This window comes from Sphingopyxis sp. YR583, assembly GCF_900108295.1.
Lineage (GTDB): Bacteria > Pseudomonadota > Alphaproteobacteria > Sphingomonadales > Sphingomonadaceae > Sphingopyxis.
Window position 1 is genome coordinate 1 of record NZ_FNWK01000004.1, and the last position, 54,825, is coordinate 54,825.

The following is a 54,825-nucleotide window of genomic DNA, read 5'->3' on the forward strand; positions in this document are numbered from 1 at the left end:
TGGGGTGGGAAGCAGACGTTAGCCTAGTGACGACTTTTCCTGCCACCCTCCATTCGGCAGGCGCACCCACGCCGTATTTTGTCCCTCAAGGGACATCACCGTTCCTGGTGCATGATCAATTTGTTCAACAAGGTGGTCCGCAAACCAGAATCCCTCAGCCAATTCTTTGAAGTGAACGTTGACGGCATAGTCATCCGCTAAAATGCCCACCACTGCCACGTCAGTGACGGATGGCGTGGTATACCCAAATACTTGGCCTTCACGTCCAGCCAAGCCAAGCCGTTCGGTTTCTTCGGTGCGTTTGATGCGCACGCGGTCTGCAAAGCCCATCATGCGCTCAAACATAACGCTATCGTCGATGTCTGCAATCGGTCGAAAGCTGCCGTCACATTCTCGATCAGCTCGACGAAAACAGCTTGGTGCCCGCAACGCCGATGACGATCAGCGTCATGAAGCCGATCTGGACCGGGTTCACCTTCTCGTCGAACAACAATATGCCGCCGATGATCACGCCGACCGCGCCAAGGCCGGTCCAGATTGCATAAGCGGTTCCCGCCGAAATGCCCCGCATCGCGAACGCCAGCAACGCCATGTTGAGGAAGCTGAGCGATACGGGAACGGCGGATGCTTGCCACGTTCCGAGCGTCGCCGCCCATTTGAGGCTCAGCGCCCAGATGATTTCGGTAACAACGGCGATCGCGAGGATGACCCACGCCATAAGACGTCCTTTCAAGTCGGCGGGCTCGAAAGGAAAGGGCGCAGCCGGAAACCCGGAAGAGGCTGCGCGGAAACAGGCGATGTGGTGCGGCGCGCTCTAACGGCGGCGGCGCGAAATGGCAATGATCGGGGGGATTAGCCGCCCAGCCAGCCCGTAACCTCGACCGCGACCTTGTTCGCAGCGCGGGTCAGCGCCTCGCCGACGGGTTTCGCCTCGACTTTTCCTCCGATCGCCTCACGCGCTTCGAAACGGCGCTGCGTCACCGTCTTGCCGCCCGCCGAAACCAGCATCGCCTGATAGACGACGACAACTTCGTTGGACGCGGCATCGACGCCGAATTCCATCAACTGCCCCGCAAGCTGCTCGCCCGGCGCGGTCAGATATTGCCCCTCGTCGAGCACGACGCGCGAGGTGCGCGCCGACACTGTTTCGGACACAAGTCGCTGGAAAAGGCGTGACGGCGCCTCGACCCATTGGGCGTCCTTCACATAGGTGACGCTCGATCCGTCCTGTTGCACCGGAATGCGCGTCGTGCGCAGCTTTTGCGGCGCGGTCGGGATCAGGATCGTCAGCGTTGCCGCTTCGGCAGCGGTACGCGCTCCGCCCGCGGCGGGTGCGGCATCGGCGTCGAGCGAGAGAAGGAAGGGCGGCGTCTTGCCACCCAGGCCGATGCAACCCGACAGCGAGGCGGCGGCAACGGCGGCGAGCAGCGGAGCACGAAAGCGGCGGATCATGAAGTCGGTCCTCATTCTTTATAGTCGGGCAGCTTGCTGCCGCCGATGACGGCGCCGGCGCCCTGCTGGTCGAGCTTGTCGGTCAGGCTGGACAGCGAGGCGGAGGTGCGGCGGAGGTCGCGGATCAGCGCATTGGCTTCGGGAATCGTCGTTTCGCTGAAGGTCTTGAGGCCGGGCCGGGCGTCGCTGATCGCAGCCTCCAGCGTCGCCATCGACGCGTTGGCGGACTTCAGCGTGTCGCGCAGGTTGGCCATCGCCGGGTCGACATTGCGGTCGATCGTGCCCTGCGCCGACGCCGCGAGGCTACCGATCTGTTCGGCCGCCACGCCCGTCTGCTGGATCGCGATGCGGGTGTCGGCGAGCGCACGCTCGATCGCCGGGCCATTGCGCGCAAGGATCGCCGTCGATGCCTCGACATTTTTCAGGATGCCTCGGATGCTCGCCTGATTTTCATCGTCGGCCAGTTCGGCCAGCCGCTCGCTCAGCGTCGACAGGCGCTGGAGCAATTGCGGCGCGGTGTTGAGCAGTTCGCCAAGGCCGCCGACGCGCGTCGGGATGACGGGTTTGCCCGCCGGACCCTTGTCGGCGATCGCCGGCGCGCCCTTTACCGCACCGTCGAGCGAGATTTGCGACACGCCGGTAAAGCCCACGCCTTCGAGCGCGGCCGTCGTTCCCTGCAGGATCGGCACGCCTTCGTTGACCTCGATGCGCACGCGGACGAATTGCGGGTCGTCGGGCCACAGCGCGATTTCGCGCACCTGTCCCGCGGGAACGCCGGAAAATTGAACCTGTGCGCCCTTGTTCAGTCCGTCGACCGACTGCTTGAAAAATATGTCATATTCGCGCTTCGTCCCGCCGCTGTCGTTCGCTAGCCAGACGACGAAAAAAGCGAGCGCCGCCGTGAAGAAGAGGACAAAGGCGCCGACGAGGACGTTGTTCGAGCGTGTTTCCATCAGCTGTTCCTATCGCCGCTTCGCGGTTTGGTTCCCGCCCGCGGCAGCGCGGCCCCGGGGCCCGTTGAAATAATCCTGTATCCACGGATGCTCGGTGGCAAGCAGTTCCGGGATCGTGCCGACCGCAATCACCTTCTTTTCGGCCAAAACGGCCACCCGGTCGCAGGTCGCATAGAGCGAGTCGAGATCGTGGGTGATGAGGAAGACGGTGAGACCCATCGTGTCGGCCAGCTCGCGGATGAGCTCGTCGAACTTCGCGGCGCCGATCGGGTCGAGTCCCGCCGTCGGTTCGTCGAGGAAGAGCAGCGCGGGATCGAGCGCAAGCGCGCGCGCGAGGCCCGCGCGCTTGACCATCCCGCCCGACAGCTCGGCGGGATATTTGGGGCCTGCGTCGGGGGGCAGGCCGACCATGGCGACCTTGTACGCCGCGATTTCGTCGAGCAGCCGCTGGTCGAGCCGCGGATAATATTCGCGCAGGGGAACCTGGATATTCTCGGCGACGCTCAGCGTCGAGAAGAGCGCGCCGCCCTGGAACATCACGCCCCAGCGTCGGCGCAGGTCGCGCGATTCCTCTTCATTGGCGATCGTGTCGAGCGTCTTGCCATAAACCTCGATCTCGCCCGCGGTCGGCGTCTGGAGCCCGATGATCGAACGCATCAGAACTGACTTGCCAGTGCCCGATCCGCCAACGACGCCGAGGATTTCGCCCGACCGGACGTCGAGGTCCAGATCCTCGTGGACCACGGCATCGCCGAACTGGTTCTTCAGCCCGCGGATACAGATCGCCGTTTCGAACTTTTCGGGCCGCACTGCGTCGGCGGCGGCAAGCTCTTCCTTGATTTCCTGTTCGACCTCTTCGCTCATCAATTCCATCCCAGCGAAGAGAAGAAGACGGCGAACATGGCGTCGAGGACGATGACGAGGAAGATCGCGGCGACCACGGCGGACGTCGTGCGCTGGCCGACCTCTTCGGCATTCTGGCGCACCTGCATGCCTTCGTAACAACCGGTGACGCCGATCAATATGCCGAACACCGGCGCCTTGATCAGCATGATGTAGAAATCGGTCATCGGGATGATTTCGCGCAGCCGCTGAATATAGGTGAGCGGCGGGATGTCGAGCCCGATCCAGACAAAGGCGCCGCCGCCCGCGATAGCGCACAGGCTGGCGTAAAAGCCGAGCAGGGGCATGGTGATTGTCGATGCGGCGACGCGCGGCAGCACGATCGCCTCCATCGGCGACACGCCGATCGTGCGCATCGCGTCAACCTCTTCGGTCAGCTTCATCGTCCCGATCTGCGCGGCGAAGGCCGATCCCGATCGGCCCGCGACCATGATCGCCGTCATCAGCAGCCCAAGCTCGCGGATCGAGGCACGGCCGACGAGATTGATCGTGAACACCTCCAGCCCGAACTGCTCGAGCTGTACCGCGCCCTGCTGCGCGATGACGATGCCGATCAGGAAACTCATCAGCCCGATGATGGGCAGCGCATCGACGCCGACGGTCTGGAACCGCGTGACGACGGCATTCCAGCGCAGGCGGCGCCGCGCGCGAATCTGGGTGCCGAGCGCGATGATCATCGCGCCGAAAAAGCCGACGATCCCCACCAGCTCGTGCCAGATCGCCGTGCTGGCGGTTCCGACTTGTTCGAGCATGCGGGCCCACGCCGGACGGCGATCGCGGTGGACGCGATATTCGCTCTTGTCGGCGGCGAGCGCGTCGAGCAGACGCTGCGCTTCCGGGCTGGCGCCGACGACCTTCGCGCCATGTTCGTTGACCGTGCGCGTGACGATCCACGCACCGACGGTATCGATCCGTTCGAGTGCCGAGAGATCGAGCGTTGCGATCGGGCCGAGTGCATCGAGCCGTGCGGGAACGTCGCCCAGACGCGCAAGCGTCAACCGGCCGGTGAAGCGAACTTCGGCGCCGTCGGCACCGTCGCTATATTCGAAATCCGCCCTGGCCACCATCGTGCGGAGGACACTGGCTTATTTGCCCCTCCACGGCAAGTGAATCCATGGTCCAGCTTGTCAGGCCTTGGCCGCGATACAGGGCCACACTATGGGTGAGGGATGGAAGACCCGCTAGCCACGCCGACCCCCGATTATGCGCACCGCGTCGCGATGTACGACATGGACAGAACGATAACGCGCTCAGGGACTTATAGCGGGTTCCTCATGCATGTTGCGCAGCGGCGCCAGCAATGGCGGCTTTTGTTGCTGCCGTTCGTCGGGCTGGCCGGCGCGGCCTATTCGCTGCGCCTGATCGACCGATCGCGATTGAAGGCGATCAACCTCCGGCTGCTCGTCGGCAAGCGCTTTCGCCGGACCGAAATCGCGCCACTCGCCGAAAGCTATGCCGACAAGGTCGTTGCGCGCGGGTTACATTCGGCGGCGCTCGAACAGATCGCCGCCGACCGCGAGGCGGGTTACCGGCTGCTGCTGGCGACCGCGTCCTTTCACCTTTATGTCGACGCGATCGCGCGGCGGCTCGGGATCGACGATGTGCTCGCGACCCAGCTCGACGAGCCCGACGGCGCCGATCATATCCACGCGCGGCTTGCGGGCGACAATTGTTATGGCGAGGCGAAGTTCGCGCGCATTTCGGATTGGCTCGCGGCCAACGAAATCACGCGCGAGGCGGCGCATGTCCGTGCTTATTCGGATCATGTCTCCGACCACCCGATGCTGCATTTCGCCGACGAAGCGGTCGCGACGACGCCGTCGCGCAAGCTGAAACTGCTTGCGCCGCAAATGGGCTGGCAGGTCGTCGACTGGCGCGCGCGGCGCGGTCGTTAAACCGCGTCGAGCGCCTGCGCGAAGTCGGCGATCAGATCGTCGGGATCCTCGATGCCGATCGACACGCGCACCAGATTGTCGGTGATGCCGAGTGCTTTCTTGCGCTCGTCGGGAACCGACAGGTGCGTCATCGCCGCGGGATGGCTTGCAAGTGTTTCGGTGCCGCCGAGGCTGACCGCGAGCTTGGCGATCTTGAGCGCGTCGAGGAAGCGGAAGCTCTCGGCTTCGCCGCCCTTTATGAAGAGCGAGAAGGTCGATCCGGCGCCGGTGCAGTGGCGGTCGTAGATGTCCTTCTGCCGCGCATCCTGAATGAAGCCGAGATAGCCGAGGCCCTCGACCTTCGGATGGTCGCGGAGGAAGGTGCAGACCTTCAGCGCATTTTCGCCCGCGCGGCTCATGCGCAGTTCGAGCGTCTCAAGGCTGCGCAGCAGCATCCACGCGGTGTTGGGGTCGCAAATCGTGCCGATCGTGTTGCGCATTGGGCGGATGATGTTGAGCAGGCGCTGATCGCCCGACACGCCGCCCGCGACGAGGTCCGAATGGCCACCGGCATATTTGGTCAGGCTGTAGACGACGAGTTCGGCGCCCTGCCGGATCGGCTTCTGCCACAGCGGGCCGAGAAAGGTGTTGTCGATCGCGATCGGCGGCTGCTGCTCGCCGGGGAAAGCGGCATCGCGTGCGGCGCGGACGGCCTCGACATCGACGAGCGCGTTGGTCGGATTGGCCGGACTTTCGAGATAGACGAGCGCGACCTTGCCACCCTTTTCGTCGGCGAGCGTTTGCGCGCGCACCAGGATCGCGTCGATTTCCTCGCGCGTCGCGCCCGCAGGGAAGTCGAGGAAGCTGACGCCGAAGCGCGACAGGATGCGAGCGATCAGCGTTTCGGTCGCGGCATAGAGCGGACCCGAATGGACGATCACGTCATTCTGGCCGACGAGCGCGAGGAGCAGGGTCGCGATCGCCGACATGCCGCTGGAGAAGACGAGGCTGTCGTCGGCGCCGTCCCAGACCGCAAGGCGGTCTTCGAGGATTTCCTGGTTCGGACCGTTGAAGCGCGAATAAACGAGGCCGTCGGCGGGGCCTTCGCGCTTGCCGGTGATATGTTCGAAGAAACGCTTGCCCGCGGCGGCGCTTTCGAAGGCGAAGGTCGAGGTCAGGAAGATCGGCGGCTTCAGCGAGCCTTCGGACAGCGTCGGATCATAGCCGAGTCCCATCATCAGCGTGGCGGGGCTAAGGTCGCGATCGCCGATTTTCTTGGTATTCGTCTTGGGTTTGCCGCGCATGGCCATGGGGGATGCTCCTTGAGTGTTGCCGCCCTTATAGCGCCCCAGGTTTCGTTTGAAACTATATTGCGCGGCTCATCCCACCATGGCGATGGCCCAGATCACCCCGATCAGCAGCGGAACGCCGATGATGTCTAGCGCCAGCCCGGCCTTCAATATGCGCGGTAGCGCGATGTGCCCCGTCGCCCAGGCCAGCGCATTCGGACCGGTGCCTGACGGCAGCATGAAGCCCCAGCTTGCGGCCATCGCAACGGGCAGGGCGAGCAATATTGGATCGACACCGGTTGCGGCGATCAGCGCCGCCAGTACGGGCATGATCCCGCTAGCGGTTGCGACATTGCTGGCAAATTCGGTGATCAGGATGGTGAGCGCGACGATCGTCGCCGCGAGCAGGATCGTCGGGACGCTGCCGAGCGGGGCGAGAACCGCGCCGAGCCACGCGGCGAGGCCGCTCGCGGTTATCGCTGCGGCGAGCGCAAGACCGCCGCCGAACATCATGATGACGCCCCACGGTGCGCGGTCGGCCTCTTTCCAGAGCAACAGCGGCCGGCCGGTGCCGTCGGGCAGGATGAAAAGCAACAGGCTTCCGGCAACCGCGATCGTGCCGTCGGTCAGCGCCCCCTTGGGCAGCATCGGTTCGAGCCATGGCTGCGCGATCCAGGCGATCAGCACGAGCAGGAAAATCGGGACGACGCGGCGTTCGGCGGTCGACCAGATCGCCTGATTGCCCAGCGCCGCGGCAGCCGCAGTGCCGTCGAAAGGATGGTCGGCAAGCCGCTGGACACGGGCGAGAATCCACATTGCGATCGGGGTCGACAGCAGGACGATGGGGACACCGTAAATCGCCCAGTCGAGGAAAGAGATACGGAGGTCGAGCGCCTTTTCGATGAGCGCCGCTGCGATGGCATTGGTCGGGCTGCCCACGAGTGTGCCGAGCCCGCCGATCGATGCCGCGAAGGCGATGCCCATCATAACCGCACCGGCGAACCCTTCGGTTTCACCCTCCCGAACCCCGCCGGCGCGCACGACGGCGAGCGCGATCGGGATCATGATAAGCGCGGTCGAGGTGTTCGAGATGAACATGCTGAGCAGCGCGGTTGCCGCCATGAAGGCGAAGAGCAGGCCCGACGCGGTCGGCGACGCACGCTTGAGAAGGGCGAGCGCAAGCCGCCGGTGCAGTCCGACGCGCTCGATTGCGAGCGCAAGGAAGGCGCCGCCAAGGATCAGGAACAGGATCGGCGAATAATATTCCTTCGCGATCGCATTCGCATCCATGACGCCGAAGGCTGGCACGGTCAGGAAGGGAATAAGCGCGGTGACGGTCAGCGGCAGCGCCTCGGTCATCCACCAGATCGCCATCAATACGGTCAGCGCGGCAACGCGCCATGCCGTCAGTTCCATGCCCGCGGGGGCAGGAAGCAGGAGCATGATGCAAAAGACGACGAGCCCGCCGATCAATCCCAACCAGCGCGTGCGCGTCATCGACCCTTTATCCTCCCCGCAGTCCGATCACCGACAATTGGCGGCCATAGGTGTTTTCCCCTTTGTGGCACGCGCGGCGATAGCTGAAATAGTCGTCGGCTTCGGCATAGGTGTCCTGTCCGCCGATGGCAATTCGCGTCACGCCCGCCGCAGCGAGCCGCGCCGCGACATAGGCGGCGATGTCGAACATCGCATGGCCGGGCTTGCCGGCGGCAAAAAAGCGTTCGTTTGCTGGGTCGTCCACGACGAAGCGCTGAACGAAAGCGTCGTCGACTTCATAGGAGGCGCGCGCGATGCACGGACCGATCGCGACGGCGATATTGGCGCGGCTGGCGCCAAGGCTTTCCATCGCATCGAGTGTCGCGTCGGTGACCCCGGCGATCGCGCCTTTCCATCCGGCATGCGCCGCGCCGACCACCCCGGCCGCGCGATCGGCAAACAGCACCGGGACGCAGTCGGCGGTCAATATGCCGAGCAAGATGCCGGGCGTGCCCGTGGCAAGTGCGTCAGCCTCGGGCCGCGCCGCAAGGTCGGTGTCGCTATCGACGATGACGCAGCGATTGCCGTGGACCTGATAGAGGCCGGTCAGCGTCGCTCCCGGTAGTACGGCGTCGGCGACGCGCCGCCGATTCTCGGCGATCAACGCCGAATCGTCGCCCGAACCGAGGCCGCAGTTGAGCGAGGAGAGTTCGCCCGTCGACACCCCGCCACGGCGCCCAAAGAAGCCGTGCGGGACGCCGTCCAGCGGCGCGGCGGTGACGAAGGGCGCGGTCACAGGTCGAGCCTGAAGAAGCGGTCCTCATCGATATGATTGCCGACGCGAAACTCGTTGCGGCCGACGTCGTAGAAACCGTAGCGGCGGTAAAAGGCCTGCGCGCGGTCATTCTCGGTGAAGACGGTGAGGTAGAGGATCGATGCGCGCTCGCGCGCCCAGGCGATGCCCCATTCCATTAATGCGACGGCGACGCCCGTGCCCTTCGCGGCTTCGGCGACATAAAGCTGGTGCAGCTCGACGGCATTATCCGTTGGCTGCTCGGCGGGAAGCTCGAAATCGACCGGGCCCATCTTGATATAGCCGAGAATCGCGCCGGCTTCGTTGCGGACCAGCGCGACATCATGGTCGTCGCTCGCGATTTGCGCGCGCACGCGCTCGGGCGGATTCCAGCCCGCGAGGAAGGTCGAGAGATCGGCGGGGTCATAGATATGCCCGAAAGTATGCGTGAACGATCCGTTGGCAAAGGCGGCGATCGCCTCGGCGTCCCGGGGCTGGGCCAATTGAATGGCGGTCATGCGGTGTCTCCTGTAAATCCTGCGGGCGTCGGCCAGTTTGGCGCGGTGAAGGCCATCACCTTGAACAAATCGCCCATCGCGTCGGGTCTGACCAGGCGGTCGCGTTGCCCCTCGAGTTCGTCGGCGCGGGAAGGCGACGCCTTTGCAAGCGACGCCTGCCGCGCATCGATGCCGAGTCGGCGCAGCCATTCGCCCTGCGTCGCGAGCGAGCTCACCGCGACACCGGCGTTTTGCGCAGCGCGGGCGAGCGTGGTGAAATCGACATGGGCGGTCAAATCGACCTCGCCCGGGTCGATGAAGGGATCGACGAAGCGGTGCGCCTTCACCGCCTGCAACGTGTCGCCTGCGGCGGGGCCGGCATAGCCATAGTCGATGGCAAGCATCGCGCCGCCTTGCCGCGCGAGGCGAAAAGCGCAGCGTTGCATGATCGCCGCCGAGACGGGTGTTGTTTCGACGATCGTGCCCTCGGCCTCGTTTCGCAGCGAGGCAGGAATTGCGTCGTCGGCCGGAGCGTCCCCGGCTACGGGCGTCATCGCATCGTCCTTGCGCTCGATCATGCGTTCGCGCCAGCCATCGACGGTGCGAATATATTGATGGATCGGCAGGGCATCGAAAAATTCGTTCGCGACGATGACCAGCGGCGCATCGTCGGGCAGGGCGTCGACTTCGTCATGGTGCCGTGCCGCGGGCAGGCGCGCGAGCTGCGCCACGCGCAGCGTCGGGCTCGTTTCGACCAGTTCGACTCCCATCGGTGTGCAACCGAAGCGCGCCATCGTGCGCAAGGCGTCGGCCGCGAGCGTGCCGCGACCGGGACCGAGTTCGACATAGCGAAACGCCGGGCCGCCCGCACATGCCCACAGGTCGGCGATCCAGATGCCGATCATCTCGCCGAACATCTGGCTGATTTCGGGCGCGGTCGTAAAGTCACCCGCGGCGCCGAGCGGATCGCGCGTCGCATAATAATGGCCGTTCGCCGCCGCCATATAGTCGGCGACGGTTGTCGGCCGCGCCGCCGCAATCTCGCTTATCAACTGCTCGGGGTTTGGCGGTCCGTCACGCAACGCTGTCGAGTCCGGCCACCGGCTCGACCCGCTTGCGGCGGCCCTTGGCGGTGGCGACGAGCCAGAAGCCGATCAGCAGCATCGGTACGGTCAGCGTCTGGCCCATCGTCAGCCCCCACGACAGCGTGCCGAGCTGGACATCGGGTTCGCGCACGAACTCGACCGCGAAACGGCTGAGGCCATAGATGATCGCCGCCATGCCGAACAGGAAGCCGGGCTTGTAGCGCGCGTCGGTGCGCCAGAAGAAGAAGGCGAGGATCGCCATCATCACGATCCCTTCCAGGCCGGCTTCGTAAAGCTGACTCGGGTGGCGCGGGTCCATCGTGCCGCTGCCCGGAAAGATGATCGCCCAAGGTACGTCGGTCTTGCGGCCCCACAGCTCGCCGTTCACGAAATTGGCGAGGCGGCCGAAAAAGAGGCCAAAGGGAACAACGCATGCGACATAATCGCAAAAGCGCAGGAAGCTCAGCTTTTCCTTGCGCGTCACATACCAGATCGCGATCAGAACGCCGATCACGCCGCCATGGAGCGACATGCCACCGTCCCACAATTTGAAGATTTCGAGCGGCTTCTGGATATAGTTGCCGAGGTTATAGAAGAGCACATAGCCGAGCCGGCCGCCGAGGATGATCCCGAGCATCGCATAGAAGATCATGTCGTCGGCGTGGCGCCGCGCCATCGGGGCGCCGGGCTGTGCGATCAGCTTCAGGAGATACCAATAACCGACAAAAATGCCGGCGAGATAGGCGAGCGCATACCAACGGATCGGCAGGCCGAAAACGCTGAACGCGATCTCGGAGTTGTCCCCCATGAGATCGTGAAAGTTCACATATTGCGTTGCTTCGGCTAAGGTTGCAAAAAGAAACATATAGTCGCGCTGTCCTTCCCCAGGAGAGGCCTCCCCATAAGGGGTATGGCGAGCGAGACCAAGAGGAGAGATGAAAGATGCCATCTGCGCTCGATTTGCGCCTGGAAGCCGCCTATAATCTGATCACCGGTCCGGGCGGACCGATCCAGGTCGGGTCCGTCGAACGCTTCGGCCACCAGCTTCCCATCGTCACCAATGCACCGACCAATCTTGCGGACTATGTTGCGTTTTTCGCTGCGCAGCATGGCGATGCGACCTTCCTCGTCGAAGGCGACGAGCGGCTGTCGTTCAAGCAGGTCTATATGGCGGCGCGGCAGGTCGCGGCGGGGCTGATCGAAGGCCATGGCGTCCAGCGCGGCGACCGCGTCGGGCTAGCGATGCGCAACGCCAACGCATGGTGCGTATCCTATATCGGCATCTTGATGGCGGGCGGCTGTGCGACCTTGCTCAACGGCTGGTGGCAGGGCGGTGAACTCGCGGCGGGCATTCTCGACAGCGAAGCGAAGCTCGTCATCGCCGACGTCCAGCGCGCGGCGCGGCTTGAGGAAGTCGAACATGGCGCGAAGGTCATCACGCTCGACCTGAAGCAGCCGATCGATCAGGCGATCGCGCCGATCACGGGTGCGGGCGGCAGCGCCGCGACGGTGCTGCCGACGCTGACGGGGCAGGATCTCGCGACGATCCTCTTCACCTCGGGCTCGACGGGTCAGTCGAAGGGCGCTTATTCGCGCCACGAGGCCGTGGTGCAGGCGATCTTCAACTATGTGACGCAGACCGCGAGCATCGTCCATCTGCTGACCGAAGACGGGCAGATGTCGGACATCCAGCCCGCGACCTTGATCTGCACCCCCTTGTTCCACGTAACCGCCGAAATCCCGGTGTTCCTGCAAAGCTTCGCCTTGGGCCGCAAACTGGTGCTGATGCCGAAGTGGAACGCCGACGAGGCGATGCGGCTGATTCAGGACGAGAAGTGCAATTATTTCGTCGGCGTCCCGCTGATGAGCTACGAAATCCTCACAAGTCCGAACCGCAAGAATTACGATCTGTCGACGTGCAAGAGCTATGCCGGCGGCGGCGCCCCGCGCCCGCCCGAACATGTGCGGCGCCTTGCGACGGAAATGGGCGAGGCGAAGCCCTTGCTCGGTTACGGCCTGACCGAGACCAACGCGGTCGGCTGCGGCATCATCAACGAAAATTATGTCGCGAAGCCGATGTCGACCGGCCCTGCGTCGAAGCCGCTCGTCGATCTCGCAATCCTCGACGACAATGGCGAGCCGCTCGCGCAAGGCGGCGTCGGCGAGGTGTGCATCCGTTCGGTCTGCAATTTCGAAGGCTATTGGAACAATGAGGCGGCGACCAAGGCTGCCTTCTTCGAAAACGGCTATTTCCGCTCGGGCGACCTCGGCTATCTCGACGAGGACGGCTATTTGTTCATCGTTGACCGCAAGAAGGACATCATCATCCGCGGCGGCGAGAATATCAGCTGCCAGGAAGTCGAAGCGGCGATCTACGAGCATGCCGAGGTGAACGAGTGCGCGGTGTTCGGGCTGCCCGACGAGCGGCTTGGCGAATGCGTCGGTGCGGTGGTGTGGGTGAAGCCGGGCAGCGAGGTCGATGCCGATACCTTGATCTCATTTCTCGGTACCCGCCTCGCGCCCTATAAGGTTCCGTGCCGAATCTGGATGTCGAACGACGCGCTGCCAAAGCTCGGCAGCGAAAAGATCGACAAGGTCAGCTTGCGCAACCGCTATCGCAAGGAATATGCGGCGGAGGTCGTCGCGTAACCGATCGAGACAGAGGAGCGAACCGGGACCATGGCCGAGGCTGAAACTCCCGTCGCTCCCGAAAAGCCGGAGCCGGTGCGCGTCTATCGCCACCGGCTGCCGACGCGCATCTGGCATTGGGTGAATGCCATCACCTTGCTGATCCTGCTGATGAGCGGGCTGATGATCTTCAACGCGCACCCGCGCCTCTATTGGGGCGAATATGGTGCGAACTTCGACCGCGCCTGGCTGGTGATCGGCTCGACGCCCGACAGCGGCTATTTGCGCATCGGCGATTACCGGGTGGAAACGACGGGCCTGCTCGGTCGCTGGACCGATGCGGAGGGCGCCGAAAAGACCTGGGCCTTCCCCGGCTGGGCGACGATCCCGACGAGCTACAGCCTTGCGGACGGGCGCCGCTGGCATCTGCTGTTCGCGTGGGTGCTGTCGATCGGGCTGACGCTCTACATGCTCTGGACGCTCATCGGCGGGCATTTGCGCAAGGATCTGCACGTCCGCCGCGCCGAATGGTCGCCGCGCCATATCTGGCACGATGTGAAGGAGCACGCGCGGCTGCGCTTTCCGCGGGGCGAGGCCGCAGCGCGCTACGGGATCTTGCAAAAGCTGAGTTACATCGGAGTGATCTTCGTCGCGCTGCCGCTGATGATCGCGACGGGGCTTACCATGTCGCCGGGTATGAATGCCGCCTGGCCGTGGCTGCTCGATGTCTTCGGCGGTCGGCAATCGGCGCGCTCGATCCATTTCATCACCGCCTGGGCGCTCGTCGCCTTCTTCCTCGTCCATATTCTGATGGTGCTGCTGGCGGGGCCGGTGAACGAGATACGCTCGATGATTACCGGCTGGTTTCGCCTGCCGCCCGAACGGGAGGAGGGGGCATGAGCGAGATCCTGCTGCCACGCCGCGAACTGATCGCGCGTGCCGGCGGGCTCGTCGCCGCTGCGGGCGCCTTGCCTCTGCTGTCGGGCTGCGACGCGATCAACGATGCGCCCGCAGTGCGCAAGATATTGTCGATGGGCGAGGAGATGAACCTTGCGAGCCAGCGCGCGCTGATCGACCGGAATGCGCTCGCGCGTGAATATAGCCGCGCCGACCTGTCGCCCTATTTCCGGCCCAACGGCACGCGCCTGCCTGCGGGCGCCGACTATGCCGCTCATGCGGCGAGCGGCTTTGCCGACTGGCGCGTCAAGGTGACGGGGCTCGTCGCGCGGCCGTTCTCGCTGTCGATGGCCGACATCCGCGCGATGCCGCAACGCACCCAGATAACCCGGCACGATTGCGTCGAAGGGTGGAGCGCGATCGGGCAATGGACCGGGGTGCCGCTTGGCCGCATTCTGGGTGCCGCTGGGGTCAGGGACGGTGCGCGCTATATCATATTCCGCTGTGCCGATCGCCTCGGCGACGCGCTTTATTATGAAAGCTGCGACATGGTCGACGCGCTGCACCCGCAGACGATCATGGCGTGGGCGCTCAATGACGCGGTGCTTCCGATCGCCAACGGCGCGCCGCTACGGCTGCGTATCGAGCGTCAGCTTGGCTATAAGCATGCCAAATATGTGAACGCGATCGAGGCGGTGGCGAGCCTGGACGGAATCGGCGCCGGCAAGGGTGGCTATTGGGAAGATCGAATCGATTATGAATGGTATGCGGGCATCTGATCGCAACCATTTTTCGCGCCGGCGGTTCGGTTTGTAAAATGTCGATCCTGCGTCCGTTTCTCTCCCGCATCATTCACCAAGGGCGGCTTGCCGTTATCCTGCCCGATGGTGGGCGCGAGGAATATGGCGTCCCGGCACCGGCCTTCCCCGATGTCACGATCCGTTTTACGAGCCGCAGGGGAATGCGCCGCATCATCCTCGATCCGCGCATCGGCGCCGCCGAGGCGTATATGGATGGCGAGATGGAACTGGTCGAGGGCGACATCATGGACCTCGTCACGCTCATCCGTTCGAACACGCCTTGGGATCGGGGGGCAAGGCTTCACGACAAGACATGGCTAGGCCGCCGCGCCGAATGGGTGAAGACGCGGATCGGGTCGATCAACCGCCAGCGCCAGTCGCGCGCCAACGTCAAGCATCACTATGATATCGGCAACGACCTCTATCGGCTCTTCCTCGACGAAGACATGCAATATAGCTGCGCTTACTGGTCGCGCTCCGACATGACGCTGGATGAGGCGCAGACGGCGAAGAAGGCGCATATCGCGGCAAAACTCGCGCTGAAACCGGGACAGCGCATCCTCGACATCGGTTGCGGCTGGGGCGGGATGGCGATCACTCTTGCGACTCTCGAAAATGTCGAGGTGCTGGGGATCACGCTATCCGAAGAGCAGCTCGCACTCGCGCGTCAGCGCGCCGAGACCGCGGGCGTGGCCGACCGCGTGAAATTCGAACTGATCGACTATCGCGACCTCGTCGCCCGCGAGGCCGGAAAATTCGACCGTATCGTGTCGGTCGGCATGTTCGAACATGTCGGCGCAGCGAATTTCGAGACGTTCTTTCGTGCTGCCGCGAACCTGATGACCGCCGACGGCGTGATGCTGCTCCACACGATCGGCCGCTTCGGCAAGCCGGGCGCGACCGACGCCTTCACGCGCAAATATATCTTCCCTGGCGGCTATATCCCCGCGCTCAGCGAAACATTGGCGGCGAGCGAAAAGAGCCGGCTGATCGCCGCCGATGTCGAGACGCTGCGCCTCCATTACGCTCTGACCTTGCGGGAGTGGTACGCGCGGACGCTGGCGCACGAAGCCGAAATCACCCGCATGATGGGCGTCCGCTTCTTCCGCATGTGGTGCTTCTACCTCGCCGGGGCGACCTCGGCGTTCGAGAGCGGCGGGATGGGCAATTACCAGATCCAGTTCGCACGCAGCCGCCACGCACTGCCGCTGACGCGCGACTATATGGGCGAGGCCGAACGAGACTACGTCGGGTAGCGCTCGTTCATAACCTCCCAGCTTAGCTCGACCAATTGTTCGAGCACCTCAAGATCGACGTCGCCTAGCTTGTTGATATAGAGGCAGGATTGGCCGTTCTTATATTTGCCAAGCTTGTCGAGCAGCGCATCGGCCTCGCCCTGACGCTTGTCGTAATGGCCCAGCAGATAGAGTGTCATTGCGGCCTTGCGGGGCGAGAAGCCGGCGCGGCACATCGTCCCCGATCGGCCGCTGTCATAGACATAGTCGTAACTGCCATAGCCGATGATCGACGGTCCCCACATTTTCGGGGTCAGGCCGGTGACGCGGCGGTGCATCGCGTCGATCGCTTCGGCCTCTTCGCGGCGGCGCGCCTCGGGCACCGCAGCAATGAAGTCGGCGACGCGGATGTCGGTTGCCTTGGTCTTGATCTCGTCCTTGCCCATGACCTGCCTCCCTGCGCCAAGAATAGCGCGCGGATCGGGCGAAGCAATCAGCCGTGTATCGCTGCAATCGCGCGTGCGAGCGCGCCGATGCGGGCCCGAAAGCTGGCGGGTGCCATCACCTCGACCTCGGCGCCGAGTGCAATCATCTCGCGCGCGCCATGGTCGCTGTCTTCGATCATCAGGCTCATTTCGCGCCAGCCGCGATCATCGGGCGCCCCTGCCGCCGCGACCGCCCCGGCACCGCGCGGCGACTGCTGTGCCAGCCGCTTGCAGCCTTCGGGCGAGGCGCGGACGGTCGCGGCGGTCGCGAAAAGTTCGCTCTCGAAGCGCGCCTGCTCGGCCTGCCACCATGTCGCGAGATGGAAATCCTCCGGCCATTCGAAGCTTGCGCCACGCGGCTCCGGCGCTTGGATGTTCGAAACGCGAAAGACGCGTATCTTGCCCGCTCCGCGCGCCGCGAGATACCAGATGCCGGCTTTGAGTATGAGGCCGAGCGGTTCGACCGTCCAGTCGCGCAGCCCCTGCCAGCTTTCATAACGCATCGCGAGCGTCCGCTGGTCGAACACGGCGCGCGCGATCGCCGGAAGCGAGGGCAGGCTTTCGCCGCTTCGATACCAGGTCACGGGATCGAGATGAAAACGCGCCGCCATGCGGTCGGCGAGCGCGCCGCCACCGCCCGGAATCGCGGCGAGCAGCTTGCCGCGCGCCGCGCTTGTCGCGGCACCAAGCCCGAGCTCGGCGGCGGGGCCGGGCAGGCCGATCATCGTCGCCACCTCGGCCTCGCCCGCCGATAATCCGGTCAACCGCGTGCGATAGCCGTCTAGCAGCTGAAAGCCGCCCCCCGGGCCGCGATCGCCGTAGACCGGCACCCCCGCGGCCGAGAGTGCGTCGATATCGCGATAGATAGTGCGTTCGGACACCTCGAACTCGGCCGCGAGATCGGCGGCCGTGAGCCGCTGGCGGAGCTGCAGCAGGATCAGGATCGAGAGGAGACGGCTCGCGCGCATTTTTTCGCTCTAGCAGAAAATAACTGACAGATAATGTCAGGATAGCGGGCGTAGCAGGGCTTGGTCACCGAGGGAGCGATCCATGACCGATGTCGACCGCCGCACCATCATCGCCACCAGCGCAGGAGCCTTTATGTCCAGCCTCATTCCCGTCGCCGCGTCTGCTGCGATCGATCCCGCACCCGTCGGCAAACCCGGCGACTTCGATTTCCTCACTGGCGAATGGCGAATCCACAACAGGTTTCGCGAAGGCGAAAAATGGATCGAATTCCCCGGCGAGGCGACCGTCTTCGCCATTCTCGGCGGGATCGCCAGCGTTGAGGAATTGCGCATCCCGGCACGGGGTTTTTCGGGCATGGGCCTGCGCCTGCTCGACGTCGAAAAGAGGATATGGTCCGACCATTGGGTCAACGCCAAATCGGGTGTGGTCGCGGTGCCCGGGCAATTGGGCGTGTTCGAAAATGGCGTCGGCACCTTTCTCTCCGAGGGCGAGGGAGAAAAGGGCCCCGAACTGTATCGCGGCGTCTGGGACCGGATCACGCCGACAAGCTGCCGCTGGTTTCAGGGCACCTCGCGCGACGGGGGCAAGACGTGGGACGATAGTTGGTTCATGGACTGGACGCGGGTTTGCTGAAGAGCGCGGCATCTCTCCGGCCGGGATTACTGCCCTTTCGCACCGCGCCTCGAAGAGATCGCTGTCCTACAAAATCGGGCGGTGATAGCGCCGCATCATGCCATCCTCGATCTATCCCTTTTCTCACTACGCGCGTCATCGGCGGATTGCGGCGCTTTGGTCTCTAAAAGCGACAAAGGAGACAATTTTGCATCGCACGTCCGTATCTTTTGTCGCTTTAAGGCGGTCGTCCAGTCGCGCCGGTGAGCGGCCGCATATCGTATCGCGAGTGAAGTTCGGCAGTTTTGCGCCGGTTCAAGCTGCCAAGCCGGTTGCGCCTTGGGCGGCGTCCTGCTAGCCGCGCCCGCGTATTTCTCTCGCCAAAGGTGCCAATATGTCCGAGTCCTTCAAGCGCGTCGTCCTCGCCTATTCGGGCGGCCTCGATACCAGCGTCATCCTGAAGTGGCTGCAGGTCACCTATGGCTGCGAGGTCGTGACCTTCACCGCCGATCTCGGACAGGGCGAGGAACTCGAGCCTGCGCGTGCCAAGGCCGAGCTGATGGGGATCAAGCCCGAGCATATCTATATCGACGACGTCCGCGAGGAATTTGTCCGCGATTTCGTCTTCCCGATGATGCGTGCCAATGCGCGCTACGAGGGCGACTATCTGCTCGGCACGTCGATCGCGCGTCCGCTGATCTCGAAGCGGCTCGTCGAGATTGCCAAGGAAGTCGGCGCCGATGCGGTCGCGCACGGTGCGACGGGCAAGGGCAATGATCAGGTGCGCTTCGAACTGTCGGCCTATGCGCTCAACCCCGACATCAAGGTGATCGCGCCGTGGCGCGAATGGGATCTGACCAGCCGCACCGCGCTGATCGACTTTGCCGAAAAGAACCAGATTCCGGTGCCGAAGGACAAGCGCGGCGAAAGCCCGTTCTCGACCGACGCAAACCTTCTCCACACCTCGTCGGAGGGCAAGGTGCTCGAGGATCCGTGGGAAGAAACCCCCGACTATGTCTATTCGCGCACGGTGAACCCCGAGGATGCGCCCGACACGCCCGAATATATCACGATCGATTTCGAACGCGGCGACGGCGTCGCGCTGAACGGGCAGGCGATGTCGCCCGCGACCTTGCTCGCGGCGCTCAACGACCTTGGCCGCAAGCATGGCATCGGCCGCCTCGACCTTGTCGAGAACCGCTTCGTCGGCATGAAGTCGCGCGGAATGTACGAGACGCCGGGCGGCGAAATCTATGCGCGTGCGCATCGCGGCATCGAAAGCATCACGCTCGACCGCGGCGCGGCGCATCTGAAAGACGAGCTGATGCCGAAATATGCCCAACTCATCTACAATGGCTTCTGGTTCGCGCCCGAGCGCGAGATGCTGCAGGCGGCGATCGATCACAGTCAGGCGAATGTCACCGGCACCGTCCGGCTCAAGCTCTACAAGGGCAATGCGAGCGTCGTTGGCCGCAAGTCGCCGCTCAGCCTCTACAGCGAACGCCATGTGACCTTTGAGGACGACGCTGGCGCCTATGATCAGAAGGATGCGGCGGGCTTCATCAAACTGAACGCCTTGCGCTTGAAATTGCTGGCGAAACAGGGTCAATAAAGCGGCCGGGCACGGACCCGGCTGCGACAGGAGCCTTGGTCCATGTTCTCCCTTTTCCTGGCGGCGGCCAGCCTGACCCCTGCGTTCAACGACGCATCCTATGCCGATCTCGCCCATGTGAACCGCACGGCGGGTGAATGCATCGCGCGCTTCGGCACCGGCTCGATCGAAATCAGGCAGGCCTTCAACGAGGCCGACCGCACGATGATCAATGTCGCAGTCGTCACCGGCAAGCCAACGCGCGCGCTGCCCGTGGGTGCGAAGATCTGGGCGAAGTCGAGCTATGGTCCGGCGTGGCGCGCGGTCGTGATCGAATCGACGCCACAGCGCCTCCGGTTCGTGGCGCACAACCGCTTTGTCGGCGATCTGTTCACCGAAGATTCGCTGACGATCGCACTCCATGAAAGTGTCGATGCGGGCGATGCGGTGCTGGTCGATGTCGGGTCGGACACGTCGGGCTTCCGCGAAAAGCTGGCGTCGGCCTTCGATTGTTCGGACGGCCTTGGCATCTGAGTTCGGCGGTCACGCTAAATCAGGGACAATATGATAGAATCGTGCCGATGGGGAGGGATATGCCTGCCGACCTCTCATGTCGCAAAACCATTCTCGTCCCGCGCCGAATTATGAATGGCAACCATGCCGTGTCATCATTCCGCGTAGCGGGCTGTGGGTCGACCACCACGGCGTCCGCCGCTGCCTGATCCTCCCGGGCCGTTATCTGGTCCGGGATTCGCGCACCTTTGGGCGAAAATTATATCGGGCCGCTAACCGTTGATCCGCTGGGTTTGGTGCGCAGATCGACATTCGGCACATCCGGCGAAGCGCAGCCGAAATGAGGGGTTAGCAAGCAGCCTGCACCTGCGCTAAGGCGCGGTGCATGACTGCGACCCGTTTTTTCTCCGACAATGCCGCGACCGTCCATCCCCTGGTGATGGATGCGCTGGCGGCCGCCAATCATGTCGACACCGCCTATGACGGTGATGCGCTGAGCCAGTCGCTCGATGCGGCTTTTTCCGACCTGTTCGAAACGGACTGCGAAGTCGTGTGGATCCCGACCGGGACCGCAGCGAACAGCATCATCCTCGCCCATTTCGTGCGGCCTTGGCAGGGCATTCTCTGCTATGAGGAAGCGCATATCGAGGTCGACGAATGCGGCGCCCCCACCTTCTATTCGGGAGGCGCCAAGCTGATGACGCTGCCGGGGCGCGGCGCGAAGATCGACGCAGAGGCGCTGAAAAAGCGGATCGCCGGAATCCGCAAGGATGTGCATCAGGTTCAACCCGCCGCGATCAGCATCACCAACGCCACCGAATATGGCCTCGCCTGGCGCGCGGGCGAGGTTGGGGCGATCAGCGAGATTGCCAAGGGTGCGGGGATGAAGCTCCACATGGATGGCGCCCGCTTTGCCAATGCTGTTGCGTTTCTGGGCTGTTCGCCCGCCGACGTCACCTGGCGTGCGGGGGTCGACGCGCTGTCGTTCGGCTTCACCAAAAATGGTGCGATGATGGCAGAGGCGATCGTCTTTTTCGGCGGTAGTGGTGGACCGGGCGTGCGCGAGCTCAAGAAGCGCGGCGGCCATCTGCTCAGCAAGGGGCGCTTCGTTGCGGCGCAAATTCGCGCGATGCTGGCGAACGACCTGTGGCTCGCCAACGCGCGTGCGGCCAACGCCGGCGCCGCCAAACTCGCAGCGGCATGTGGCGGCAGGCTGATGTATCCGGTCGAGGCGAACGAATTGTTCGTCCGTCTGACCACGGAGGAGGCCGCGAAACTGCGCGCCGCCGGGTTCGATTTCTATGACTGGGGCGAAGGCGCCGCGCGCCTTGTCGTCAGCTGGGATCAGGACGCCGAGGCGGTGGCGCCGCTGGCGGCCGCGATTGGCGCATTGTGAGCAGCGAGCAGCCGACGCTGCTCAGCCCGAAGGTGCTGCTGCCCTTCATGCTGGTGACTTTGATTTGGGGTTCGACCTGGATCGTCATCACAGGGCAACTTGGCGTCGTGCCGCCCAGCTGGTCGGTGACCTATCGCTTTGCGGTCGCCGCGATCGCGATGTTCGCTTTTGCGATCATGCGGGGCGAGCGGTTGTGGCTTGAGCCCAAGGCGATGGCCTTTGCGGTGGCGCTCGGTGTTGCGCAATTCACCTTCAACTTCAATTTCGTCTACCGCGCCGAGCAGCATATCACCTCGGGTCTGGTCGCGGTGCTGTTCGCGCTGCTGATCGTGCCCAATACGCTACTTGGGCGTGCCTTTCTGAAGACCCCGCTCGAGGGTCGTTTCCTCGCCGGTGCGGGCATCGCGATCGTCGGCGTCGGCCTGATGATCCTGCACGAATATCGCGCCGCCGCGCTGGATGCGGGAGAGGTGCTGCTGGGCACCATGCTGACGCTTGCGGGGGTGATGAGCGCGTCGACCGCCAACGTCATGCAGGGAACGGGCATTGCGCGTGCGCAGTCGATGGTGGTGATGATCGCGTGGGCGATGGCGTTCGGCGCGCTTGCTGACGGCAGTTACGCGTGGATCACCACCGGCCCGCCGGTAATCGAGACGACCGCAACCTACATCGGCGGCGTCCTCTATCTCGGCGTGATCGCCAGTGCGGTGACCTTTCCGCTCTATTTCAACATCATCCGTGCCGTCGGGCCGGGGCAGGCGGCGTGGTCGAGCGTGCTCATCCCGATTATCGCGATGGGCTTTTCGACCGCATTCGAGGGCTATCGCTGGGCAACACTGTCGATTGCGGGCGGCATCGTCGCACTGATCGGGCTGGTCATCGCGGTCGCGAAACGCCCCGAGCGGCCGTCGGTCAGCGGCAATATGGTGTCGGTGCCGGTCGAACCCGAAAGCTAGTTGTCACAACTGTGTTGTTTGTATAGCACAGCGGGATGAAATATTTTCTCGGCGCTGTCGCTCTTCTATCAACTCTTCCTGCGGCGGCCGCCTTCGCGCAGACGAGTGCCTGCGCACCCGGTACCTATGGCTCGCCCGACGGCGACTTTGTCGTGATGGTCAAGTCGCCAGCGGTCGCAGCGCCCGGTTTGCGCTATCTGTTTCGTGACGGGCGTCGCGGCGCAACGACCGATGCAGGCGTCCCGTTCGCGTGCGGAACTGACGAGGTGACCGTCGGCAGCAAGCCTTGGTCGCGCATCGCCTTTCGCGAGACTCCCGCGACTTTCGACAGCGTCGGCACCAAAATGACCGGCGTGCTGATCGAGCCGCCGGGCAATGATCCGAGGCGACCGCTGGTCGTGATGGTGCACGGGTCCGAACGCACCTCTCCGATCGGCGGCGTCTATGGCTATGCCATGGCGGCGCAGGGGATTTCGGTCTTCGTCTATGACAAGCGCGGGACTGGCGGATCCGAGGGCGAATATACGCAGAATTTCGAGCTGCTGGCCGAGGATGCGGCGCATGCGCTCGACCAGGCGCGCAGCATGACCGCAGGGCGTCGCGGTCGCGCGGGCTTCTTCGGCGGCAGCCAGGGCGGCTGGGTCGCGCCGCTTGCGGCGACGCGGACAAAGGCCGATTTCGTGGCGATCGGTTTCGGTCTCGTCGCGTCGCCGATCGAGGAGGATCGCGAACAGATGGTGTCGGAAGTCCGCGCGGCGGGGCTGGGCAAGGATGCCGAGGCGCTGGTCAGCCGGCTGTCGCAGGCGACCGCTGGTTTGCTGCTCTCCGATTTCCATACCGGCTATGACGCACTCGACGCCGTGCGGGCCGAGATGAAGGACAAGCCGTGGGCCGCGAAGATCGAGGGCGAGTATAGCGGTGCGATCGCACGCATGCCGAACGATATGCTCAAACGGATCGGCCGCGCGCGCGTCGACAATCTCGAACTGATCTGGGACTATGATGCCGTCGCGGCGCTCCGGAAGCTCGACACACCGCTGTTATGGGTGCTTGCGGGCGAGGATCGCGAAGCGCCGATCGAAACGACCCGCGGCGCGCTGCTCGGGCTCGCAAAAGCAGGCAAGCCCGTCGATGTCTATGTCTTCCCCGACACCGACCATGGGATGTTCGAATTCACCACGAACGCCGACGGTTCGCGGAGCGCCACGCGGATCACCGACGGCTATCTGAAATTGCTCGGCGACTGGATCAAAGGAAACGCGCGCGGCGCCTATGGCCGCGCGGAGCGGCTTACCCAGCGCTGATCCGTTCGATATCGGCGCCGACCGCCTGGAGCTTCTCCTCGAGCCGCTCATAACCGCGGTCGAGGTGATAGACGCGGTTGACCTCGGTCGTGCCTTGTGCCGCGAGACCCGCGATAATCAGGCTCATCGAAGCGCGGAGGTCGGTCGCCATCACCGGCGCACCGACCAGATGATCGACACCGCGCACTACGGCGCTGCGGCCGCGCACGTCGATATCGCAGCCCATGCGCGCGAGTTCGGGGACATGCATGTAGCGGTTTTCGAAGATCGTCTCAGTGAACAGCGAGGCGCCCTTGCCGAGCGTCGCCATCGCCATGAACTGCGCCTGCATGTCGGTCGCGAAGCCCGGGTAGGGTGCGGTCGACAGGGTGACAGGCTCGGCGCGGCCCGACATCGCGACGCGGATGCCGCCCTTGGTCTCCTCGACCGTTGCGCCAGCTTCGCGGAGCGCGGCAAGCGTCGCTTCCATTTCGTCGGCCTTGGCGCCGACCAGTTCGACGTCGCCCTCGGTGATGACGGCGGCGCAGGCGTAGCTGCCGGCCTCGATGCGGTCGGCCATGACGCGATAGGTTGCGCCGTGCAGCCGGTCGACACCCTCGATCGTCAGCGTTTCGGTACCGATGCCTTCGATATGCGCGCCCATCGCGACGAGACAGTTGCAGAGGTCGACGATCTCGGGCTCGCGCGCCGCGTTGCCGAGGACGCAGGTGCCCTTGGCCAGGACGGCCGCCATCAACGCATTCTCGGTCGCCCCGACCGACACGACGGGGAAAGTGAATTTGCCGCCGGGCAGGCGTCCGCGGCCCGGTGCGCTGGCCTTCACATAGCCCGAAGCGAGTTCGATCTCGGCGCCGAAGGCTTCGAGCGCTTTGAGATGGAGGTCGATCGGACGGTTGCCGATCGCGCAGCCGCCGGGCAGCGACACGGTCGCTTCGCCCGCGCGAGCGAGCAGCGGTCCGAGCACGAGGATCGATGCGCGCATCTTGCGCACGATGTCATAGGGCGCGACGGTCGAGGTGAGCGTTGTGGTGCGCGCGGTCATCACGCGCCCGAAATCCTCGGGCCGCGATCCTTCGATCGTCGTCGAGCAGCCGAGCTGGTTGAGCAGGTGCCCGAAGCCGTCGACGTCGGCGAGCCGCGGCAGGTTGCGCAGCGTCAGTGGCTCGTCGGTGAGCAGCGCGCACGGCAGCAAGGTGAGCGCCGCATTCTTGGCGCCGGAGATGGGGATACGGCCCTTGAGTCGCTGGCCGCCGCGAATGACGATCTGATCCATCGGCTGTCTTTAGCGCATGCGCATGCGTGCGCAAGCGGACTAGCTATGTGGAGCGATAGCCCGCATCGCCATCGAACTGCTCCTGTGCTTCGCGCTGACCCTTGCTCATGAAGATGTAGCCGACGACCGACAGGATCAGCAGCGCGCCGCCGAGCAACGGCACGCCGCCGCGCACGGCAATCGTGAAGGCGATCCATATGAGATTGAAGATGCCGAGGATCAGGAAGATCTTCTGGTTGTTGCCGGCAAAACCATAGACGTCGCGGCCGCTCGCTGTGCGAACGCCATGGACGCCCTTCAGGTCGAACGCATTGTAGAGATAGAAGCGGCCGGTCGCGCCGGGCACAAGCTCGGCCGCGACATTGTCCTTCACGACGGCATTACGGATCGTGCGCGTGCCGACGCCGTCCTGTTCGAAGGTGATGCTGCGAAAGATTGTCGCGCCGCCCTTGGCACGCCTGAGGTCGGCGGCTTCGATGCGGCCGTCGATGATCGAGGTAGGCATGGTCGGATCCCCTGCTGTGGCGCGACCCGGGGAGCAGGCAGAATAATCGATCGGGTAAGGGAAAGGAAGCCCTGTCCACGGCCAAGTCATCGTCGGCTCCGCACCGCTTTCTTCGTGGCTTTCCAAGTGAAAATATGAAACTATTCGCGTCGATATTGGGGCCGGACAAGGACAGCGTAAACGGAAAGCGACTTTTCACAGGGGAGTAAGGTCATGCGGAATAATGTCGTCACGATCCTCACTACGGCCACGTTGATCGCCAGCCAGGTTGCCGTCCCGGCGTTGCCACAGGCAACCACCTTGCCCTATCCGCCGCCCGGTGGTCCCGCGGTCCAGCCAGTGCCGCCTTACCCCGGTGGGCCCGCGATCCAGCCGCCGCGTCCGGGCTATGGCGACGGTTATGTTGGGACGATCCGCTGCGAGTCGCGAAACAACCAGATGCAGCGTTGCAATGTCCGCACCGGCAATCGCGTCGACCTGCAACGCGTAATCGGCGGACGCTGTTCGAAGGGCCGCGACTGGGGCTTTACCGCCAACCAGATCTGGGTGTCGGGCGGCTGCCGGGCCGAATTCGCTTATGGCTATGCCAATGACGGCGGCTATCCGACGCCGCTGCCGCAGCCGGTCGACGATTATGCCGGAACGTTGAACTGCGAATCGTGGAGCTATAAATATCAACAGTGCAATGTGCGGACGAACGATCGCGTCGAGCTGACGCGCAAGATTGCCGGCAAATGCAACGCCGGGCGCCAATGGGGCTACACCAGCGACTATATCTGGGTCGACAAGGGCTGCCGCGCCGAATTCTCCTATGGCTATCGCAACACGCGTCCGCCCGAGAAAGACAAGGACAAGGGCCCGAGCACCGGGCTCATCATCGGCGGCATCGTTGTTGCCGGTGGGCTGCTCGCCTTGCTGGCAAGCGGCAAGAAAAAGAAAGCGGCGACCGAGACGAGCGCGCCCGAGGGTACGGCAACGCCAACCTACCCCGCCGGTCCGCCCGCTACGCTGAGCGCGAACCTCAACAGCCTGCCGAGCGCGTCGCGGCCGTCGGTCCTGAACTGCATGAACGACGCCGCGCGGCAGATCGGCATCACCGGCGGCACCCGGCTGTCGTATGACAAGCTGATTTCGCTCGAGCAGGGCAATGGCGGCTGGCGCATCCGTGCGGCGATGACCGCGACCTATCCCGACGGCGCGAAACAGGTCGAAATGTATTGCCGCGCGACGCCGACCGACATCATCCAGCTCGACTTTACCTAGACAGGGAAGGGGCGTCCGCTATTCGGGCGGCGGACATGGGTTTGAAACGGAGCGCGGCGGAATGGCGAAGATGGGCGGCCCGGCCGCGGCGCTCTGGTCGCGGGCCTATCCGCTGCTGACGGTGACCGCGCTTTGCTGGGCCGGAAATTCGATCGTCGGGCGCGCGGCGCGCGACCTCGTTCCGCCTGCTGCCCTGTCTTTCTGGCGCTGGTCTCTCGCGCTTTTGCTGCTGCTTCCGCTCGCCTGGCCGCATCTCAAGCGCGACTGGCCGGTGCTGCGCGCGAATTGGGCGATCGTCGCGCTGCTCGGCGCCTTGGCGATCGGTTCGTTCAACATCCTGCTCTACACGGGACTGCAAAGCACCACCGCGCTCAACTCGATGTTGATCCAGTCGGCGCAGCCCGCGTTGATCCTGATCGTCGGCGCGTTGGTGATGGGCGATGGCACGAGCCTGCGCCAGATAGGCGGTGTGCTGATCTCGCTCGCCGGCGTGCTGGCGATCGTCGGACGCGGCGATCCGGGGCTGTTGTGGCGTTTGCAGCTCAATATTGGCGACGCGATCATTGGCGGTGCGGTCCTGCTATGGTCGCTTTATTCGGTGTTGCTTCGGCGCCGGCCCGCCGTGCATCCGCTGAGTTTCCTTGCGGCGTCGATGGTCGTCGGCATCGCGGTGATCATACCCTTTTACCTGCATGAGCTGTGGTCGGGGCGGTTGATCGTACCGACGACGGGCAGCGCGCTGGCGATCGGTTATGTTGCGATCTTTCCGTCGTTCCTTGCCTATCTTTTCTTCAACCGCGGGGTCGAACTGATCGGGTCGGCGGCGACGGGGCAATATATGAATGTGATGCCGCTGATGGGGGCGGGGCTCGCGATGCTGTTCCTCGGCGAGGCGCTGCACCTGTTCCATATCGTCGGATTGGCGCTGATCGTCGTCGGGATATTGGTCGCCGGGCGTCCGCAGCCTGCAGAGCGGACTTAAGCAAGCGCTTCCTCGACTTGCGCCAGCCGGTCCTTGCCGAAGAACATCTCGCCGCCGACGAAGAAGGTCGGAATGCCGAATACGCCGCGCGCGACCGCGGCTTCGGTGTTGGCGACGAGCTTCGCCTTGATGTCGGCCTCCTGCGTGCGTGCGAGTAGCGCGGGGCCGTCGAACCCGTTGGCGGACAGGAAGGTCGCGATTACCTCGGGATCGTTCATCTTCAAGCCTTCTTCCCACATCGCGCGGTTCACCGCGTCGACATAATCGTCGAGCGTGCCTTCGTCGTCGGCGACGATCGCGCCTCGCATGATCGTCAGCGTGTTGACCGGGAAATGCGGGTTGATGCGGAATTTGGCGAGGCCGTATTTTTCAATGAAGCGCCGCATCTCGAGGTTTTCATAAGCGAGCTTCGCGGGCGCCTCGGCATATTGGACCATCGGTGCCTTGTTGCCCGTCGCCTTGAAGATGCCGCCCAAAAGACAGGGCGTGATGACGAGGTCGGCGCCGGTGCGATCGAGCAGTTCGGGTAGCGCCTTCATGCAAAGATAGGCGTTGGGGCTGCCGAAATCGAAGATCAGTTCGAGACTTTCGGTCACCATTTTTCTCCCCAGGGACGGAGGTCGAGTTCGTGCGTCCACGCGCTTTTCGGCTGTTTGTGGAGCATCACATAATTGGCGGCGATGGCGTCGGGGTTGAGGATCAGATCCTGCGCCTTCGCATTATCGAAATCGGGATGGCGGCCCTTGATGAACTCGGTGTCGATCGCGCCGTCGATGATCGTGTGCGCGACATGGATGCCTTGCGGCCCCAGTTCGCGCGCCATCGACTGGGCGAGCATACGGAGTGCGCCCTTGGCGCCCGAGAAGGCGGAAAAGCCCGATCCGCCGCGCAAGGACGCGGTCGCACCGGTGAAGATGATCGTACCGCGTCCGCGCGGGGTCATGCGTTTTGCCGCCTCGCGCCCCATCAGGAAACCGCCGAGGCACGCCATTTCCCAGACCTTGGTGTAAACGCGCAGCGTCGTCTCGGCGATCGGGAAATTGACGTTCGCGCCGATGTTGAACACCGCGACCTCTACCGGGCCGACCTCGGCCTCGACCTGATCGAACAGCGCGATCATCGCCTCTTCTTCGCGGGCGTCGCCGGGGAAGGCGCGCGCCTGATGTCCTTCGTCGCGGATCGATTTTGCCAAAGCTTCAAGCTGGTCGGCATTGCGTTCACGGCGATTTACGCAAGCGGTGAGGCCTTCGACGGCGAAGGCGCGGGCGATGGCGCCGCCGGTGGCGTCTCCGGCTCCGATAATGACGGCTGCGGGATTGGGCATGCGACTCTCCTCTTGCGCCGCATAGTAACTATGGTAATCATAGTGACAAGAGGAAAGGTGAGGCTTGCCCAAACGAACCGATCTGTCGGACACATTCTGCCCAGTAGGCCGGTCGGCCGAGTTGCTCGGCGACCGTGCGGTGCTGCTCATCCTACGCGAACTGCTCTTCGGGCGGCGTCGTTTCGAGTTGATCGCGGCCAACACCGGCCTCGGGCCGCAGCTCGTCTCCGCCCGTCTCAAGATGCTGGTTGCAGAGGGGGTTGCCGAGCGCCGCGCCTATAGCGATCGCCCGCTACGTCACGACTATTGGCTGACCGACAAGGGTAAGGCGCTGTTCGACGTGCTGTACGCGATGCGGAACTGGTCCGAGCGTTGGGCCTATGCGGCGGACGAGACAGGGGATGGGCCCGCGATCCGCTATGTTCACCGGTCATGCGGGACCGACGTCGGGACCGCAAAGATATGCCCGGGCTGCGGAGCCGAACTGGGTTATGGCGATTTGAAGGGCGATCCGTCTCCGGCGCTCAGGGCCGAACAGATCGCGCGCGCGGGCTAGATTCAGGCTTTTTCCAGCGTGCATTGCAGCGGGTGCTGGTTCTGCCGCGCGGCGTCCATCACCTGGTTTACCTTGGTTTCGGCAACCTCATAGCTGAACACGCCGCATACGCCGACGCCCTGCTGGTGAACGTGCAGCATCACCTGCGTCGCCTGTTCGATATCCATGTTGAAGAAACGCTGGAGCACCATCACGACGAATTCCATCGGCGTGTAATCGTCGTTGAGCAGCAGCACCTTGTACATCGAGGGCTTTTTCGCCTTCGCGCGGGTGCGCGTTGCGATGCCGACGCCGGGGGTGCCGGGCGAGCCGTCGTCCTTGTCCGCCATGGCGCGGGGCGGCTGGTTGGTTGCAGCAGGAAACATCATGGCAGGAATATCGCAAGCCGTTGGCGAAGCGCAAGAGGTGCGGTCGCGGATTTTAACCTCTTGTTCGCCAGCCGGCTACCCGTGCGAGAAACGGTGGCCCAAACAAGTACCGCCCGCTTCCCGGAGGAAGCGAGCGGCCTTGGGGTGTCGGCGCCGGCGGGAGAGGAGGGGAAGTGCCCGCGCCAACGAGGGAAAATGAGGTCGCTTAGGCGGCCTTCATCTTCGAAGTGATGACCGAAACGCGGTTCGAGATCGGCGCGAAGCTGTCGTTCGTCAGCTTGACGACGAGTTCGCTGGTCTTCGAGGTCTGCGCAACAGCGGCGTCGAAAGCCTTCTTACTGTTTTCGGCATAGAGCTTGAAGAAGTCGGCCGGCGTCTTGACGGCGGTGTAGCCCTTCAGCGCGGCGGTCGTGTCTTCGAAGCTCTTGCGAGCATAGGTCACGCCTTCCTGGCCGAGCGTTTCGATGCCCTTGGCAGCGATCTTGCCGGCTTCGACGAGTGCTTCGACGTTCGCCCTGTTGAATTCGACGGCTTCTTCAGCAAGCTTGCTGGTCTTGCTCATCGCTTCCTTCGCCTTCGCGTTGAAGTCGGCGGTCAGGGCTTCGGTGCGGGTCTTCGCTTCGTCGGCGAACTTCTTGACGGTGTCGTTCATGGTCTTGAATCCTTTGGTGGCGGCAGCGACCGGCTTCGGTGCGGCCTTGGTCTTGGGGGCAATGGTCTTGGCAGCCGTCTTGGGAGCGGCCTTCTTTGCTGCCGGCTTTGCGGCTTTCTTTTGGACCGGCTTGGCCTTTGCCGTGACGGTCTTGGTCTTTGCGGGGGCCGCGGTCTTTTCGGCTGCCGGAGCAGCAACAACCGGGGCCGCAGGAGTCGTCACCGGCTTGGGTGCGGTTTCCAGCGTCGCGGCTTCGAAAGCCTTTTCGGCACTATCCATCTTGGTAGCCATCGAGACAACTCCTTTATGTTGCACTGCACAATATAGGAGCGGATCGGTGATTTCAAGAGAAATTTGTGCAGTGCACAAAAATAGTCCGACCACCGACCCGATCGGACTATATTCGCGGGATATTACCGCTGTTTGACGTAGCGGCCCGGGGCGTCCTCGATCGCCTTTTTTGCGCCTTTTCCGGGGATGCGTGCGCCCTTTGCGGCGGTCTTTGCGTCATCCTGCTGCGCAAGCCATTCGATCCAGTGCGGCCACCAGCTACCTTTGGTCTCGGTCGCGCCCGCAACAAAATCGTCGAGCGTCGCTGCCTCGCTGTCCCCGGTCCAATATTGATATTTGCCCGCGGCGGGCGGATTGACCACGCCCGCAATATGGCCCGATCCCGCGAGCAGGAAGGTTTTCGGCCCCGACAGATGATCCATCAGCCGCCAGACGCTGGCGAGCGGAGCGATATGATCCTCGCGCCCCGCCTGAATGAAGGCGGGCGTCTCGATCTTCTTGAGGTCGATCGGCGTACCCATCACCGACAGGCTGTTCGGGATGACCATGCGATTGTCGCGATACAGGTCGACCAGATATTGCCGATGCCATTTCGCGGGCAGGTTCGTGGTATCGCCGTTCCAGTAGAGCAGATCGAAGGGCGGGTAGTCGTTGCCGAGCAGATAATTGCTGACGACATAGTTCCAGATCAGGTCGCGCCCGCGCAAGCTGTTGAAGGTCGCCGCCATATAGCGGCCGTCAAGGAATCCCGGCGCCGACAATTGCTGGAGCAGCGCCAGATAGCTGTCGTCGACGAACATCTTGAGGTCGCCGGCATGTTCGAAATCGACCTGCGCGGTGAAAAACGTCACCGACTTGACCTTGTCGGCTTCGCCGCGCGCCGACAGCATTGCGAGCGTTGCGGCGAGCGTGGTGCCGGCGACGCAATAGCCGATCGTATGGACGGCGGGGACATCTAGAAGCTCGCGCACCGTATCGATCGCATCGACCTGCGCCGCGATATAGTCGTCCCAGACGATCTCGCTCATCGACGCGTCGGCCGATTTCCACGACACCATGAATATGCTGAGCCCCTGTTCGACCGCCCAGGCAACGAAGCTTTTCGCCGGGTTAAGGTCGAGGATGTAGAAGCGGTTGATCCATGGCGGGAAGATGATGAGCGGGACGGTGAAGACCTCCTTCGTCGTCGGCGCATAGTGGATGAGCTGGTAAAGGTCGGTTTCGTGGATCACCTTGCCCGGCGTCGTCGCGATATTGCCCCCGACTTCGAACGCATCGGGGTCAACATGGCTGAGTTGCCCGCGCGACAGGTCGGTAAGCATGTGCTTCAACCCCTTGAGCAGACTTTCACCGCGCGTTTCCACTGCGCGTTTGATCACCTCGGGATTGGTGAGCGCGAGGTTGGTCGGCGCCATCGCGTCGGCCATCGCCTTTGCAGCAAATTCCATTTTCGCGCGCGCGGCGGGGTCGGGCCCGTCGATCTGGCGCGTCGTCGCGAGCATCTGTTCGGCGAGGAGTCCATAGGTCTGCCGGATCATCGCGAACACCGGATTGGCGCTCCAGTCGGGATCGGCAAAGCGACGGTCCTTCGTGTCCGCCTCGGGAACAGCCGGAGCCATTGGGTTCAAGCTCGCGAGCGAGGTCCAGAAGGCGACCCCCTGATCCCACATCTTCGACGATTGCTGCGTCCATAGTTGCGTCGCCGGATTGTCGATCCATTTGGCGGGGTCGAACAGCGCGGCCGCGCTCGTATTGCCTTCATTGACCTGGCCCAGAGCATAATCGAGCATCATCTGCTGCGCGCGGCCGATCACGCTTGCCCAATGCTGCATGTCTTCGGGGGATGGCAGGAAGGGATTCGGCGTCTCGATCGTGTCGTCTTTGCCCGTATCGCTCATGCTCGTTCCTGCTGGTCAGTGCGGATTATATGCCTATAACAAGCCGCGATGCGGCTGGCGAGGCTGCCGCTCGCGTCAACCCACAAGTAACGCAAAGGAGTTGTTCTAGTTTCCCATGTCCGAAGATGAATTCTATCGCATCAAGCGCCTGCCGCCCTATGTCATCGCTGAAGTCAATGCGATGCGTGCGGCCGCCCGCGCCGCGGGAGAGGACATCATCGACCTGGGGATGGGCAATCCCGACCTGCCGCCGCCGGCGCATGTGATCGAGAAGCTTTGCGAAGTGGCGATGAAGCCCGACGCGCACGGCTATTCGCAGTCGAAGGGTATTCCGGGCCTCCGCCGCGCGCAGGCGAATTATTACGGTCGCCGCTTCAACGTCGACCTCGACCCCGAGACCGAAGTCGTTGTGACGATGGGATCGAAGGAGGGGCTCGCGAGCCTCGCGACCGCGATCACCGGCCCCGGCGACGTCGTACTCGCACCGAACCCCAGCTATCCGATCCACACCTTCGGCTTCATCATCGCCGGTGCGACGATCCGCAGCGTGCCGACCACGCCCGACGAGAATTACTGGCGCGCGCTCGACCGCGCGATGGCGTTCACAGTGCCGCGCCCGTCGATCCTCGTCGTCAACTATCCGTCGAACCCGACCGCCGAAGCCGTCGATCTCGCTTTCTATGAGCGCCTCGTCGCCTGGGCTAAGGAGAACAAGGTCTGGGTTCTTTCGGACCTTGCCTATTCGGAGCTTTATTACGACGGCAATCCGACCCCTTCGATCCTGCAGGTGCCGGGCGCGAAGGATGTCGCGATCGAATTCACCTCGATGTCGAAAACCTATTCGATGGCGGGATGGCGCATGGGCTTTGCTGTCGGCAATAAGCGCCTGATCGCGGCGATGACGCGCGTGAAGTCCTATCTCGACTATGGCGCCTTCACGCCGATCCAAGCCGCCGCCTGCGCCGCACTCAACGGCCCGCAGGATATCGTGCAAAAGAACCGCGACCTGTACCAGAAGCGCCGCGACGTGATGGTCGAGAGCTTTGGCCGTGCGGGCTGGGACATTCCGAGCCCGAAGGCGTCGATGTTCGCCTGGGCGCCGCTGCCGCCCGCGCTCAAGGAGATGGGCAGCCTCGAATTTTCGAAGCAATTGCTCACCCATGCCAAGGTCGCGGTCGCGCCGGGTGTCGGCTATGGCGAGGACGGCGAAGGCTATGTCCGCATCGCGATGGTCGAGAATGAACAGCGCATCCGGCAGGCGGCGCGCAACGTCCGCAAATTCCTGGCGATGCATGGCGTGAACACGCCGTCGGTTGCGGCCGGGGGATGATGGATCTCGACGCCGGCGCGATTGCGCAGACGATTCAGCTGTCGGTCACGCCGGTGTTCCTGCTCGTCGCGACGGGCAGCCTGCTCAACGTCATTGCCGGGCGGCTGGCGCGCGTCGTCGACCGCTCGCGCAATTTGATAGAGCGCTGGGCCGAAACCGAGGGGCTGGAGCATGAGCGCATCGTAGCCGAACTGCGCATCGCCGACCGCCGGATGGGGATCATCAACAATTCGATCCTTTCCGCCGTGGCGTGCGGGATCGTCGTCTGCGTGCTCGTCGCGCTGTTGTTCACGCAGGCCTTTACCGGCATCAACCTTGGCGTTGCGGCGTCATGGGCCTTTGCGGTCGCGATGCTGCTTCTGCTGATCTCGCTAATTCTTTTTCTCGTCGAGGTTCGGCTGGCGGTGCGTGCGATCCATGTTCCGATGGAATTGCTCGAGCTTGAAGAGGGCTGGAAGAAGCGGCGCGACCGGCGCTGATACGCACGGGACGCCGTATCGCCGCTGCGGGGAGCGATCGCGAGCAACAATTTTTTACAAGCTCTGCGTGCTGCCAAGCCGTAGCGGCAATTGCAAATGGGCATTTCCGTTTCGGCGCAATGGCGTTGACACGGATGCCGCGCGTCTGCTCCCATCGTCACGGGAGAAAATGATGAGCCAGAATGACGCGATGGCGGCAGCCGTAACGGCGCCGGCAAGTGATACGGCGACACCGGTCCGGCGGATGCTGTGGGTGCTGCTCGCGGTCTATATCCTGAACTTTCTCGATCGCCAGATCGTCAACATTCTCGCCGAGCCGATCGCGCGCGACCTGTCGCTTTCGGACGCCGACATCGGGCTCCTCACGGGATTGGCCTTTGCGCTCTTCTATACCTTCCTCGGCATTCCGATCGCGCGTTACGCCGACAAGCCGACGACCAACCGCATCGGATTGATCTCGGTCTCGCTCGCAGTGTGGTCGGGGATGACTGTGCTTTGCGGCATGGCGCAGAATTTCACGCAACTGCTGCTCGCGCGCATCGGCGTCGGGGTTGGGGAGGCGGGATGCACGCCTGCGGCGCATTCGTTGATCACCGATCGCGTCGAACCGGCAAAGCGCGCTTCTGCGATCGCCTTTTACGGTCTTGGTATTCCGATCGGCAGCCTGCTGGGGCTGATCGTCGGCGGTCTGGTCGCCGACCAGTGGGGCTGGCGTGTCGCCTTCATGGTCGTCGGAGTTCCCGGCATCTTGCTCGCGCTCGTCCTGCCGATGATGATCAAGGAAGTGCGCCACAAGGCGCCCGCCGATACCGCCGCGCCTGCGGCCGAGTTCAACGTCTTCGGCGCGCTTCGCGAAGTTTTTGGCACGCGCGCCTTCCTCTACATCGCGATCGCATCGTCGTTCACCGCCTTCCTGGGGTATGGCAAGGGTGTATGGGCGCTGATTCTTTTCCAGCGCTCGCACGGTCTCAGTCCCGGCGAGACGGGCCTGCTGCTGGGTGTCGCATTAGGCATCGCCGGGATATTGGGAACCTGGCTGGGCGGATATCTCGCCGACCGCTTCGGCAAGGTCGATCGGCGGCATATGCTGACGACGCCTGCGGTCGGCATGGCGATCGCCGCGCCGATCCTGTTCGTCGGATATTGGGTCGACGAATGGCATGTCGCGATCGCGCTGCTGTTCATTCCGACCCTGCTCAACGCCGCCTATTACGGACCGACCTTCGCCTGCGTCCACGGACTCGTCCGTCCGCAGGCACGCGCGATGGCGAGCGCGGTGATGCTGTTCCTGCAGAATCTGATTGGCCTCGGCCTCGGTCCGCTGCTCTTCGGCATCGCGTCGGAGATGCTCAAACCCTCGGTCGGGGTCGAGAGCGTGCGCTACGTCCTTTATGGCGCTGCGTGGCTTGGCCTGATCCCGGCCTTCTTCTTCTGGCGTGCGAGCCTGCGCCTCAACGCCGAACTCAAGTCGGGTTAGTAAGGCGGGTCGACCTTCGCGCGCTGCGTCTTGGCGGCGTCGATCCACCAATTGAGGTCGTCGGCGAACCGCGGGAAGAGCCGTTCGAGCTGTTTGCCCTCGTCGCCCATGGGCTGACCGTCGGCGTCGAAGGTCTTGCCGATGCGCGCGACGGGCAGGATCGACGAGATCACCGCCATCCCCATCTCGCCCAATATGTCGCGCCAGCCCATCATCGCGCGCACCCCGGCGAACGAGCCGGCCGAGTAACAGGCGATCGCCGCAGGGCGCCAGAACCATTCCTCCAGATAATGATCGGTGAGGTTCTTGAGCCCCGGTTGCGGTCCCCAATTATATTCACCGGTGACGAACAGGAACCCGTCGGCGGCGCGGATCTTGCCCGCAAGTTCCTCCATCGCGGCGGGGGCCTCGCCCTTTGGATATTCCTTGTACATGCGGTCGAGCATCGGGAGGTCGACCGCTTTTGCGTCGATCAATTCGGCGCTGTCTCCGCGCGCGACGATCGCATCGACAAGCCAGTTCGCGAGTTTCAGGCCCTGCCGGTCGCGGCGGTAGCTGCCGTAGAAGACGAGGATATGGCGCGACATGGCGGGTTCCTTAAGGCCGGATGGTGATCGGGATGCCGTCGGGCACGATATCCCATAGCTGCTTTATATCGGCGTTCGACAGCGCGATACAGCCGTCGGTCCAGTCGCGTGCGATCGGCGGGCCGGGCCAGGCATTGGGCTGGCCGTGGATGAAGATATCGCCGCCCGGCGAGCGGCCCTTCGCCTTCGCAAAAGCGCGGTCGGCGGCGCCCGGATAGGATATGCGCAGCGACAGATGATAGGCGCTCTTCGGGTTGCGGCCGTTGATCGTGTAGCGCCCCTCGGGCGTGCGCTCGTCGCCCTCGAACTGCTTGTGCCCCGTCGGTGCGTCGCCGAAACGGATATTCGTATAGCGGACGATCTCGCGGTTTCCGGTATAGGCGATCAGGACGCGATCGCTTTTGTCGACGAGCAGGCGGTCGGCCCTGGTGCCGGCGGGCAGCGATGGCTGCGAACTGGCGGCGCTGCAGGCCGCGAGCGGCAGGCAGATGAAGATGGCGGTCGGGCGCATAGCGCGACACTAAGGCTTTGCGGGGCCGCGGCAAGTGGTTGCCAGTGCTGCGCTGCCGGCTAAGGTGGGAGCGGGGGGGATCGACAACATGACCATATACCGCACACCGGATGCGCGCTTCGATGCGCTGCCCGACTGGCCCTATGCGCCGAAATATCTGGAGATCGAGGGCGGGCTTCGCATCCATTATGTGGACGAAGGCGAAGCGGAGGCACAGCCGGTGCTGATGCTGCACGGCGAGCCGACCTGGTCCTATCTTTATCGCCATATGATCGGCCCGGCGGTGAATTCGGGCTTTCGTGTCGTCGCGCCCGACCTGATCGGCTTCGGCCGCTCGGACAAGCCGCTCGATCGGGGCGCTTATAGCTATGCGGCGCAGGTCGCGTGGATGCGTCAGTGGATCGAGGCGCTCGACCTCAAAAACATGATCCTTGCGTGTCAGGATTGGGGTTCGCTGATCGGCCTTCGGCTTGTCGCCGAAATGTCCGAGCGTTTCGCCGGCGTCGCGCTGTCGAACGGAGGCCTTCCCGAAGGCCAGCCGGCGCCGCGCGCCTTTGCGATCTGGCGCGCTTTCTCAAGATACAGTCCGGTCTTCCCGATCGGCAAGATCGTCAAGGCAGGCGCCAAGCGCGAACTGAGCGCCGCCGAAATCGCCGCCTATGACGCGCCATTCCCGACACGCGCGTCGAAGGTGGCGGCGCGCATCTATCCGTCGTTCGTCCCGCTCGGCGACAATGTCGCGGTGCCCGACCAGAAGCGCGCATGGGCGGCGCTCGAGGCGTTCGACAAGCCGTTCCTCTGTTGTTTTTCGGATGGCGATCCGATCACGCGCGGCGGCGATGCGCTGTTCACCGGACGTGTGCCCGGCGCAAAGGGCGTGGCCCACCGCACGCTGAGGGGCGGCCACTTCATTCAGGAGGATGATCCGGCGGGCTTCGTCGCGGCAATCCGCGACGTTGCTGCCGCCGGCGTCAGTCGCTGAATGGGTCGCGGATCAGGATCGTATCCTCGCGTTCGGGGCTGGTCGACACGAGCGCGATCGGGGTTTCGATCAGTTCCTGCACGCGCTGGATATATTTGATCGCCTGCGCGGGAAGGTCGGCATAGCTGCGCGCGCCCGCGGTCGATTCGTGCCAGCCGTCCATTTCCTCGTAGATCGGCTCGACTTCGGCCTGATCGGCGGCGTGCGCCGGGAAATAGTCGAGAATCTTTCCGCGGAGGCGATAGCCGGTGCAGATGCGGATCGTGTCGAAGCCGTCGAGAACGTCGAGCTTGGTCAGTGCGATACCGGTGACACCCGACACCGCGCAGCTCTGGCGTACAAGCACCGCATCGAACCAGCCGCAGCGGCGCTTGCGCCCGGTGACGGTGCCGAATTCATGGCCGCGCTCGCCGAGCCGCTGGCCGATCTCGTCCTCCAACTCGGTCGGGAAGGGGCCGCTGCCGACGCGCGTCGTATAGGCCTTGGCGATGCCGAGGACGAAGCCGACCGCCGAGGGGCCGAGGCCCGAACCGCTGGCGGCGGTGCCGCTGACGGTGTTCGAGCTGGTGACAAAGGGATAGGTGCCATGGTCGACGTCGAGCAATACGCCCTGCGCGCCTTCGAACAGGATGCGAGCGCCGGCCTTGCGGACCTTCTTGAGGCGCTTCCAGACGGGCTGCGCATATTCGAGGACGAAATCGGCAATTTCGGAGAGATCGGCGATCAGGCGCTCGCGATCGATCGGCGGTTCGCCGAAGCCGGCGCGCAGCGCGTCGTGGTGCGCGGTCAGGCGATCGAGCTGCGGACCCAGCTTGTCGAGGTGCGCGAGGTCGCAAACGCGAATCGCGCGGCGGCCGACCTTGTCCTCATAGGCGGGGCCGATGCCGCGACCGGTGGTGCCGATCTTGCCTGCGCCAGCGGCGGTTTCGCGCAGCGCGTCGAGATCGCGGTGAAAGGGAAGGATCAGCGCGCAATTGTCGGCGATCGCGAAATTGTCGGCGTTGATCTCGACGCCCTGGCCGCGCAGCTTCGCCATCTCGTCGCGCAGCGCCCACGGGTCGAGCACGACGCCGTTGCCGATGATCGACAGCGTGCCGGTGACGATACCGGAAGGGAGCAGCGACAGCTTATACACCTGCTCGCCGACGACGAGCGTATGACCGGCATTATGACCGCCCTGGAACCGGACGACGGCGTCGGCGCGGCTGGCGAGCCAGTCGACGATCTTGCCCTTGCCCTCGTCGCCCCATTGCGACCCGATGACGGTAACATTTGCCATGATGCTGTCCTGCTGAACTGGGCCACAAAACGACCAGCGCCGGCCCGGCGCGGCCTTAGCGGATTTGGGCGCAGAGGCAAGGGATGCTGGCAAGTTTTTGCGACAAATCCGCGCCAGAACCCCGATCGCCGGGATAGTGGAGATCGACGATGAACGAGCGAAACTGGGTTGGATATGCGGGCGTTTTCGCCTTTGCGGTTGCGAGTGTCGCCGTTCCTGGTCCCTTTGCAGACGCGCGCGAGACGATGCGCGAGCGAATTCGCGAGCGGCTGGCGGAGCGAATGGGCGCCGAGGAGGGGCCCAAGCTGACGGGGAGTGAAACCATCGCCTATGGCGAAGATGCGCTGCAAAGTCTCGATCTATGGCGTGCGAAGGACGTGAAGGCTGCGGCGCCGCTGGTTGTTTTCGTGCACGGCGGCGGATGGAAGCGCGGTAGCAAGGAAAATGCGACGGGTCGGTTCAAAGCCATGCATTATCCCGCTGCGGGTTATGCCTTCGCCTCGATCGACTATCGGCTCGTTCCCGCCGTGACCGTCGAACAGCAGGCGGCGGACGTCGCTTCGGCGGTCCGGGCGATAATCGATCGCGCGTATGCGCTCGGTATCGATCGGCGCCGGATCGTGCTGATGGGGCACAGCGCGGGCGCCCATCTTGTGGCGCTGGTCGGAACCGACGAGCGTTACCTGAAGGGCGCCGGACTGTCGTTTGCCGACATCGCCGGCGTCATCCCGATCGATGGCGCCGCCTATGATGTACCCGCGCAGACGAAGGATGGGCCCTCCATCATGCAGGCGACATACACGCAGGCTTTCGGCACCGATATCGCGCGGCAAAAGGCGCTCTCTCCAACGCTGCAGGCGGTCGCACCCAATGCGCCGCAATTCCTGCTCCTGTATGTCCAGCGGCCCGACGGGGTGCGGCAGGCGAAGGTACTGGGCGCCGCGCTGGAGGCAGGCGGCAGCCACGTCGAGCATGGAAGCTTTCCGGGCGACGGGTTGCAAGGGCATGCCGAAATCAACCGGCGGCTGGGCGATCCGTCCTATGCGCCGACGGTGGCGGTCGATGCGTGGTTGAAGAAGCTGTTCGCGCGTTGATCGCCGCGATAGGATCGGGACATGACAAGCGCCGACGCACCCTATCACGCCCATATCTATTATGATCCTGCGGAGCGGTCCGCCGCGGTCGCGTTGCGCGATGCGTTTTGCAAGGATGCGGCGATCCTTTTCGTCGGTTCGTTGACCGACCGGGCGGCTGGGCCGCATCCGATCGCGCAATATGAGGTGCATTTTCTCGCCAGCCATCGGCCTGCGGTCATCGCGACAATCGAGCCGACCGGGCTGCGCGCGCTCGTCCATCCATTGACCGACGATGACCTCGCCGATCACACCACTTTGGGACACTGGATCGGCGAACCGGTCGCGCTCGATGTAACCGTGCTCGATCCGCCCGGCATCAATCAGGGCATTCCGCGTTTCGGGGTATCGGATTTTTAGGCTTCGACCGGCCCGTCGGCGCTGAGGATGAAGCCGCAGCCCAGCGCCCCTGCATCGTCGCTTTCGGACAGCGCAGCGACCGTCTGCCAATCGTCGGCGCGCAGGCTCGCCGCGAGCGCCGCGTCGTGGCCGAGCGGCAGGAAAATACGGCGCTCGGCATCATTTTCGGCGCCGAGGCCGGCGTCAATCAGCGGATCGGGATAGAGCGAGAAACCGACGGCCGCTTCTTCCTGTTCGCCGACCGGGATCGAATAACCGCCGCCGCGGCCGACCGCGTCGCCCTGTCCCGGCACGAAGATCTGGAAGCCGAACCAGCTTTGATAGGCGAAGCCGTGGCGTTCGGTCGGGTCGAGCGTCAGCGTGACGCGGTCGCGGATCGGTGCGGCGATCGCTTCGAGCGCGTCGATGCGTGCGGTGAGGACGCCGGCCGCGTCGAATGCGCGCAGATCGGCAATCGCCTGATCGAACGGGCCCGTCGCGCGGAGCAAAGGCAGATAGGCTTCAGCGCCAATCCGCGTGAGAGCGCCCGCATCTTTGGCGTCGAGTTCGTCGCGCAGTTGCTGGATGTCGGTATCGACGGGCAGCGGTCCGTTCGCGAGCAGGTCGACGACGTCGGGCAGGGTGAAATCGATTGTGACGGGGCCAATGCCCGCGGCCTCGAGCGCGTCGATCGCGACCGTGACGATCTCACGCGCTGCGGCGACGCTGTCGCTGCCGATCAGTTCGGCGCCGACCTGCAGCATTTCGCGCGCCGGGCGAAGCTGGCTGGCGCGCAGTTTGACGACCTGCCCGGCGTAGCAGAGGCGGAGCGGACGCGGTGCCTTGGCGAGCAGCGAGGTTGCGATGCGGCCGACCTGCCGCGTGATGTCGGGGCGCAGCGCCAGCGTGCGCTGCGACACGGGATCGGTGAAGCGCAGCAGGTCGCGTGTCGAGCGCTCGTCCTCTCCGCCGAGGGTCTCGCGAAACTCGGCGAGCGGTGGCGACACGCGGCCATAGCCATGCGAACGCATCGCATCGACGAGCGCGCGGGTGACGCGCGACGCGGCCTCCGCCTGTTGCGGAAGGCGATCGCGCAGCCCTTCGGGCAGCAGGGCAGGGGCCTTGGTCATCGATTGCGGCCTTAGAAGGGTGGCGGGAGCGTTTCAACCGCTCCCGCCCGATAGTCAGAACTTCAGACCCTTTACGGTCTTCACGCCGGGAAGCTGGCAGAGCTGCCACAGCAACGGCTCGGGCATCGGCGAGTCGAGGCTGAGCAGCAGCACGGCTTCGCCGCCCGCGGCGCGGCGGCCGAGGTGGAAGGTGCCGATGTTGAGTCCCGCTTCGCCAAGCGCGGTACCGATGCGGCCGATGAAGCCCGGCGCATCTTCGTTGACGATGTAGAGCATATGGCCGTCGAGGTCGGCCTCGACCTTGATCCCGAACATCTCGACGAGGCGCGGGTCGCCGTTGCTGAACAGCGTGCCTGCGACCGAGCGGTCGCCGTCGCTGGTCGCCACGGTGACGCGGACGAGGGTGTGATAGTCGCCATCGCGGTCGTGGCGGACCTCACGTACGTCGAGGCCGCGTTCGCGGGCGAGGTGCGGGGCGTTGACCATGTTCACGCTGTCCGAATAACGGCGCATCAGGCCTGTGAGCACCGCGGCGGTGATTGGCTTGAGGTTGAGCTCGGCGGCTGCGCCTTCGACCTCGACCGAGATCGTCGTGAGGTTGTCGTGCGCGAGCTGGCCGACGAGGCTACCGAGCTTTTCGGCAAGGCTCATATAGGGGCGCAGTTTCGGCGCTTCCTCGGCCGACAGGCTGGGCACGTTGAGCGCGTTGGTGATGCCGCCGGTGAGCAGATAGTCCGACAGTTGCTCGGCTACCTGGATCGCGACATTGACCTGCGCTTCGTCGGTCGACGCGCCGAGGTGCGGCGTGCAGATGAAGTTCGGCGCGCTGAACAGCGGATGATCGGCTGCCGGCGGTTCGGTCTGGAACACGTCGAGTGCCGCGCCCGCGACATGGCCGCTTTCGAGTGCGTCCTTCAGCGCGGCTTCGTCGATCAGCCCGCCGCGCGCGCAGTTGATGATGCGCACGCCCTTCTTCGCCTTGGCGATATTCTCGGCCGACAGGATATTGCGCGTCTGGTCGGTCAGCGGGGTGTGCAGCGTGATGAAATCGGCCTTGGCGAGCAAGGTTTCGAGGTCGGCCTTTTCGACGCCGAGCTCGATCGCGCGCTCGGGGGTCAGGAAGGGGTCGAAGGCGACGACCTTCATGCGGAGGCCCAGCGCGCGCTCGGCGACGATGCTGCCGATATTGCCGCAACCGATCAGGCCGAGCGTCTTCGAGGTCAGTTCGACACCCATGAAGTCGTTCTTCGGCCATTTGCCCGCCTGCGTCCCCGCATTGGCTTCGGGAATCTGGCGTGCGAGCGCGAACATCATCGCGATCGCATGTTCGGCGGTGGTGATGCTGTTACCGAAGGGCGTGTTCATCACGATGACGCCCTTTTTCGACGCTTCCGGAATGTCGACATTGTCGACACCGATCCCGGCGCGGCCGACGACCTTCAGGTTCGTCGCGGCGGCGAGCACGTCGGCGGTAACCTTGGTGGCCGAACGGATCGCGAGGCCGTCATAGTCGCCGATCATCGCGATCAGCTCGTCCTTGGTCTTGCCGGTGATGACGTCGACGTCGATGCCGCGTTCCTTGAAGATCGCGGCGGCTTTGGGGTCCATCTTGTCGCTGATGAGGACTTTGGGTGCGGTCATTTTATTTCTCCGTATCCCGGCAAAGGCCGGGATCTGTGGCGGAATGGGGAAATGGGCCCCGGCCGGGCCGGGGTACACAAAGGTCAGGCCGAAAGGCTCGCGTAGGCCCAGTCGAGCCACGGCCCGAGCGCTTCGACATCGGCGGTGTCGACGGTCGCGCCGCACCAGATGCGCAGGCCCGGAGGCGCGTCGCGATAGCCCGCGATGTCATATGCCGCGCCTTCGGCTTCGAGCAGGCCCGCGAACTTCTTGATGAAGCCCTCGTCGGCGCCCGCGACCGACAGGCAGACCGAGGTCTTCGAGCGGCTGGCGGGGTCGGCGGCGAGGTGGCTCAGCCACTCGCGGTCAGCAACGATCTTGTCGAGCGCCGCCGCGTTCGCGTCGCTGCGCGCTTTCAAGCCGTCGAGGCCGCCGAGCGACTTCGCCCATTCGAGCGCGAAGATCGCGTCCTCGACCGCGAGCATCGACGGGGTATTGATCGTCTCGCCCTTGAACACGCCCTCGGCGAGCGCGCCCTTCGAGACGAGGCGGAACACCTTCGGCAGCGGCCAGGCGGGAGTGTAATTCTCGAGCCGTTCGACCGCGCGGGGGCCGAGGATCAGCACGCCATGACCGCCTTCGCCGCCGAGCACTTTCTGCCAGCTGAAGGTCGCGACGTCGATCTTGTCCCACGGCAGATCATAGGCGAACACCGCGCTGGTCGCGTCGGCGAAGCTCAGGCCTTCGCGGTCGGCGGCGATCCAGTCGCCGTTCGGAACGCGGACGCCGCTGGTGGTGCCGTTCCAGGTGAAGAGGACGTCGTTCGACCAGTCGACCTGATTGAGGTCGGGAAGCTGGCCGTAGTCGGCACGGATGACGGTGGGATCGAGCTTGAGCTGCTTTGCGGCGTCGGTGACCCAACCTTCACCGAAGCTCTCCCAAGCGAGCGTCGTGACGGGTTTGGCGCCGAGCATCGTCCACATCGCCATTTCAAAGGCGCCGGTGTCGGAGCCCGGAACAATGCCGATGCGGTGCGTGTCGGGAAGCTGCAGCATCTCGCGCATCAGGTCGATGCAATAGGCGAGGCGCGTCTTGCCGATCTTCGCACGATGCGAGCGGCCGAGCGATTCGGTGGCTAGTTTTTCGGGGGACCAGACCGGCGGCTTGGCGCAGGGTCCGGAAGAAAAATAGGGGCGCGCAGGGCGCAATTCAGGCGTCGTCACTTCAGTCATTTAGTCTCTCCTTGCAGAGAGCTCGCGCGGCGTTGGGACCGCGTGGCCCGGCGCCGCGTTTAGGGCGGGCCGCGCAACTGTCAAACAAATTGCACGGACCGCGCGAAATTTTCGACGAGTGGAGGAAAAGGTATACAGCTTGTTAACCATTTTGTCGGTAATTTGACGGCATGCCGATCCCGACGTTCCTGAAACCCCGGATCCTGATCGCCGCCAGCGCGGCGCTGGCGCTGTCCGCCTGTTTCGGCGCGCCCGAGGTCATGAAGAGTGGCGGGGGCAAGCAGTCGACAACGAGCAAACCGAGCCGTCCGCAGATCGTCGGCACACCTTCCTTCACCAGCGCCGAAGCACAGCAGTGCGCGTTCGATCTCAAACAGGCCGGCGTGCGTTTTACGCCGCTACCGAATCAGGATCATGGCGGCGGCTGTACCTCGATCGATTCGGTGAAGCTGCTCGACATCGGCACGCCGGTGTCGGGGCTCGGCGCGATGACCTGTCCACTCGCGAAGAATTTTGCGGCGTGGGCGCAATATGCGGTGAAGCCCGCGGCGCGGCAATATTTCGGGCAGGACGTCGTAAAGATCGAGACCTTCGGTACTTATAGCTGTCGCAATATTTATGGCGGGCGATCAGGGCGGATGTCGCAGCACGCCTTTTCGAATGCGATCGACGTGTCGGGCTTCGTGCTCGCTGACGGGCGCCGCATCATGCTCGACGGCGGGTGGAAGGGCGACAAGCCGTCGCAGGATTTCCTGCGTGCGCTCCACAAGTCGGGCTGTCGCCGCTTCGGCACCGTGCTCGGTCCCGATTACAATGCGGCGCATTATAACCATTTCCATTTCGACATGAGCGGTAACGGCTACTGCCGCTGAACGCGCCTCCGTCTTGGCAAAGTCCCGTTAAGCGGGTAGCCGCTCGTTAATGGCAGAAGATAAACAACCCCATCGTTCGCGTTTCCACAAAGCCAAGGATGACGCGCAGTTCGCCAAGCAGGCGACCACCACCCCGCAAACGGCGCACCCCGCCTACAAGCTGGCGTTCCAGGACAAGGATTTCCTGCTGCGCGAGGATCTGCGTCCCGTTCGTTTCCAGCTCGAGCTGCTCAAGCCCGAATTGCTTCTCGACGAGGCGGGGATCGAATCGACGCTGGTCATCTATGGCTCCGCGCGCATTCCCGAACCGTCGCAGGCCGACGCGCTCGAGGCGGCGGCGACCGACGATACGCAGCGCAACATCGCCCGCCGCCTGAAGGCGAAGGCGAAATATTATGACGAGGCGCGCGCACTCGCACGGCTCGCGAGCCAATATCCGTGTGACGACAACGGCTGCCGTCACTTCGTCGTCTGTTCGGGCGGCGGTCCGTCGATCATGGAAGCGGCGAACCGCGGCGCTGACGATGAAGGCCGCGAATCGATCGGCCTCAACATCGTGCTCCCGCACGAGCAGGCGCCCAATCGCTTCGTCACCCCGTCACTGAGTTTCCAGTTCCACTATTTCGCGCTGCGCAAGATGCATTTCCTGCTTCGCGCGCGCGCCGTTTGCGTCTTCCCTGGCGGTTTCGGCACGTTCGACGAGATGTTCGAGCTGCTGACGCTGATCCAGACCGGTAAGATCAAGCCGATTCCGATCGTGTTGTTCGGCAAGGAGTTCTGGCAGCGCGTGGTTAATTTCGACGCGCTGGTCGAGGAAGGCGTCGTCAGCGCGCGCGACCTCGACCTGTTCAAATTCGTCGAGACCGCCGACGAGGCGTGGAAAATCGTTCAGGATTTCTACGCGAACATCGACCATCACTGATCCGGCCTCGCCCCCGTGAAAGCGGGGGCGGCCACATCATTTCGACTGGTCTTCCAGATAGAGGATCAGCGCCTTGCGGTCGGCGGCATCGATCACGCCGGCGAATGCCATGCGCGTGCCAGGCAGGGCCTTCATCGGCGCTTCCAGATAGGTGTCGAGCGCAGCTTTGTCCCAGACCCCGCCCTTGGCCTTCATCGCGCCCGAATAGGAGAAGCCGACGTGCGACGCGACCGCACGCCCGACGACGCCATGCAGGTTGGGACCAATGCCGTTTGTGCCGCCTTTGTCGATCGTGTGACACGCGACGCAGCGCCGGAAAACCTGTTCGCCCATCGCAGCGGTGGGTTCCACAGCCGATGTTTCGGCCGCTGGCTCGCCCGTTGACGGCGCTTCGGCGGGCGCCTCACTCTTGCCGCAACCGGTGAGCGTCAGCGCGCCCGCCAGCAGGACGGGCGCGAGGCGCATTATTTCTTGGCTTCGGCCGGTGCGGGGGGCGCGGCGGCGGGTGCATCGGCTGCCGGGGCGGCGGCTGCACCTTCAGCCGGTGCAGCGCCTTCGGCAGCCGCGGCGGGCGCGGCTTCGGCGGCGGGCAGCGGCAGGTTCGAACCCTGCGTGTTGAGATACACGATCAGGTTCGCGCGATCTTCGGGGCTCGACAGGCCTGCGAACGACATTTTCGTGCCGGGAGCGAATTTGCGCGGGCTGGTCAGCCACGCGTTCATTTTTTCGAAGTCCCAGCTGCCGCCCATGCCGGCGAGTGCGGCCGAGAAGGCAAAGCCATGCTTACCATGACCGATTTCTTCGCCCATCGTGCCGAACAGATTCGGGCCGATGCCGTTGGCGCCGCCCGAATTGATCGTGTGGCAAGCGGCGCATTTCGCGAAAACGGCTTCGCCCTTCGCCGGATCGGCGGCGGCCAGAAGGTTGGCGAGCGGCACCGCCGATTCGCCGCCACCGGCGCCCGCTTCGGCGTCTTCGATGGGGAAACCGGGCTTTTCCGGTGCGTGGCTGGCGAACAACATGCTCGACCCGATGGTCAGGCCCAGCGCGCAAATGCCGGCAAACAGCACCCAGCCGGCAATAGTATTGTTGCGATTGTCCATGCTCTAGCAGCCCCGTTAGCTGACGCCCGTGTGCCGGGCGCATATTTGATTTGGACGCTCCCTTACTGGCGCGACGACGGCGGCGCAAGGGGATGAAATCGTGTGAGGGAACGGCGAGCGCGCCGGTTGCGTGGCCGCAGCGGGGTCGCTATGCGCCGCGGTTCAAGCGTGGGAAGGCAATCATGGGCAGTTATTCGGCTTCGGCACAGCATCTGGTCGACGAAATGCGCGCGGCAGCCCTCGCGGAGCCTGCGCGTGGCCTGGCGTTTCAGGGCGCGCCGGGCGCGAACAGCGACCTCGCCGCGCGCGAATATGACGCGAACTCGCTGCCGATGCCCTGCTATGCGTTTCAGGATGCGATCGATGCCGTGCGCGACGGCCGCGTCGATCGCGCGATCATTCCGATCGAAAACAGCCTTCACGGCCGCGTCGCCGACATCCACTTCCTGCTTCCCGAATCCGGTCTGTCGATCATCGGCGAGCATTTCCTGCCGATCCGTTACGGCCTGATGAGCCGCGACCTCGGCCCGGTCACGCGCGCGATGAGCCACGAACAGGCGCTGGGGCAGTGCCGCCACTGGCTGCGCACCAACAATATCGCGCCGGTCGCGCACAGCGATACCGCGGGCGCCGCCGCCTGGGTCGCCGACAGTGACGAGGTCGGCCTTGCCGCGCTCGCGCCGCCGCACGCCGCCGAACTTTACGGCCTGACGCTGCACGGCACGGGGATGGAAGACGCCGATCACAACACGACGCGCTTTGTCATCCTTGCGCGCGAACCGCTGGCAGATGCCGCGGCGACCACTGGCCCGCTGATGACGACCTTCATGTTCGAGGTGAAGAATATCCCGGCCGCGCTCTACAAGGCGCTCGGCGGCTTTGCGACCAACGGGGTCAACATGACCAAGCTGGAAAGCTATCAGACCGGCGACAGCTTCGCCGCGACGCAATTTTACTGCGACATCGTTGGTGCGCCGGGCGACGAACGGATCGACCGCGCGCTCGAGGAACTCGACTTCCAGACCAAGTCGCTGCGCTTGCTCGGCACCTATCCGCAGGCGCGCGAGCGGCGCTGAACCTGCGCGTCAGTTCCCGCGTCGGCGGAGCATCCGTGCGGTTGTCGACGTCTGGACGATGAACAGCGTGACCAATATGCTCGCGACCACGAGGGCGAACAAGTCGAAGACCGAAAAATTGGTGCCGCTGATGTCGCCGCCACCGATGATCGGCATCGCGACCGTCATCGCCATCAGCATCAGCCGCAATTCGGTCGGGCCGCCGGCCATATAGGAGAGGCGAAATTCGCCCAGAATCTTCGCCGCGATGAAGGTGTGGATCGACAGCAGGAAGTAGCCGATCACCGCCATCAGCGCGACGTCGAGCCGCATATAGGGGCTCATCCCGATCGCGCTGATCATCAGCAATGTCGCGATCGCATCGACGCTGTGATCGACGAAATAGCCATAGTTGGGACGTTCGATACCGCGCCAGCGGGCAAGGCTGCCGTCAAGCGAATCGCCGAACCAGTTGACGATATAGCCGACGAGCGAAAGCCCGAGCCATTCGCTGTCGAACCAGCTGAGCAGGTAACCTGCCGCGACAAGCACCGCGCCGGCGAAGCCCAGCGTGGTGAGCTGGTCAGGTGTCACCCAGCGAGGAAGGCGCGCGCATAACCAGTTGAGAAGACGGCGTTCGCTGCGCGCGAGGATGTTCTGCTGAATGCGGACCGGCGCCTTGGCGACGGGTTCGAACTTGCTCATGGGAACCCTTTGTTGCCGGCCGTCACAAAAGTGCCAGCCGGATGTCATCGCGGCGTCATAGAGGCAAAGTCGCGTTTGCGAAAGGCCCGGGGGGCGGTGCGCCGCGCGCGTGCGGTAAATCAGTCCTGCCAGGGACCGATTTCGCCGACCTCGCCGATGATGCGGTAACGCACCGCATCGTCGACCCACGCGACTTCCCACATCGGCGCGGGCCGCGCCCATTCGCCGATCACGAAAAGGGGGAGCTTGTTCGCGGCGACGAAAGCCAGGTCGTCGGGGGTGGGGCCGGGGATGGTCGTTTCGTACCGCTGGTGAATGCGGATGACCGCGAGGGTGGTCGATGGCGGCGCCGGAAGCGACTGGCGAACGGGGAAACCGATGCTGGTGGCGACGACCGGATAGCCTTTGTCGTCGCGAGCGAGCAGCAACACTTTGTCGGCATTGGCATAGGGACCGCCGACCGCACGGCCAACGACCTTGCGTCCCGCAATCGCCGCGAATTCGCGGATGTCGGCATCGGCAATCGGCGACGGGCGTGCGGGCGCCGAAACGGGCGCGCTTTCAGCGGGCGTGCCGACGGGATCGGCGATGAACGCCGCGACGAACAGCAGCGCGGCGATCAATGCGCTTCGCCCCAGCTCTTGCCGATGCCGACCTCGACTTCGAGCGGGACCGAGAGTTTGAGCACGGGCTCGGCCGCGCCGGACATCACCGCGCGGATCACCGCGCCCGCGGCTTCTGCCTTGTCCTCGGGGGCTTCGAACACGAGTTCGTCATGGACCTGGAGCAGCATTTTGACGTCCGAAAGCCCCGCGTCGGCGAGCGCTTTGGGCATCCGCGCCATCGCGCGCTTGATCAGGTCCGCGCTCGTGCCCTGAATCGGGGCGTTGATCGCGGCGCGTTCGCTGCCCGCGCGCTCGTTCTGGTTCGCCGCCTTGATGCGCGGGAACCAGGTTTTGCGGCCGAACAGCGTTTCGGTATAGCCTTTGGCGCGGACGCCCTCGAGCGTGTCGGTGATATAGTCCGAGATACCGGGGAAGCGTTCGAAATAGCGCGCGATAAGCGCCTGTGCTTCGTCAGGTGTGACTTCGAGTCGCCCTGCAAGACCCCAGCGCGATATGCCGTAGAGGATCGAGAAATTGACCGTCTTCGCCTTCCCGCGTGTGTCGCGGTTGACCTCGCCGAACAATTCGATCGCGGTCGCGCTGTGGATGTCGTCGCCGCGGGCAAAGGCTTCCTTGAGTTCCGGCACGTCGGCCATATGCGCAGCGAGCCGCAGTTCGATCTGGCTATAGTCGGCGGCGATCAGCACATGGCCGGGCGCGGCGATAAAGGCGTCGCGGATCTGGCGGCCGGTCTCGGTGCGGATCGGGATATTCTGGAGGTTCGGATCGGTCGACGACAGGCGCCCGGTCTGCGCTCCGACGAGACTGTAGCTGGTGTGGACGCGGCCGGTCACCCCGTTGATCTGCTGTTGCAGCGCGTCGGTATAGGTCGATTTCAGCTTGGCGAGTTGGCGCCATTCCAAAATCTTGCGCGCGATCGGCACGCCGTCGCGTTCGAGCCGTTCGAGTTCGCTCTGGTCGGTCGACCAGTCGCCCGACTTGCCCTTGCGGCCGCCCTTGAGGCCGAGCTTGTCGAACAGGATTTCGCCAAGCTGTTTGGGGCTGCCGATTGCGAAGGGCTGGCCGGCCAGTTCGTGAACCTCGCCTTCGATGCGCAACATTTCGGTCGCGAACTCGCCTGACAATTTGGCGAGATATTCGCGGTCGACCATGATGCCGGCGCGCTCCATTCCTTCGACGATTGCGGCGAGGGGACGGTCGACCATTTCGTAGATGCGCGTCCCGCTCTCGACCGGCAGGCGCAGCTTCAGCAGCTTCCAGAGGCGCAGCGCGACGTCGGCGTCCTCGGCGGCATATTCGGTCGCGCGGTCGAGTTGGACCTCGGCAAAGCTGATCTGCGATTTGCCCGTCCCGCACATTTCCTTGAAGGTCAGGCAGGTGTGATCGAGGTGGAACTTCGCGAGTTCGTCGAGCCCATGCTGATGCTTGCCCGCATCGAGCGCGAAGCTCATCACCAGCGTGTCGTCATAGGGCGCGACGGTGACGCCATGCTGCGCGAGCACGCCGATGTCGTACTTCAGATTATGCCCGACCTTCAGCACCGCATCGTCGGCAAACAGCGCTTGCAGGCGCCCGATCGCGACGTCCATCGCGATCTGTTCGGGCTTTTCGGCGAACATGTCGGTGCCGCCATGGCCGAGCGGGATGTAGCAGGCACGGCCGGGTGCGGTCGCCATGCTGACCCCGACGAGGCGGCCGGTGACGCTGTCGAGGCTCGCAGTTTCGGTGTCGATGGCGACGACATGCGCGGCGCGCGCTTCGGTGATCCAGCGGTCGAGGGCTTCGACCGTGGTGACGCATTCATAGAGCGACCGGTCGATCGGTGGCATAGCGGGCAACGTCGGGGTCGACGGCCCGGCGGGCGCGGCAACCGGCGCTGCGTTCGCGCGCGGGAAGGTCGGCGGGCCGCCGGGTGTGGCGCCGAGGTCGAGCTTTGCCGAGAGCGAGCGGAAGCCATGCTCGTCGAGGAAGGTCTTGAGCGGCAGCGGCGGGATCGCGCCGAGCTTGAGCGTGTCGAGCGCGTCGGGCAGCGCGACGTCGCGCTTTAGGTCGACGAGGACACGCGACAGTTCGGCCATGGCGCGATGCTCGATGAGGTTCTCGCGTAGCTTGCTGGCCTTCATCGTCTCCGCGCCGTCGAGCGCGGCGGTGAGGTTGCCATATTCCTGGATCAGCTTGGTCGCGGTCTTCGGCCCGACCCCGCGCACGCCGGGAACATTGTCGACACTGTCGCCCATCAGCGCGAGCACGTCGCCGACCAGATCGGGGGTGACGCCGAACTTCTCGTTCACCGCTTCGAGCCCGAGGCGGACATTCTTCATCGTGTCGAGCATGTCGACCTGCGGCGAGCCGTCGGTCGGCTCGCGGATGAGCTGCATCAGATCCTTGTCGCTGCTGACGATGGTGACGTCCCAGCCTTCGCGCACAGCGGCTTCGGCATAGGAGGCGATCAGATCGTCAGCCTCGAAGCCCTCCATCTCGATGCACGGCAGCGAGAAGGCGCGCGTCGCGTCGCGGATCAGCGGGAATTGCGGGCGCAGATCCTCGGGCGGTTCGGGCCGGTTCGCCTTATACTGGTCGTAAATTTCGTTGCGGAACGACTGGCTGCTATGGTCGAGGATGACAGCCAAATGGGTGGGCCCGTCGGCGTCGTGCAGATCCTTCGCGAGCTTCCACAGCATTGTCGTATAGCCATAGACTGCGCCGACGGGCACCCCCTTGGGGTTCGTCAGCGGCGGCAGGCGGTGATAGGCGCGGAAGATGTAGCTGGAGCCATCGACCAAATAGAGATGATTCTTGTCCGACATGGCGCGGATGTAGCAGGGGAGGGGCGGGCGGCCTAGGGCACTGTTCCCGCTTTGGTCATCGTGTGCGCCAGCGTTCGATACCTTGCCAGCTTAGCCAGAAGAGGAGCGGCAGGCCGATCGCGCCGAGCATCAGCAATTCGGCGGAGGCTTGCTCGACCGCGGCCGCGCCGATCGCGGCGAAGAGTATCGCGACGCCGAGGTTGGCGAGCGCCATCACGAGCGCGAAGCGCGCGAACGACATGCCCGCGACGCCCGCAGCGATCGACATCACCTCGGCGAGAACCGGCACGGGTCGCGAGAGGATGAGGGCGATCGGTCCGGCACGCTCGGCGAGGCGGTGCGCCTTTTCGACATCGTCCGTGCCGAGCAGCCGCTTGGCGAGCGGCCGTGCCGCCCATCGGCCGAAGGCATAGCCGGCAAGGCTGGCCCCCATCAGGCCGAGCCAGATCACGAGCGCGCCGACTGGAAAGCCGAAGGCCGCGCCGGCTAGCGTGTTCGTCACGCCGTTCGGCACCGGCAGGAACAGGTCGAGCGTCAACGCGGCGATGATGAAGGCCGCCGCGGCGACCGGCTGCTCGTCGGCGGCGGCGAGGATCGCATCGCTCGCCGCCATGAACTGGTCGCGGAAGGCCAAGGGCACGCCGATGACGAATATCAGCAGTGCGGCGATTACGAGCCAGCGTGTCAGCGGGGCAGGTCGCTCGGCCATGCCCCTGCTTAGCGCATCAATCGCGATAGTCGATATGCAGCTTTCCGGCGGCCTCGACTGCTGCGGCACGCGCGTCGTCGGTCGTGCCGCCCGCGACCTTCGCAAGTGCGACGCCCATTCGGCGGTACGGCCGCGTGACGGGTTTGCCGAAGATGCGGGCGTCGACCGACGTTCTGTCGGTCGGCGCTGCGAGCGCGTCGGCAAGGCCGGTGATCGCGAAATCCTGTGCATCGCGGTCGGCGAGCAGCACGGCGCTCGCGCTCGCGTCGGGGACCGCGATCGCGGGGATCGGCAGACCCAGGATCGCGCGCGCGTGCAGGTCGAACTCGGACAGCGATTGCGAGATCAGCGTCACCATGCCGGTGTCGTGTGGACGGGGCGAGAGTTCGGAGAAGATGACCTCGTCGCCCTTCACGAAATATTCGACCCCGAAAATGCCGTGGCCGCCGAGGGCATCGACGACCTTCGTCGCCATGTCCTGCGCCGCGGCGAGCGCGGCGGCGGACATCGCGGCGGGTTGCCAGCTTTCGCGATAGTCGCCGCGTTCCTGACGGTGGCCGATCGGCGGGCAGAAGCTCACGCCGTCCTTGTGACGGACGGTAAGCAAGGTGATCTCGTAATCGAAATCGATGAACGCCTCGGCAATCACGCGCAGCCGGTCGCCGCGCATCCCGGCGGCGGCATAATCCCACGCGGCGTCGATGCCGCCCGCATCCCTGACCGTGCTCTGACCCTTGCCCGACGAGGACATGACGGGTTTGACGACAAGCGGAAATCCGATGCGCCCGGCCGCCGCAGCAAGTTCTTCGCGGCTGGTCGCATATTCGAAGGTGGATGTCTTGAGACCAAGCTCACTGGCGGCGAGGTCGCGGATCGCGTCGCGGTTCATCGTGAGCTGCGCGGCGCGTGCCGAAGGAACGATATGGAAACCCTCGGCTTCGAGTTCGGCGAGCACTTCGGTACGGATCGCCTCGACCTCGGGCACGACATGGTCGGGGCGATGTTTTTCGATCGTGGCGCGCAGCGCGTCGCCGTCGAGCATTGAAAAGACTTCGAAGCCGTCGGCGACCTGCATCGCCGGCGCGCCTTCATAGCTGTCGCATGCGA

General features: G+C 64.3%; 57 protein-coding genes (1 of these 57 only partly in view). 23 read left to right on the forward strand and 34 right to left on the reverse strand.

Annotated elements, in window-relative coordinates; translation table 11 throughout:
• Positions 1–18: 18 nt before the first annotated feature.
• From BLW56_RS17330 to BLW56_RS17355, 6 genes are all read right to left on the reverse strand, one after another.
• Positions 19–333: a hypothetical protein gene (locus BLW56_RS17330; RefSeq protein ID WP_177175885.1), complete on the reverse strand. Its 315-nt coding sequence runs from the start codon at positions 331–333 to the stop codon at positions 19–21.
• Between the two features lie 64 nt (positions 334–397).
• Complete coding sequence (locus BLW56_RS17335; RefSeq protein ID WP_093512117.1) at positions 398–718, reverse strand: DMT family transporter; 321 nt, start codon at positions 716–718, stop codon at positions 398–400.
• A 134-nt stretch (positions 719–852) separates the two neighbouring features.
• Positions 853–1,452: an ABC-type transport auxiliary lipoprotein family protein gene (locus tag BLW56_RS17340; protein ID WP_093512575.1), complete on the reverse strand. Its 600-nt coding sequence runs from the start codon at positions 1,450–1,452 to the stop codon at positions 853–855.
• A gap of 11 nt (positions 1,453–1,463) precedes the next feature.
• A complete protein-coding gene (locus BLW56_RS17345) occupies positions 1,464–2,405 on the reverse strand; it encodes an MlaD family protein (protein ID WP_093512119.1) in 942 nt (313 codons plus the stop codon).
• Between the two features lie 9 nt (positions 2,406–2,414).
• Positions 2,415–3,269 carry an ABC transporter ATP-binding protein gene (locus BLW56_RS17350; RefSeq protein WP_238586738.1) on the reverse strand — a complete coding sequence of 285 codons (855 nt, stop codon included), beginning with the start codon at positions 3,267–3,269 and terminating at the stop codon, positions 2,415–2,417.
• Positions 3,269–4,375, reverse strand: coding sequence for an ABC transporter permease (locus BLW56_RS17355; protein WP_093512120.1), 1,107 nt, complete (start codon positions 4,373–4,375; stop codon positions 3,269–3,271). The genes BLW56_RS17350 and BLW56_RS17355 overlap by 1 nt, the downstream gene beginning before the upstream one ends.
• A gap of 102 nt (positions 4,376–4,477) precedes the next feature.
• On the opposite strand from BLW56_RS17355, the gene BLW56_RS17360 reads away from it, so the two are divergent.
• Positions 4,478–5,203, forward strand: coding sequence for an HAD family hydrolase (locus BLW56_RS17360; protein WP_177176009.1), 726 nt, complete (start codon positions 4,478–4,480; stop codon positions 5,201–5,203).
• Here BLW56_RS17360 and BLW56_RS17365 read toward each other — a convergent pair.
• From BLW56_RS17365 to lgt, 6 genes are all read right to left on the reverse strand, one after another.
• Positions 5,200–6,492, reverse strand: coding sequence for a cystathionine gamma-synthase family protein (locus tag BLW56_RS17365; RefSeq protein ID WP_093512122.1), 1,293 nt, complete (start codon positions 6,490–6,492; stop codon positions 5,200–5,202). The genes BLW56_RS17360 and BLW56_RS17365 overlap by 4 nt on opposite strands.
• A 69-nt stretch (positions 6,493–6,561) precedes the next feature.
• Positions 6,562–7,968, reverse strand: coding sequence for an SLC13 family permease (locus BLW56_RS17370; RefSeq protein ID WP_093512124.1), 1,407 nt, complete (start codon positions 7,966–7,968; stop codon positions 6,562–6,564).
• 7 nt (positions 7,969–7,975) lie between these two features.
• On the reverse strand, positions 7,976–8,743 hold the full coding sequence (pgeF, locus tag BLW56_RS17375; RefSeq protein WP_093512126.1) for a peptidoglycan editing factor PgeF: 768 nt from the start codon (positions 8,741–8,743) through the stop codon (positions 7,976–7,978).
• Positions 8,740–9,258 carry a GNAT family N-acetyltransferase gene (locus tag BLW56_RS17380; RefSeq protein WP_093512128.1) on the reverse strand — a complete coding sequence of 173 codons (519 nt, stop codon included), beginning with the start codon at positions 9,256–9,258 and terminating at the stop codon, positions 8,740–8,742. Before BLW56_RS17380 ends, pgeF begins: the two co-directional genes overlap by 4 nt.
• Positions 9,255–10,319, reverse strand: a complete 1,065-nt coding sequence (locus BLW56_RS17385) for a class I SAM-dependent methyltransferase (RefSeq protein WP_256203617.1) — start codon at positions 10,317–10,319, stop codon at positions 9,255–9,257. The genes BLW56_RS17380 and BLW56_RS17385 overlap by 4 nt, the downstream gene beginning before the upstream one ends.
• The gene (gene lgt / locus BLW56_RS17390) at positions 10,312–11,187 is read right to left on the reverse strand and encodes a prolipoprotein diacylglyceryl transferase (protein ID WP_093512130.1); all 876 of its coding nucleotides are present in this window, start codon (positions 11,185–11,187) and stop codon (positions 10,312–10,314) included. The genes BLW56_RS17385 and lgt overlap by 8 nt, the downstream gene beginning before the upstream one ends.
• 77 nt (positions 11,188–11,264) lie before the next feature.
• Between lgt and BLW56_RS17395 the strand changes: the two genes are divergently transcribed.
• The 4 genes from BLW56_RS17395 to BLW56_RS17410 are packed head-to-tail and all read left to right on the forward strand — an operon-like array spanning position 11,265 to position 15,903.
• Positions 11,265–12,971, forward strand: a complete 1,707-nt coding sequence (locus BLW56_RS17395) for a class I adenylate-forming enzyme family protein (protein ID WP_093512132.1) — start codon at positions 11,265–11,267, stop codon at positions 12,969–12,971.
• A gap of 30 nt (positions 12,972–13,001) precedes the next feature.
• On the forward strand, positions 13,002–13,850 hold the full coding sequence (locus BLW56_RS17400) for a cytochrome b/b6 domain-containing protein (RefSeq protein ID WP_093512134.1): 849 nt from the start codon (positions 13,002–13,004) through the stop codon (positions 13,848–13,850).
• Positions 13,847–14,626 (forward strand): molybdopterin-dependent oxidoreductase, encoded by a 780-nt coding sequence (locus BLW56_RS17405; RefSeq protein ID WP_093512136.1) that lies wholly within the window; start codon positions 13,847–13,849, stop codon positions 14,624–14,626. Before BLW56_RS17400 ends, BLW56_RS17405 begins: the two co-directional genes overlap by 4 nt.
• A gap of 38 nt (positions 14,627–14,664) precedes the next feature.
• Positions 14,665–15,903 (forward strand): SAM-dependent methyltransferase, encoded by a 1,239-nt coding sequence (locus tag BLW56_RS17410; protein WP_093512581.1) that lies wholly within the window; start codon positions 14,665–14,667, stop codon positions 15,901–15,903.
• Here the strand turns inward: BLW56_RS17410 and BLW56_RS17415 are convergent.
• Together BLW56_RS17415 and BLW56_RS17420 are read right to left on the reverse strand one after the other, a co-directional pair.
• Positions 15,891–16,328 carry a DUF1801 domain-containing protein gene (locus tag BLW56_RS17415; protein ID WP_093512138.1) on the reverse strand — a complete coding sequence of 146 codons (438 nt, stop codon included), beginning with the start codon at positions 16,326–16,328 and terminating at the stop codon, positions 15,891–15,893. The genes BLW56_RS17410 and BLW56_RS17415 overlap by 13 nt on opposite strands.
• Before the next feature lie 47 nt (positions 16,329–16,375).
• The gene (locus BLW56_RS17420) at positions 16,376–17,335 is read right to left on the reverse strand and encodes a helix-turn-helix transcriptional regulator (RefSeq protein ID WP_093512140.1); all 960 of its coding nucleotides are present in this window, start codon (positions 17,333–17,335) and stop codon (positions 16,376–16,378) included.
• Positions 17,336–17,417: 82 nt separating this feature from the next.
• On the opposite strand from BLW56_RS17420, the gene BLW56_RS17425 reads away from it, so the two are divergent.
• The 6 genes from BLW56_RS17425 to BLW56_RS17450 all read left to right on the forward strand — a co-directional run bounded on the left by BLW56_RS17425 (position 17,418) and on the right by BLW56_RS17450 (position 23,708).
• Entirely contained in the window at positions 17,418–17,969 is a 552-nt protein-coding gene (locus BLW56_RS17425; RefSeq protein WP_093512142.1) for a hypothetical protein, read from the forward strand.
• 373 nt (positions 17,970–18,342) lie between these two features.
• Complete coding sequence (locus BLW56_RS17430; protein ID WP_093512144.1) at positions 18,343–19,560, forward strand: argininosuccinate synthase; 1,218 nt, start codon at positions 18,343–18,345, stop codon at positions 19,558–19,560.
• A 42-nt stretch (positions 19,561–19,602) separates the two neighbouring features.
• Positions 19,603–20,073: a hypothetical protein gene (locus tag BLW56_RS17435; protein ID WP_093512146.1), complete on the forward strand. Its 471-nt coding sequence runs from the start codon at positions 19,603–19,605 to the stop codon at positions 20,071–20,073.
• A 364-nt stretch (positions 20,074–20,437) separates the two neighbouring features.
• Entirely contained in the window at positions 20,438–21,448 is a 1,011-nt protein-coding gene (locus tag BLW56_RS17440) for a threonine aldolase family protein (protein ID WP_093512148.1), read from the forward strand.
• Positions 21,445–22,404 carry a DMT family transporter gene (locus BLW56_RS17445; protein WP_177176010.1) on the forward strand — a complete coding sequence of 320 codons (960 nt, stop codon included), beginning with the start codon at positions 21,445–21,447 and terminating at the stop codon, positions 22,402–22,404. Before BLW56_RS17440 ends, BLW56_RS17445 begins: the two co-directional genes overlap by 4 nt.
• Positions 22,405–22,439: 35 nt before the next feature.
• Complete coding sequence (locus BLW56_RS17450) at positions 22,440–23,708, forward strand: alpha/beta hydrolase family protein (protein ID WP_093512150.1); 1,269 nt, start codon at positions 22,440–22,442, stop codon at positions 23,706–23,708.
• On the opposite strand, the gene murA is transcribed toward BLW56_RS17450, so the two are convergent.
• Both murA and BLW56_RS17460 read right to left on the reverse strand, forming a co-directional pair.
• Positions 23,695–24,981 (reverse strand): UDP-N-acetylglucosamine 1-carboxyvinyltransferase, encoded by a 1,287-nt coding sequence (murA, locus tag BLW56_RS17455; RefSeq protein WP_093512151.1) that lies wholly within the window; start codon positions 24,979–24,981, stop codon positions 23,695–23,697. The genes BLW56_RS17450 and murA overlap by 14 nt on opposite strands.
• Positions 24,982–25,024: 43 nt before the next feature.
• Positions 25,025–25,486, reverse strand: a complete 462-nt coding sequence (locus tag BLW56_RS17460) for a hypothetical protein (protein WP_093512153.1) — start codon at positions 25,484–25,486, stop codon at positions 25,025–25,027.
• Positions 25,487–25,699: 213 nt separating this feature from the next.
• Between BLW56_RS17460 and BLW56_RS17465 the strand changes: the two genes are divergently transcribed.
• Both BLW56_RS17465 and BLW56_RS17470 read left to right on the forward strand, forming a co-directional pair.
• Positions 25,700–26,749, forward strand: coding sequence for a DUF3011 domain-containing protein (locus BLW56_RS17465; RefSeq protein WP_093512154.1), 1,050 nt, complete (start codon positions 25,700–25,702; stop codon positions 26,747–26,749).
• A gap of 61 nt (positions 26,750–26,810) precedes the next feature.
• Positions 26,811–27,731 (forward strand): DMT family transporter, encoded by a 921-nt coding sequence (locus tag BLW56_RS17470; protein ID WP_093512156.1) that lies wholly within the window; start codon positions 26,811–26,813, stop codon positions 27,729–27,731.
• On the opposite strand, the gene BLW56_RS17475 is transcribed toward BLW56_RS17470, so the two are convergent.
• The gene (locus BLW56_RS17475) at positions 27,728–28,330 is read right to left on the reverse strand and encodes a 2-hydroxychromene-2-carboxylate isomerase (RefSeq protein WP_093512158.1); all 603 of its coding nucleotides are present in this window, start codon (positions 28,328–28,330) and stop codon (positions 27,728–27,730) included. The genes BLW56_RS17470 and BLW56_RS17475 overlap by 4 nt on opposite strands.
• A complete protein-coding gene (locus BLW56_RS17480; protein WP_093512160.1) occupies positions 28,324–29,055 on the reverse strand; it encodes an SDR family oxidoreductase in 732 nt (243 codons plus the stop codon). Before BLW56_RS17480 ends, BLW56_RS17475 begins: the two co-directional genes overlap by 7 nt.
• Before the next feature lie 64 nt (positions 29,056–29,119).
• Here BLW56_RS17480 and BLW56_RS17485 point away from each other — a divergent pair, with 64 nt between their 5' ends.
• Entirely contained in the window at positions 29,120–29,611 is a 492-nt protein-coding gene (locus tag BLW56_RS17485; protein ID WP_093512162.1) for a winged helix-turn-helix transcriptional regulator, read from the forward strand.
• A 2-nt stretch (positions 29,612–29,613) separates the two neighbouring features.
• On the opposite strand, the gene clpS is transcribed toward BLW56_RS17485, so the two are convergent.
• The 3 genes from clpS to BLW56_RS17500 form a co-directional block, all read right to left on the reverse strand.
• On the reverse strand, positions 29,614–29,976 hold the full coding sequence (gene clpS / locus BLW56_RS17490; RefSeq protein ID WP_371262258.1) for an ATP-dependent Clp protease adapter ClpS: 363 nt from the start codon (positions 29,974–29,976) through the stop codon (positions 29,614–29,616).
• A 208-nt stretch (positions 29,977–30,184) separates the two neighbouring features.
• Positions 30,185–30,922: a phasin family protein gene (locus tag BLW56_RS17495; RefSeq protein WP_093512165.1), complete on the reverse strand. Its 738-nt coding sequence runs from the start codon at positions 30,920–30,922 to the stop codon at positions 30,185–30,187.
• 122 nt (positions 30,923–31,044) lie between these two features.
• Positions 31,045–32,820, reverse strand: a complete 1,776-nt coding sequence (locus tag BLW56_RS17500; RefSeq protein ID WP_093512167.1) for a PHA/PHB synthase family protein — start codon at positions 32,818–32,820, stop codon at positions 31,045–31,047.
• A gap of 115 nt (positions 32,821–32,935) precedes the next feature.
• Here BLW56_RS17500 and BLW56_RS17505 point away from each other — a divergent pair, with 115 nt between their 5' ends.
• From BLW56_RS17505 to BLW56_RS17515, 3 genes are all read left to right on the forward strand, one after another.
• Positions 32,936–34,150 (forward strand): LL-diaminopimelate aminotransferase, encoded by a 1,215-nt coding sequence (locus BLW56_RS17505; protein ID WP_058536696.1) that lies wholly within the window; start codon positions 32,936–32,938, stop codon positions 34,148–34,150.
• On the forward strand, positions 34,150–34,629 hold the full coding sequence (locus tag BLW56_RS17510) for a DUF2721 domain-containing protein (protein WP_093512169.1): 480 nt from the start codon (positions 34,150–34,152) through the stop codon (positions 34,627–34,629). The genes BLW56_RS17505 and BLW56_RS17510 overlap by 1 nt, the downstream gene beginning before the upstream one ends.
• A gap of 190 nt (positions 34,630–34,819) precedes the next feature.
• Positions 34,820–36,106 carry a spinster family MFS transporter gene (locus tag BLW56_RS17515; RefSeq protein ID WP_371262259.1) on the forward strand — a complete coding sequence of 429 codons (1,287 nt, stop codon included), beginning with the start codon at positions 34,820–34,822 and terminating at the stop codon, positions 36,104–36,106.
• Here BLW56_RS17515 and BLW56_RS17520 read toward each other — a convergent pair.
• Together BLW56_RS17520 and BLW56_RS17525 are read right to left on the reverse strand one after the other, a co-directional pair.
• Positions 36,103–36,693: an NADPH-dependent FMN reductase gene (locus BLW56_RS17520; RefSeq protein WP_093512171.1), complete on the reverse strand. Its 591-nt coding sequence runs from the start codon at positions 36,691–36,693 to the stop codon at positions 36,103–36,105. The two genes, BLW56_RS17515 and BLW56_RS17520, sit on opposite strands and share 4 nt — an antisense overlap.
• A gap of 10 nt (positions 36,694–36,703) precedes the next feature.
• Entirely contained in the window at positions 36,704–37,204 is a 501-nt protein-coding gene (locus BLW56_RS17525) for a L,D-transpeptidase family protein (protein WP_093512172.1), read from the reverse strand.
• Between the two features lie 88 nt (positions 37,205–37,292).
• Between BLW56_RS17525 and BLW56_RS17530 the strand changes: the two genes are divergently transcribed.
• On the forward strand, positions 37,293–38,186 hold the full coding sequence (locus BLW56_RS17530; protein ID WP_093512587.1) for a haloalkane dehalogenase: 894 nt from the start codon (positions 37,293–37,295) through the stop codon (positions 38,184–38,186).
• Here the strand turns inward: BLW56_RS17530 and BLW56_RS17535 are convergent.
• Positions 38,176–39,465 (reverse strand): adenylosuccinate synthase, encoded by a 1,290-nt coding sequence (locus BLW56_RS17535; protein ID WP_093512174.1) that lies wholly within the window; start codon positions 39,463–39,465, stop codon positions 38,176–38,178. The genes BLW56_RS17530 and BLW56_RS17535 overlap by 11 nt on opposite strands.
• Before the next feature lie 149 nt (positions 39,466–39,614).
• Here BLW56_RS17535 and BLW56_RS17540 point away from each other — a divergent pair, with 149 nt between their 5' ends.
• Positions 39,615–40,559 carry an alpha/beta hydrolase gene (locus tag BLW56_RS17540; RefSeq protein WP_093512176.1) on the forward strand — a complete coding sequence of 315 codons (945 nt, stop codon included), beginning with the start codon at positions 39,615–39,617 and terminating at the stop codon, positions 40,557–40,559.
• Positions 40,560–40,580: 21 nt separating this feature from the next.
• Entirely contained in the window at positions 40,581–40,958 is a 378-nt protein-coding gene (locus tag BLW56_RS17545; RefSeq protein WP_093512178.1) for a DOPA 4,5-dioxygenase family protein, read from the forward strand.
• Here BLW56_RS17545 and BLW56_RS17550 read toward each other — a convergent pair.
• The 3 genes from BLW56_RS17550 to BLW56_RS17560 all read right to left on the reverse strand — a co-directional run bounded on the left by BLW56_RS17550 (position 40,955) and on the right by BLW56_RS17560 (position 44,919).
• Complete coding sequence (locus tag BLW56_RS17550) at positions 40,955–42,067, reverse strand: ATP phosphoribosyltransferase regulatory subunit (protein WP_093512180.1); 1,113 nt, start codon at positions 42,065–42,067, stop codon at positions 40,955–40,957. The two genes, BLW56_RS17545 and BLW56_RS17550, sit on opposite strands and share 4 nt — an antisense overlap.
• A 54-nt stretch (positions 42,068–42,121) precedes the next feature.
• Complete coding sequence (gene serA / locus BLW56_RS17555; protein ID WP_093512182.1) at positions 42,122–43,708, reverse strand: phosphoglycerate dehydrogenase; 1,587 nt, start codon at positions 43,706–43,708, stop codon at positions 42,122–42,124.
• A gap of 83 nt (positions 43,709–43,791) precedes the next feature.
• Positions 43,792–44,919, reverse strand: coding sequence for a phosphoserine transaminase (locus tag BLW56_RS17560; protein ID WP_093512184.1), 1,128 nt, complete (start codon positions 44,917–44,919; stop codon positions 43,792–43,794).
• A gap of 170 nt (positions 44,920–45,089) precedes the next feature.
• On the opposite strand from BLW56_RS17560, the gene BLW56_RS17565 reads away from it, so the two are divergent.
• The gene (locus BLW56_RS17565) at positions 45,090–45,791 is read left to right on the forward strand and encodes an extensin family protein (protein ID WP_093512186.1); all 702 of its coding nucleotides are present in this window, start codon (positions 45,090–45,092) and stop codon (positions 45,789–45,791) included.
• A gap of 49 nt (positions 45,792–45,840) precedes the next feature.
• Complete coding sequence (locus BLW56_RS17570; protein WP_093512188.1) at positions 45,841–46,713, forward strand: LOG family protein; 873 nt, start codon at positions 45,841–45,843, stop codon at positions 46,711–46,713.
• A 36-nt stretch (positions 46,714–46,749) separates the two neighbouring features.
• Here the strand turns inward: BLW56_RS17570 and BLW56_RS17575 are convergent, their stop codons facing one another.
• Complete coding sequence (locus BLW56_RS17575; protein ID WP_093512190.1) at positions 46,750–47,178, reverse strand: c-type cytochrome; 429 nt, start codon at positions 47,176–47,178, stop codon at positions 46,750–46,752.
• Entirely contained in the window at positions 47,178–47,816 is a 639-nt protein-coding gene (locus BLW56_RS17580; protein ID WP_093512192.1) for a c-type cytochrome, read from the reverse strand. The genes BLW56_RS17575 and BLW56_RS17580 overlap by 1 nt, the downstream gene beginning before the upstream one ends.
• Before the next feature lie 182 nt (positions 47,817–47,998).
• On the opposite strand from BLW56_RS17580, the gene BLW56_RS17585 reads away from it, so the two are divergent.
• On the forward strand, positions 47,999–48,892 hold the full coding sequence (locus BLW56_RS17585; protein ID WP_093512194.1) for a prephenate dehydratase: 894 nt from the start codon (positions 47,999–48,001) through the stop codon (positions 48,890–48,892).
• A 9-nt stretch (positions 48,893–48,901) separates the two neighbouring features.
• Here the strand turns inward: BLW56_RS17585 and BLW56_RS17590 are convergent, their stop codons facing one another.
• From BLW56_RS17590 to purT, 5 genes are all read right to left on the reverse strand, one after another.
• Positions 48,902–49,576: a CDP-alcohol phosphatidyltransferase family protein gene (locus tag BLW56_RS17590; protein ID WP_093512196.1), complete on the reverse strand. Its 675-nt coding sequence runs from the start codon at positions 49,574–49,576 to the stop codon at positions 48,902–48,904.
• 119 nt (positions 49,577–49,695) lie between these two features.
• Positions 49,696–50,199 carry a hypothetical protein gene (locus BLW56_RS17595; RefSeq protein ID WP_093512198.1) on the reverse strand — a complete coding sequence of 168 codons (504 nt, stop codon included), beginning with the start codon at positions 50,197–50,199 and terminating at the stop codon, positions 49,696–49,698.
• Complete coding sequence (polA, locus tag BLW56_RS17600; protein ID WP_093512200.1) at positions 50,196–53,009, reverse strand: DNA polymerase I; 2,814 nt, start codon at positions 53,007–53,009, stop codon at positions 50,196–50,198. The genes BLW56_RS17595 and polA overlap by 4 nt, the downstream gene beginning before the upstream one ends.
• A 55-nt stretch (positions 53,010–53,064) precedes the next feature.
• Positions 53,065–53,718 carry a TVP38/TMEM64 family protein gene (locus tag BLW56_RS17605; RefSeq protein ID WP_093512202.1) on the reverse strand — a complete coding sequence of 218 codons (654 nt, stop codon included), beginning with the start codon at positions 53,716–53,718 and terminating at the stop codon, positions 53,065–53,067.
• 16 nt (positions 53,719–53,734) lie between these two features.
• On the reverse strand, positions 53,735–54,825 hold the 3' portion of the coding sequence (purT, locus tag BLW56_RS17610; protein WP_093512204.1) for a formate-dependent phosphoribosylglycinamide formyltransferase. It continues 91 nt past the right edge of the window; 1,091 of the gene's 1,182 nt are visible here — the last part of the coding sequence; the start codon falls outside the window, past its right edge; the stop codon is at positions 53,735–53,737.

Bases quoted from the DNA above. Each gene is read 5' to 3' on its own strand.
- BLW56_RS17425 (WP_093512142.1), top strand. From the start codon at position 17,418: ATGACCGATGTCGACCGCCGCACCATCATCGCCACCAGCGCAGGAGCC.
- serA (WP_093512182.1), bottom strand. From the start codon at position 43,708: ATGACCGCACCCAAAGTCCTCATCAGCGACAAGATGGACCCCAAAGCC.
- BLW56_RS17405 (WP_093512136.1), top strand. From the start codon at position 13,847: ATGAGCGAGATCCTGCTGCCACGCCGCGAACTGATCGCGCGTGCCGGC.
- BLW56_RS17350 (WP_238586738.1), bottom strand. From the start codon at position 3,269: ATGAGCGAAGAGGTCGAACAGGAAATCAAGGAAGAGCTTGCCGCCGCC.
- BLW56_RS17605 (WP_093512202.1), bottom strand. From the start codon at position 53,718: ATGGCCGAGCGACCTGCCCCGCTGACACGCTGGCTCGTAATCGCCGCA.
- BLW56_RS17540 (WP_093512176.1), top strand. From the start codon at position 39,615: ATGAACGAGCGAAACTGGGTTGGATATGCGGGCGTTTTCGCCTTTGCG.
- BLW56_RS17400 (WP_093512134.1), top strand. From the start codon at position 13,002: ATGGCCGAGGCTGAAACTCCCGTCGCTCCCGAAAAGCCGGAGCCGGTG.
- BLW56_RS17330 (WP_177175885.1), bottom strand. From the start codon at position 333: ATGATGGGCTTTGCAGACCGCGTGCGCATCAAACGCACCGAAGAAACC.
- BLW56_RS17365 (WP_093512122.1), bottom strand. From the start codon at position 6,492: ATGGCCATGCGCGGCAAACCCAAGACGAATACCAAGAAAATCGGCGAT.
- BLW56_RS17430 (WP_093512144.1), top strand. From the start codon at position 18,343: ATGTCCGAGTCCTTCAAGCGCGTCGTCCTCGCCTATTCGGGCGGCCTC.
- BLW56_RS17575 (WP_093512190.1), bottom strand. From the start codon at position 47,178: ATGCGCCTCGCGCCCGTCCTGCTGGCGGGCGCGCTGACGCTCACCGGT.
- lgt (WP_093512130.1), bottom strand. From the start codon at position 11,187: ATGTTTCTTTTTGCAACCTTAGCCGAAGCAACGCAATATGTGAACTTT.
- BLW56_RS17520 (WP_093512171.1), bottom strand. From the start codon at position 36,693: ATGTCGCGCCATATCCTCGTCTTCTACGGCAGCTACCGCCGCGACCGG.
- BLW56_RS17335 (WP_093512117.1), bottom strand. From the start codon at position 718: ATGGCGTGGGTCATCCTCGCGATCGCCGTTGTTACCGAAATCATCTGG.
- BLW56_RS17410 (WP_093512581.1), top strand. From the start codon at position 14,665: ATGTCGATCCTGCGTCCGTTTCTCTCCCGCATCATTCACCAAGGGCGG.
- BLW56_RS17465 (WP_093512154.1), top strand. From the start codon at position 25,700: ATGCGGAATAATGTCGTCACGATCCTCACTACGGCCACGTTGATCGCC.
- BLW56_RS17370 (WP_093512124.1), bottom strand. From the start codon at position 7,968: ATGACGCGCACGCGCTGGTTGGGATTGATCGGCGGGCTCGTCGTCTTT.
- BLW56_RS17450 (WP_093512150.1), top strand. From the start codon at position 22,440: ATGAAATATTTTCTCGGCGCTGTCGCTCTTCTATCAACTCTTCCTGCG.
- BLW56_RS17340 (WP_093512575.1), bottom strand. From the start codon at position 1,452: ATGATCCGCCGCTTTCGTGCTCCGCTGCTCGCCGCCGTTGCCGCCGCC.
- BLW56_RS17435 (WP_093512146.1), top strand. From the start codon at position 19,603: ATGTTCTCCCTTTTCCTGGCGGCGGCCAGCCTGACCCCTGCGTTCAAC.
- BLW56_RS17395 (WP_093512132.1), top strand. From the start codon at position 11,265: ATGCCATCTGCGCTCGATTTGCGCCTGGAAGCCGCCTATAATCTGATC.
- BLW56_RS17495 (WP_093512165.1), bottom strand. From the start codon at position 30,922: ATGGCTACCAAGATGGATAGTGCCGAAAAGGCTTTCGAAGCCGCGACG.
- BLW56_RS17545 (WP_093512178.1), top strand. From the start codon at position 40,581: ATGACAAGCGCCGACGCACCCTATCACGCCCATATCTATTATGATCCT.
- BLW56_RS17460 (WP_093512153.1), bottom strand. From the start codon at position 25,486: ATGCCTACCTCGATCATCGACGGCCGCATCGAAGCCGCCGACCTCAGG.
- BLW56_RS17475 (WP_093512158.1), bottom strand. From the start codon at position 28,330: ATGGTGACCGAAAGTCTCGAACTGATCTTCGATTTCGGCAGCCCCAAC.
- BLW56_RS17440 (WP_093512148.1), top strand. From the start codon at position 20,438: ATGACTGCGACCCGTTTTTTCTCCGACAATGCCGCGACCGTCCATCCC.
- BLW56_RS17480 (WP_093512160.1), bottom strand. From the start codon at position 29,055: ATGCCCAATCCCGCAGCCGTCATTATCGGAGCCGGAGACGCCACCGGC.
- murA (WP_093512151.1), bottom strand. From the start codon at position 24,981: ATGGATCAGATCGTCATTCGCGGCGGCCAGCGACTCAAGGGCCGTATC.
- BLW56_RS17355 (WP_093512120.1), bottom strand. From the start codon at position 4,375: ATGGTGGCCAGGGCGGATTTCGAATATAGCGACGGTGCCGACGGCGCC.
- BLW56_RS17360 (WP_177176009.1), top strand. From the start codon at position 4,478: ATGGAAGACCCGCTAGCCACGCCGACCCCCGATTATGCGCACCGCGTC.
- BLW56_RS17470 (WP_093512156.1), top strand. From the start codon at position 26,811: ATGGCGAAGATGGGCGGCCCGGCCGCGGCGCTCTGGTCGCGGGCCTAT.
- BLW56_RS17525 (WP_093512172.1), bottom strand. From the start codon at position 37,204: ATGCGCCCGACCGCCATCTTCATCTGCCTGCCGCTCGCGGCCTGCAGC.
- BLW56_RS17420 (WP_093512140.1), bottom strand. From the start codon at position 17,335: ATGCGCGCGAGCCGTCTCCTCTCGATCCTGATCCTGCTGCAGCTCCGC.
- polA (WP_093512200.1), bottom strand. From the start codon at position 53,009: ATGTCGGACAAGAATCATCTCTATTTGGTCGATGGCTCCAGCTACATC.
- BLW56_RS17550 (WP_093512180.1), bottom strand. From the start codon at position 42,067: ATGACCAAGGCCCCTGCCCTGCTGCCCGAAGGGCTGCGCGATCGCCTT.
- BLW56_RS17580 (WP_093512192.1), bottom strand. From the start codon at position 47,816: ATGGACAATCGCAACAATACTATTGCCGGCTGGGTGCTGTTTGCCGGC.
- BLW56_RS17585 (WP_093512194.1), top strand. From the start codon at position 47,999: ATGGGCAGTTATTCGGCTTCGGCACAGCATCTGGTCGACGAAATGCGC.
- BLW56_RS17380 (WP_093512128.1), bottom strand. From the start codon at position 9,258: ATGACCGCCATTCAATTGGCCCAGCCCCGGGACGCCGAGGCGATCGCC.
- BLW56_RS17565 (WP_093512186.1), top strand. From the start codon at position 45,090: ATGCCGATCCCGACGTTCCTGAAACCCCGGATCCTGATCGCCGCCAGC.
- BLW56_RS17570 (WP_093512188.1), top strand. From the start codon at position 45,841: ATGGCAGAAGATAAACAACCCCATCGTTCGCGTTTCCACAAAGCCAAG.
- BLW56_RS17415 (WP_093512138.1), bottom strand. From the start codon at position 16,328: ATGGGCAAGGACGAGATCAAGACCAAGGCAACCGACATCCGCGTCGCC.
- BLW56_RS17560 (WP_093512184.1), bottom strand. From the start codon at position 44,919: ATGACTGAAGTGACGACGCCTGAATTGCGCCCTGCGCGCCCCTATTTT.
- BLW56_RS17500 (WP_093512167.1), bottom strand. From the start codon at position 32,820: ATGAGCGATACGGGCAAAGACGACACGATCGAGACGCCGAATCCCTTC.
- BLW56_RS17590 (WP_093512196.1), bottom strand. From the start codon at position 49,576: ATGAGCAAGTTCGAACCCGTCGCCAAGGCGCCGGTCCGCATTCAGCAG.
- clpS (WP_371262258.1), bottom strand. From the start codon at position 29,976: ATGTTTCCTGCTGCAACCAACCAGCCGCCCCGCGCCATGGCGGACAAG.
- BLW56_RS17535 (WP_093512174.1), bottom strand. From the start codon at position 39,465: ATGGCAAATGTTACCGTCATCGGGTCGCAATGGGGCGACGAGGGCAAG.
- BLW56_RS17505 (WP_058536696.1), top strand. From the start codon at position 32,936: ATGTCCGAAGATGAATTCTATCGCATCAAGCGCCTGCCGCCCTATGTC.
- BLW56_RS17515 (WP_371262259.1), top strand. From the start codon at position 34,820: ATGGCGGCAGCCGTAACGGCGCCGGCAAGTGATACGGCGACACCGGTC.
- BLW56_RS17345 (WP_093512119.1), bottom strand. From the start codon at position 2,405: ATGGAAACACGCTCGAACAACGTCCTCGTCGGCGCCTTTGTCCTCTTC.
- BLW56_RS17530 (WP_093512587.1), top strand. From the start codon at position 37,293: ATGACCATATACCGCACACCGGATGCGCGCTTCGATGCGCTGCCCGAC.
- BLW56_RS17510 (WP_093512169.1), top strand. From the start codon at position 34,150: ATGGATCTCGACGCCGGCGCGATTGCGCAGACGATTCAGCTGTCGGTC.